54 protein-coding genes and 1 tRNA gene (2 of these 55 cut by a window edge) are annotated in these 57531 nt (G+C 50.5%); 35 read left to right on the forward strand and 20 right to left on the reverse strand.

All coding sequences use genetic code 11. From position 1 onward, the window contains the following. On the forward strand, nucleotides 1-1335 hold the 3' portion of the coding sequence (locus tag BKD14_RS11735) for an ABC transporter substrate-binding protein (RefSeq protein ID WP_083647063.1). 288 nt of this gene lie to the left of the window's left edge; the window shows 1335 of its 1623 coding nt (coding positions 289-1623); its start codon lies off the left edge, out of view; it ends in the stop codon at nucleotides 1333-1335. Nucleotides 1336-1415: 80 nt separating this feature from the next. On the opposite strand, the gene BKD14_RS11740 is transcribed toward BKD14_RS11735, so the two are convergent. Beyond that, a complete protein-coding gene (locus BKD14_RS11740; RefSeq protein WP_075656197.1) occupies nucleotides 1416-1844 on the reverse strand; it encodes a BA14K family protein in 429 nt (142 codons plus the stop codon). A gap of 317 nt (nucleotides 1845-2161) precedes the next feature. Between BKD14_RS11740 and BKD14_RS11745 the strand changes: the two genes are divergently transcribed. The 5 genes from BKD14_RS11745 (at nucleotide 2162) to BKD14_RS11765 (ending at nucleotide 8553) form a co-directional block, all read left to right on the forward strand. Further along, nucleotides 2162-3232: an endonuclease/exonuclease/phosphatase family protein gene (locus BKD14_RS11745; protein ID WP_083647097.1), complete on the forward strand. Its 1071-nt coding sequence runs from the start codon at nucleotides 2162-2164 to the stop codon at nucleotides 3230-3232. A 29-nt stretch (nucleotides 3233-3261) separates the two neighbouring features. Continuing rightward, a complete protein-coding gene (locus BKD14_RS11750; RefSeq protein ID WP_075656199.1) occupies nucleotides 3262-3969 on the forward strand; it encodes an NUDIX hydrolase in 708 nt (235 codons plus the stop codon). 162 nt (nucleotides 3970-4131) lie between these two features. Continuing rightward, a complete protein-coding gene (locus tag BKD14_RS11755) occupies nucleotides 4132-5085 on the forward strand; it encodes a PhzF family phenazine biosynthesis protein (protein WP_022711417.1) in 954 nt (317 codons plus the stop codon). Nucleotides 5086-5226: 141 nt separating this feature from the next. Beyond that, complete coding sequence (locus tag BKD14_RS11760; RefSeq protein ID WP_075656410.1) at nucleotides 5227-5994, forward strand: DeoR/GlpR family DNA-binding transcription regulator; 768 nt, start codon at nucleotides 5227-5229, stop codon at nucleotides 5992-5994. 78 nt (nucleotides 5995-6072) lie between these two features. Further along, the gene (locus BKD14_RS11765) at nucleotides 6073-8553 is read left to right on the forward strand and encodes an FAD-dependent oxidoreductase (protein ID WP_075656201.1); all 2481 of its coding nucleotides are present in this window, start codon (nucleotides 6073-6075) and stop codon (nucleotides 8551-8553) included. A gap of 37 nt (nucleotides 8554-8590) precedes the next feature. On the opposite strand, the gene BKD14_RS11770 is transcribed toward BKD14_RS11765, so the two are convergent. Then, the gene (locus BKD14_RS11770; RefSeq protein ID WP_075656412.1) at nucleotides 8591-9454 is read right to left on the reverse strand and encodes a MurR/RpiR family transcriptional regulator; all 864 of its coding nucleotides are present in this window, start codon (nucleotides 9452-9454) and stop codon (nucleotides 8591-8593) included. Between the two features lie 117 nt (nucleotides 9455-9571). On the opposite strand from BKD14_RS11770, the gene BKD14_RS11775 reads away from it, so the two are divergent. The 7 genes from BKD14_RS11775 (at nucleotide 9572) to BKD14_RS11805 (ending at nucleotide 17534) form a co-directional block, all read left to right on the forward strand. Beyond that, the gene (locus BKD14_RS11775) at nucleotides 9572-11197 is read left to right on the forward strand and encodes an ABC transporter substrate-binding protein (RefSeq protein WP_075656203.1); all 1626 of its coding nucleotides are present in this window, start codon (nucleotides 9572-9574) and stop codon (nucleotides 11195-11197) included. 144 nt (nucleotides 11198-11341) lie between these two features. Further along, nucleotides 11342-12319: an ABC transporter permease gene (locus BKD14_RS11780; protein WP_075656205.1), complete on the forward strand. Its 978-nt coding sequence runs from the start codon at nucleotides 11342-11344 to the stop codon at nucleotides 12317-12319. After that, nucleotides 12316-13215 (forward strand): ABC transporter permease, encoded by a 900-nt coding sequence (locus BKD14_RS11785; protein WP_075656207.1) that lies wholly within the window; start codon nucleotides 12316-12318, stop codon nucleotides 13213-13215. The genes BKD14_RS11780 and BKD14_RS11785 overlap by 4 nt, the downstream gene beginning before the upstream one ends. Beyond that, nucleotides 13215-14216, forward strand: a complete 1002-nt coding sequence (locus BKD14_RS11790) for an ABC transporter ATP-binding protein (protein ID WP_075656209.1) — start codon at nucleotides 13215-13217, stop codon at nucleotides 14214-14216. Before BKD14_RS11785 ends, BKD14_RS11790 begins: the two co-directional genes overlap by 1 nt. Beyond that, nucleotides 14213-15214: an oligopeptide/dipeptide ABC transporter ATP-binding protein gene (locus BKD14_RS11795; protein WP_075656211.1), complete on the forward strand. Its 1002-nt coding sequence runs from the start codon at nucleotides 14213-14215 to the stop codon at nucleotides 15212-15214. The genes BKD14_RS11790 and BKD14_RS11795 overlap by 4 nt, the downstream gene beginning before the upstream one ends. Continuing rightward, nucleotides 15214-16089 (forward strand): alpha/beta hydrolase, encoded by an 876-nt coding sequence (locus tag BKD14_RS11800; protein ID WP_075656213.1) that lies wholly within the window; start codon nucleotides 15214-15216, stop codon nucleotides 16087-16089. Before BKD14_RS11795 ends, BKD14_RS11800 begins: the two co-directional genes overlap by 1 nt. 26 nt (nucleotides 16090-16115) lie before the next feature. Continuing rightward, complete coding sequence (locus BKD14_RS11805; RefSeq protein WP_075656414.1) at nucleotides 16116-17534, forward strand: M20 family metallopeptidase; 1419 nt, start codon at nucleotides 16116-16118, stop codon at nucleotides 17532-17534. A 75-nt stretch (nucleotides 17535-17609) separates the two neighbouring features. Here BKD14_RS11805 and BKD14_RS11810 read toward each other — a convergent pair whose 3' ends face one another. After that, nucleotides 17610-17957: a hypothetical protein gene (locus tag BKD14_RS11810; RefSeq protein ID WP_075656216.1), complete on the reverse strand. Its 348-nt coding sequence runs from the start codon at nucleotides 17955-17957 to the stop codon at nucleotides 17610-17612. 162 nt (nucleotides 17958-18119) lie between these two features. Between BKD14_RS11810 and BKD14_RS11815 the strand changes: the two genes are divergently transcribed. Both BKD14_RS11815 and BKD14_RS11820 read left to right on the forward strand, forming a co-directional pair. After that, complete coding sequence (locus tag BKD14_RS11815) at nucleotides 18120-18443, forward strand: hypothetical protein (protein ID WP_022709126.1); 324 nt, start codon at nucleotides 18120-18122, stop codon at nucleotides 18441-18443. Nucleotides 18444-18575: 132 nt separating this feature from the next. After that, a complete protein-coding gene (locus tag BKD14_RS11820) occupies nucleotides 18576-18911 on the forward strand; it encodes a hypothetical protein (protein WP_022709125.1) in 336 nt (111 codons plus the stop codon). Nucleotides 18912-19200: 289 nt separating this feature from the next. Here the strand turns inward: BKD14_RS11820 and BKD14_RS11825 are convergent, their stop codons facing one another. The 3 genes from BKD14_RS11825 to BKD14_RS11835 all read right to left on the reverse strand — a co-directional run bounded on the left by BKD14_RS11825 (nucleotide 19201) and on the right by BKD14_RS11835 (nucleotide 20667). Then, complete coding sequence (locus BKD14_RS11825; protein WP_210215510.1) at nucleotides 19201-19434, reverse strand: hypothetical protein; 234 nt, start codon at nucleotides 19432-19434, stop codon at nucleotides 19201-19203. A gap of 203 nt (nucleotides 19435-19637) precedes the next feature. Further along, a complete protein-coding gene (locus tag BKD14_RS11830) occupies nucleotides 19638-20147 on the reverse strand; it encodes an MgtC/SapB family protein (RefSeq protein ID WP_022709123.1) in 510 nt (169 codons plus the stop codon). 85 nt (nucleotides 20148-20232) lie between these two features. Continuing rightward, nucleotides 20233-20667, reverse strand: a complete 435-nt coding sequence (locus BKD14_RS11835; RefSeq protein ID WP_139316406.1) for a DUF2834 domain-containing protein — start codon at nucleotides 20665-20667, stop codon at nucleotides 20233-20235. Between the two features lie 348 nt (nucleotides 20668-21015). Here BKD14_RS11835 and BKD14_RS11840 point away from each other — a divergent pair, with 348 nt between their 5' ends. Continuing rightward, entirely contained in the window at nucleotides 21016-21522 is a 507-nt protein-coding gene (locus BKD14_RS11840; protein ID WP_139316407.1) for a hypothetical protein, read from the forward strand. Nucleotides 21523-21584: 62 nt separating this feature from the next. Here the strand turns inward: BKD14_RS11840 and BKD14_RS11845 are convergent, their stop codons facing one another. Together BKD14_RS11845 and BKD14_RS11850 are read right to left on the reverse strand one after the other, a co-directional pair. Beyond that, nucleotides 21585-22004, reverse strand: coding sequence for a group III truncated hemoglobin (locus BKD14_RS11845; RefSeq protein ID WP_075656220.1), 420 nt, complete (start codon nucleotides 22002-22004; stop codon nucleotides 21585-21587). A 99-nt stretch (nucleotides 22005-22103) separates the two neighbouring features. After that, a complete protein-coding gene (locus BKD14_RS11850; protein ID WP_075656222.1) occupies nucleotides 22104-23006 on the reverse strand; it encodes a LysR family transcriptional regulator ArgP in 903 nt (300 codons plus the stop codon). Between the two features lie 99 nt (nucleotides 23007-23105). Between BKD14_RS11850 and BKD14_RS11855 the strand changes: the two genes are divergently transcribed. The 3 genes from BKD14_RS11855 to BKD14_RS11865 are packed head-to-tail and all read left to right on the forward strand — an operon-like array spanning nucleotide 23106 to nucleotide 25351. Then, nucleotides 23106-23717: a LysE/ArgO family amino acid transporter gene (locus BKD14_RS11855; RefSeq protein WP_075656224.1), complete on the forward strand. Its 612-nt coding sequence runs from the start codon at nucleotides 23106-23108 to the stop codon at nucleotides 23715-23717. Nucleotides 23718-23740: 23 nt separating this feature from the next. Further along, nucleotides 23741-24424 carry a B3/4 domain-containing protein gene (locus BKD14_RS11860; protein ID WP_075656226.1) on the forward strand — a complete coding sequence of 228 codons (684 nt, stop codon included), beginning with the start codon at nucleotides 23741-23743 and terminating at the stop codon, nucleotides 24422-24424. 21 nt (nucleotides 24425-24445) lie between these two features. Beyond that, a complete protein-coding gene (locus BKD14_RS11865; RefSeq protein WP_075656228.1) occupies nucleotides 24446-25351 on the forward strand; it encodes a dihydrodipicolinate synthase family protein in 906 nt (301 codons plus the stop codon). Nucleotides 25352-25570: 219 nt separating this feature from the next. Here BKD14_RS11865 and BKD14_RS11870 read toward each other — a convergent pair whose 3' ends face one another. Then, a complete protein-coding gene (locus BKD14_RS11870) occupies nucleotides 25571-26044 on the reverse strand; it encodes a c-type cytochrome (RefSeq protein ID WP_083647067.1) in 474 nt (157 codons plus the stop codon). Nucleotides 26045-26473: 429 nt separating this feature from the next. On the opposite strand from BKD14_RS11870, the gene BKD14_RS11875 reads away from it, so the two are divergent. Together BKD14_RS11875 and BKD14_RS11880 are read left to right on the forward strand one after the other, a co-directional pair. After that, nucleotides 26474-27076 (forward strand): hypothetical protein, encoded by a 603-nt coding sequence (locus BKD14_RS11875; protein WP_075656232.1) that lies wholly within the window; start codon nucleotides 26474-26476, stop codon nucleotides 27074-27076. A gap of 760 nt (nucleotides 27077-27836) precedes the next feature. Beyond that, the gene (locus BKD14_RS11880) at nucleotides 27837-28952 is read left to right on the forward strand and encodes a DUF1963 domain-containing protein (RefSeq protein WP_075656234.1); all 1116 of its coding nucleotides are present in this window, start codon (nucleotides 27837-27839) and stop codon (nucleotides 28950-28952) included. Nucleotides 28953-29315: 363 nt separating this feature from the next. On the opposite strand, the gene BKD14_RS19540 is transcribed toward BKD14_RS11880, so the two are convergent. Then, nucleotides 29316-29648, reverse strand: coding sequence for a tyrosine-type recombinase/integrase (locus BKD14_RS19540; protein WP_245293626.1), 333 nt, complete (start codon nucleotides 29646-29648; stop codon nucleotides 29316-29318). 90 nt (nucleotides 29649-29738) lie between these two features. Continuing rightward, complete coding sequence (locus BKD14_RS19545; RefSeq protein WP_245293627.1) at nucleotides 29739-29993, reverse strand: hypothetical protein; 255 nt, start codon at nucleotides 29991-29993, stop codon at nucleotides 29739-29741. Nucleotides 29994-30521: 528 nt separating this feature from the next. Between BKD14_RS19545 and BKD14_RS11890 the strand changes: the two genes are divergently transcribed. The 3 genes from BKD14_RS11890 to BKD14_RS19135 all read left to right on the forward strand — a co-directional run bounded on the left by BKD14_RS11890 (nucleotide 30522) and on the right by BKD14_RS19135 (nucleotide 32405). After that, nucleotides 30522-31274 (forward strand): SDR family oxidoreductase, encoded by a 753-nt coding sequence (locus tag BKD14_RS11890; RefSeq protein WP_075656236.1) that lies wholly within the window; start codon nucleotides 30522-30524, stop codon nucleotides 31272-31274. Nucleotides 31275-31386: 112 nt separating this feature from the next. Next, nucleotides 31387-31614 carry a hypothetical protein gene (locus tag BKD14_RS19130; protein ID WP_075656238.1) on the forward strand — a complete coding sequence of 76 codons (228 nt, stop codon included), beginning with the start codon at nucleotides 31387-31389 and terminating at the stop codon, nucleotides 31612-31614. 338 nt (nucleotides 31615-31952) lie between these two features. Beyond that, nucleotides 31953-32405, forward strand: a complete 453-nt coding sequence (locus tag BKD14_RS19135; RefSeq protein WP_075656240.1) for a hypothetical protein — start codon at nucleotides 31953-31955, stop codon at nucleotides 32403-32405. 390 nt (nucleotides 32406-32795) lie between these two features. Here the strand turns inward: BKD14_RS19135 and BKD14_RS11910 are convergent. After that, a tRNA-Lys gene (locus BKD14_RS11910) sits at nucleotides 32796-32871 on the reverse strand. Nucleotides 32872-33386: 515 nt separating this feature from the next. Between BKD14_RS11910 and BKD14_RS11915 the strand changes: the two genes are divergently transcribed. The 7 genes from BKD14_RS11915 (at nucleotide 33387) to cysW (ending at nucleotide 40649) form a co-directional block, all read left to right on the forward strand. Further along, the gene (locus BKD14_RS11915) at nucleotides 33387-34064 is read left to right on the forward strand and encodes a DedA family protein (protein WP_075656244.1); all 678 of its coding nucleotides are present in this window, start codon (nucleotides 33387-33389) and stop codon (nucleotides 34062-34064) included. Between the two features lie 773 nt (nucleotides 34065-34837). After that, nucleotides 34838-36397, forward strand: coding sequence for a TerC family protein (locus BKD14_RS11925; protein WP_075656249.1), 1560 nt, complete (start codon nucleotides 34838-34840; stop codon nucleotides 36395-36397). Between the two features lie 192 nt (nucleotides 36398-36589). Beyond that, nucleotides 36590-37156 (forward strand): NAD(P)H-dependent oxidoreductase, encoded by a 567-nt coding sequence (locus BKD14_RS11930; RefSeq protein ID WP_245293628.1) that lies wholly within the window; start codon nucleotides 36590-36592, stop codon nucleotides 37154-37156. A gap of 312 nt (nucleotides 37157-37468) precedes the next feature. Beyond that, nucleotides 37469-37612, forward strand: a complete 144-nt coding sequence (locus BKD14_RS19325) for a hypothetical protein (RefSeq protein ID WP_156831379.1) — start codon at nucleotides 37469-37471, stop codon at nucleotides 37610-37612. 249 nt (nucleotides 37613-37861) lie between these two features. Beyond that, nucleotides 37862-38872 carry a thiosulfate ABC transporter substrate-binding protein CysP gene (gene cysP / locus BKD14_RS11935; RefSeq protein WP_075656250.1) on the forward strand — a complete coding sequence of 337 codons (1011 nt, stop codon included), beginning with the start codon at nucleotides 37862-37864 and terminating at the stop codon, nucleotides 38870-38872. A gap of 78 nt (nucleotides 38873-38950) precedes the next feature. Further along, nucleotides 38951-39793 (forward strand): sulfate ABC transporter permease subunit CysT, encoded by an 843-nt coding sequence (cysT, locus tag BKD14_RS11940; protein ID WP_075656252.1) that lies wholly within the window; start codon nucleotides 38951-38953, stop codon nucleotides 39791-39793. Beyond that, nucleotides 39777-40649, forward strand: coding sequence for a sulfate ABC transporter permease subunit CysW (cysW, locus tag BKD14_RS11945; RefSeq protein WP_225684924.1), 873 nt, complete (start codon nucleotides 39777-39779; stop codon nucleotides 40647-40649). Before cysT ends, cysW begins: the two co-directional genes overlap by 17 nt. 66 nt (nucleotides 40650-40715) lie before the next feature. Here the strand turns inward: cysW and BKD14_RS11950 are convergent, their stop codons facing one another. From BKD14_RS11950 to BKD14_RS11965, 4 genes are all read right to left on the reverse strand, one after another. Then, nucleotides 40716-41507, reverse strand: a complete 792-nt coding sequence (locus tag BKD14_RS11950; RefSeq protein ID WP_075656254.1) for an ABC transporter permease — start codon at nucleotides 41505-41507, stop codon at nucleotides 40716-40718. Next, complete coding sequence (locus tag BKD14_RS11955; RefSeq protein WP_139316408.1) at nucleotides 41504-42697, reverse strand: ABC transporter permease; 1194 nt, start codon at nucleotides 42695-42697, stop codon at nucleotides 41504-41506. The genes BKD14_RS11950 and BKD14_RS11955 overlap by 4 nt, the downstream gene beginning before the upstream one ends. Beyond that, on the reverse strand, nucleotides 42694-43788 hold the full coding sequence (locus BKD14_RS11960; protein WP_022709861.1) for an ABC transporter ATP-binding protein: 1095 nt from the start codon (nucleotides 43786-43788) through the stop codon (nucleotides 42694-42696). Before BKD14_RS11960 ends, BKD14_RS11955 begins: the two co-directional genes overlap by 4 nt. Nucleotides 43789-44065: 277 nt before the next feature. Beyond that, nucleotides 44066-45079 carry an ABC transporter substrate-binding protein gene (locus tag BKD14_RS11965; protein ID WP_028233375.1) on the reverse strand — a complete coding sequence of 338 codons (1014 nt, stop codon included), beginning with the start codon at nucleotides 45077-45079 and terminating at the stop codon, nucleotides 44066-44068. A 645-nt stretch (nucleotides 45080-45724) separates the two neighbouring features. Between BKD14_RS11965 and BKD14_RS11970 the strand changes: the two genes are divergently transcribed. After that, nucleotides 45725-46579: a branched-chain amino acid aminotransferase gene (locus BKD14_RS11970; protein ID WP_075656257.1), complete on the forward strand. Its 855-nt coding sequence runs from the start codon at nucleotides 45725-45727 to the stop codon at nucleotides 46577-46579. Between the two features lie 57 nt (nucleotides 46580-46636). Here BKD14_RS11970 and BKD14_RS11975 read toward each other — a convergent pair whose 3' ends face one another. The 4 genes from BKD14_RS11975 to BKD14_RS11990 all read right to left on the reverse strand — a co-directional run bounded on the left by BKD14_RS11975 (nucleotide 46637) and on the right by BKD14_RS11990 (nucleotide 52865). Continuing rightward, nucleotides 46637-47587, reverse strand: coding sequence for a YbhN family protein (locus BKD14_RS11975; RefSeq protein WP_022709857.1), 951 nt, complete (start codon nucleotides 47585-47587; stop codon nucleotides 46637-46639). A gap of 173 nt (nucleotides 47588-47760) precedes the next feature. Further along, complete coding sequence (gene ybaL / locus BKD14_RS11980) at nucleotides 47761-49542, reverse strand: YbaL family putative K(+) efflux transporter (protein ID WP_075656259.1); 1782 nt, start codon at nucleotides 49540-49542, stop codon at nucleotides 47761-47763. Between the two features lie 255 nt (nucleotides 49543-49797). Continuing rightward, a complete protein-coding gene (gene secD, locus BKD14_RS11985) occupies nucleotides 49798-52332 on the reverse strand; it encodes a protein translocase subunit SecD (RefSeq protein WP_075656261.1) in 2535 nt (844 codons plus the stop codon). A gap of 143 nt (nucleotides 52333-52475) precedes the next feature. Beyond that, nucleotides 52476-52865, reverse strand: coding sequence for a hypothetical protein (locus BKD14_RS11990; RefSeq protein WP_075656263.1), 390 nt, complete (start codon nucleotides 52863-52865; stop codon nucleotides 52476-52478). Nucleotides 52866-53408: 543 nt separating this feature from the next. On the opposite strand from BKD14_RS11990, the gene BKD14_RS11995 reads away from it, so the two are divergent. From BKD14_RS11995 to BKD14_RS12005, 3 genes are all read left to right on the forward strand, one after another. Beyond that, on the forward strand, nucleotides 53409-55751 hold the full coding sequence (locus BKD14_RS11995) for a mechanosensitive ion channel domain-containing protein (RefSeq protein ID WP_170265286.1): 2343 nt from the start codon (nucleotides 53409-53411) through the stop codon (nucleotides 55749-55751). Between the two features lie 228 nt (nucleotides 55752-55979). After that, nucleotides 55980-56225: a hypothetical protein gene (locus BKD14_RS12000; protein WP_225688483.1), complete on the forward strand. Its 246-nt coding sequence runs from the start codon at nucleotides 55980-55982 to the stop codon at nucleotides 56223-56225. 373 nt (nucleotides 56226-56598) lie between these two features. After that, nucleotides 56599-57531: the 5' end (the start) of an FAD-dependent oxidoreductase gene (locus BKD14_RS12005; protein WP_075656267.1), read on the forward strand. It continues 1578 nt past the right edge of the window; only the first 933 of its 2511 coding nucleotides appear in the window; the start codon lies at nucleotides 56599-56601; its stop codon lies off the right edge, out of view.

Genomic DNA, 57531 nt, shown 5'->3' on the forward strand with positions numbered 1-57531 from the left:
AAGGTTAAGCAGGGGCAGAAATTTGCTTCGGGCAATCCGCTGACGGCGCAGGATGTTGTTTATTCCCTGCACCGCGCGATCAAGCTTGATCTCAGCCCTGCATTCATCATCAGCCAGTTTGGTCTGAACAAAGACAATGTGGAAAAGCTGGTGACTGCGCCGGATGATTATACGGTCGTGTTCTCCACGGAAGAAACTTTCGCGCCGAGCTTCGTGCTCAATGGGCTGTCTTCCAGTGTGGCTTCTGTTGTTGACAGCAAGCTGGTTGAAGAACATGCGGTTAAAACCGAAAAAACGGAAGCCAAGCCGTTTGATACAGATTTTGGTTATGACTGGCTCAAGCGTAATTATGCAGGTTCCGGCGTTTACAGCCTGAAAGAGTGGCGCTCGAATGAAGTGATCCTGCTGGAGCGCAATGAGAATTACAGCGGCCCAAAACCGGCTGTAAAACGCGCTATTTATCGTCATGTGAAGGAGAGCGTGTCGCAGCGTCTGCTGTTGCAGGCCGGTGATATTGATGTCGCCCGTAACCTTGAGCCGGGTGATATTGCAGAATTTGCCAAGAACAGCGATTTCAATATTCTCAGTGCTCCGAAGGGGCGCACCTATTATCTGACAGCCAACCAGAATGTGCCGAACCTTGCCAAGCTGGAAGTCCGTCAGGCGATGAAATATCTCGTTGATTATGACGCTATTGAAAATACGCTGATCAAAGGTATCGGCCGCACACATCAGTCCTTCCTGCCGCTTGGCATGTTCGGCGCGATTGATGACAAACCGTTCAAACTGGATGTTGATAAGGCAAAGCAGCTTCTGGCCGATGCCGGTCTGCAAGATGGTTTCAGTGTAACACTCGATGTGCGTAATACACAGCCAGGCGTTGGTATTGCTGAAAGCATTCAGCAGACTTTTGCCAAAGCCGGTATCAAGGTTGAGCTGTTGCAGGGTGACGGCAAGCTGACGACAACAAAAGTACGTGCGCGCAAGCATCAGCTTTCGCTGGGTATCTGGGGCCCTGATTACTGGGATCCGCATACCAATGCATCGACCTTCTCCTATAATCCGGATAATGGCGATGAAGTGTCGATGAAAACGACAGCATGGCGCAGTTCATGGGACATTCCAGAAATGTCCAAGGAAACCATGGATGCGGCAAAAGAAACAGACACTGCAAAACGCGAGCAGATGTATCACAAAATCCAGAAGGATTTTCAGGAGACAAGCCCGTTCGTGATGCTCTATCAGCAGATTGAAACGGCTGTTGCTGCCAAAAATGTCAAGAACTTCAATATGGTGGCTGATGCCAACTATATTACCGAAGTCAGCAAAGACTAAGCTTCAGCGCCTGCTGTAAATCATTTATGCCCCTTCCGCGATCAATGGCTGAAGGGGCATAATTATTTGAGAAGTCAATTTCAGAACGGCGAATTGCAGGTGGTGCGACTGCCGGCAAAAGGCTGATATGTATTATCGGACGCACGATATGAGCGGTACTGATTACTGCACCACTGCATATGATTGATATTGTCGCCCGCATTGGCTGATTTTGCCGAGCCGATGCGTTTTGTAGCACCGCGCTGCACCAGCGGATCGCCGTTTTTATAATGCAGCACGCCGTCTTCCGTATAATAGGCGCCGCTTTCTTTGCAGAGTGTGGAGCCGTAACAGTTCCGGCTGGCAGGGTCTGCACGGTTGCCGCCGGTAATGCCGCCGACAATCAGAAGGCCGGTCGGGTTCAGAGAGGGGATGCCACCGCTGATCTGGTTGCCGCCTGCATAGGCGGATGCGCCGGAAAGCAGGGCAATGCCCATTGTGAATGCGGTTTTCAGAATGAATCTGGACATAGGGATATCCGTTCGTGAATTTATATAGCTTAGGGCTAATATAGTATAAAAATGCTGCCAATTTAAGGGGCAGGCTTTCTGAAGAAAATCAGTTACAGGCAATATCACTGATTGCAATTCAACATATGGTGTTTAGGTTGAGTTATCGCATGCTGCGGAAAAGTGGGTGCCGGTTTATCTGTAAGCCGGATGTGAACGCAATGATGAGTAGCTTAATGTCTGAGACGGTTTCTGCGCAATCAACACCGGTTATGGATAATGTTCAGCCAGAAGGGCCGGTATTATTCACCTTAGCGACATTCAATATTGAAAACCTGATGCGCCGGTTTGATTTTACCGGTTATCGCAATGAGTTGCGTCAGGATCGCTCATTGCAGCTCTTTGCGATTGATAATGAAACACAATACCGGCAGCTCGAACAGGCGCGGATGGTGGCGCATACGGATGATACGCGGCAATTATCTGCTCTGTCGATTGCGCAGACACGGGCGGATATTCTCTGCTTGCAGGAAGTTGATGATCTCGCTGCACTAAATGCTTTTGAATATGGCTACCTGTTCAAGATGGTGGGGCAGGGCTACAAACATAAATATCTGATCGATGGTAATGACAGCCGCGGTATTGATGTCAGCGTGATGATGCGTGACGTAACGCGCAGCGGCCACATGATTGAGCTGGTGAAGCTGGAGAGCAATGCGCATCTGACCTATCAGGATCTTGGTATTTATGATCCTGTACTGTCCTCCGTGGGGATTGAAGCCCATGAGCGGGTGTTTAAACGCGATTGTCTGATGCTGGATCTGCGCATTGGCGGCAAGCCGCTGACGGTCTTTGTTACGCATTTCAAATCCATGGGCGGTGTACGCTATGGTCAGGATCCGAAACTGACGACGCTGCCGGTACGGCTGGCCGAGGCGCAGGCGGTTCGTATGATTATCGAGAAAAAATTTGGCCGTGACGGTGCTGCGGATGCTTCATGGGTGATCTGCGGTGATTTCAATGACTATTACGAGAAGCTCGCGATAAGCGGCGACCAGTGGGACGGCTATGATTTTACGCCGGTTCAGGAGCCGGATAATTGCCTGAATGTGTTTCTGAATGACGGTTTTGCGGTCAATCTGGTAGAGCGGCGGCCGGAGCTCGATCGCTGGACATTGTATCACACACGTGGCCCGCAGGAGCGCCACCTGTGCCAGCTGGATTATATCTGGGCATCACCGGCACTGGCACAGCGTAATGCACAGGCTGTGCCGGAAATTATCCGCAATGGGCAACCTTACCGCACCTTATTTCCTGAAGGGCAGGATGTGGCGCGTTTCCCGCGTATCGGCTGGGACAGACCAAAAGCAAGTGATCATTGTCCTGTTGCCGTCACACTTGAGCTTTAAGGACAGGCTCAGTCTAACGGAGCAGACGAATGCAAAGCAGAGATCAGAACAGGGTTTATCCTGTCCGTGACGTCAGGATACAGGTTGTTGCCGGTGTTCCGGATTATGTTGTCCGGAACCAGCAGGCTATTGATGAAAACTGGCAGCAGGAAGTAGCAAGCAATCCGACACTCTATGACGGAGAAATTTATCTGGCAGCAGAGGCGCGCCTGTCTGAGGATATTCTGAGTGCGCCCTATCAGCGTACCAGTTTTCGCAGTCTGCTTTACTGGCGCAAAGACAAAAGTACGGACAAGCCGTTTCATATTTTCGGCAGTGGCGTCATCGTCTCCTCAGATAATCAGCTATTGCTCGGACAAATGGCCTCGCATAACGCTGTCGGCGGCCGGATTTATTTTCCGGCGGGCTCCAATGACGATCAGGATATTGTTGACGGTGCGGTTGATCTTGACGGAAATGCCAGACGTGAAGTGCTGGAGGAAACCGGAATTGATCTGAATCATGCGGTGCGCACCAGCGGCTACAGTCTGGTTATGTGTGATCGCAGTCTGGCGCTGTTCCGTTGTTATTATTTCGACCGCACGGCGGATGAATTGCAGAGGCAGGCGGAGGAATTTATTGCAGCGCAAAAGCAGCCGGAATTATCGCGGGTGCTGATGATCGGGCAGGGCGGCATATTGGATGAACGCAGTCCCGATTATATTCGCACTTTCACCGACTGGTATTTTGCGCAATAGTAACGGCATATGATGCGGGCGGCTGAGATTTGAATTGCATATTATGCACTTCATGAATCATTTGAATGTTTTAACCGGCAATGCAAATGTGTTGAATCAGATACGGTACTTTTGAAAGTTCCGGAGCGGGGCGGACATGGATCATCTTAAAGGGCAGGGAATATGAACGGCATGGCTGTACAGGGGCGTTTCTACGAGATCTATGATGTTTTCACAGAGAAAGCTCTAAGCGGTAATCCGCTTGCTATTGTTCATGATTCTGAAGGGCTGGATGATGCCACAATGCTGGCCATTGCCCGCGAGTTCAATCTCTCGGAAACTGTGTTTGTTGCTCCTGCAGTTAATCCGCTGCATACAGCTTCGATACGGATTTTTACGCCGGATTATGAGCTGAATTTTGCCGGTCATCCGACCGTGGGTACGGCGGTTGCGCTGGCCTATAAAAATTGCAACGGACAAAAACCTCAGACCGACCTGATTATGACGCTTGAGGAAAAAGTCGGGCCGGTGCGTGTTGCGGTTCACTGCGCAGGCTCCGGTGACACAGAAGGACAGTCGGCAGCTTTCGCCGAATTTGACCTGCCACGCCTGCCTGAGCGCGTGAATATCACCGTAGAGAAGGAGCAGGCCGCCGCTGCCTTGCGCCTCAATACACATGAAATCGGCTTTGAAAATCACGTGCCTTCGGTCTGGAGCGGCGGTAAGCCGTTTGTGCTGGTGCCGGTGAAGAATATGATTGCCGCAGCCAAAGTTGTGGTCGATCCGGTTTTTGTGGAAGATCATATGCAGGCTTTTGAAGGTCGTGCGATACCTTTCTACATTTATACCCGTGAGACACGGCTCTTTGAGAGCAATTATCATGCGCGGATGTTCACATCCGGCAAGCATGTCTATGAAGATCCGGCCACCGGTTCTGCGGTTGCCGCCTTTGCCGGTGCAATCAACGAATTTGACCAGCCTGTAGACGGGCTGACACAGTTGTGGATTGAGCAGGGTATTCAGATGGGTAGACCATCGCGCATCCGGCTGGAGCTGGATGTGGCTGCGAAGAAGCTGACCGGTGCGCGCATCGGCGGCAGTGCGGTTAAGGTTGCTGAAGGCTATCTGAAGATTTAGAATATGTTGCATTGCGTGGCTGGTTCTTGATAAAAGTCACAAGATGCAACATTTCTGTATCTGGAGTTGTCTGTGGCAGAAACCTCATCGCAATCTGATCATCAAAATCCGGCTGATCCTCAAAACTCGTCCGGACAACGCATTCTGGCATCGCAGCGTCATGATGAAATTCTGCGCAGGCTGAATGAAGATGGCGTGGCGGGGATCAGTGAGGTTGCTGCGTTTTTTGACGTCTCACGGGAGACAATCCGTCGTGATCTGAAACTGCTGGCGCAGCGGGGATTACTGGCGCTGGTTCATGGCGGGGCGACAAAAATCCAGCTTCATGAACCAGCCTTCGGACTGCGCAGTCAGGAAAATAGCGGAGGTAAAGCCGCAATAGGTCAGGCCGCCTGTGCCTTGATCCGTTCCGGCATGGTAGTTTTTCTGGACTCCGGCACAACGACTTTGGCTCTTGCTCAGGCTTTAATACAGCAGGATAAAGCACCGGAAAACCTGACAATCTGCACCACAAGTCTGCGAATTGCATTGCAGCTTTGCCATGTGCCGACCATTCGCGTGCATATTTTAGGCGGTGAGATCAGTCCTGAAGAAGAGGCCAGCGGCGGCATTGATGTATTACAGGCGCTGGAGCATTTCCGGTTTGATCTGGCATTTCTTGGCACGGGCGGCATTACTGCCGAGGGCGAGATTACGGACTTTACCCGTAATGGTGCGGAATTGCGCTCACGGCTTGCCGTTGTTGCCGGTGAAGCATGGTTTCTGGCCAGCGCAGAGAAATTCGGACGCATGACGCCGCTTCGTGTTGCACATTATGAGCAAGCCGCAGGCATTATTACAGATCACAGACCGGAGCCGCAGTTTGTGACGGCACTGGCTGAGAAGGGCCTCCGCTTGCATATTTCATAAATGTGATTTTTTGTTGCATTTAATGTTGTTTTTTGTTGCTTTGTTTTTATAGTGATCTTAACCGGAGGGAGTGAGGTCATGACAGAGCATAATGCAGATCATAAAGACAAAGCAGACAGCTTTCCGTCTCAGGCGCGGGTGGTGATTATTGGCGGGGGCATTATCGGCTGTTCCGTTGCCTATCATCTGACCAAAGCGGGATGGACAGATGTTGTGTTGCTGGAGCAGGGCATTCTGAGTTGCGGCACAACATGGCATGCGGCAGGACTGGTGGGGCAGTTGCGCAGCCATGCCAATATGACCGGCCTGATCCGCTATTCCACTCAGCTTTACAGCGAACTTGAGGCAGAGACCGGCTTAGCGACCGGATGGAAAAAATGCGGCTCCCTGTCTGTTGCCCGCAGCAAAGATCGCATGACTGTTTTGCAGCGCACCGCTGCCTCTGCCCGTGCGCAGGGTGTCAATGTCGAGGTTATTTCAGCCCGTGAGGCAGGCGATCTCTGGCCGGTTATGGCCACGGATGACTTGCAGGGGGCGGTCTGGCTGCCGGATGACGGCAAGGCTAATCCCAGTGATCTGACACAATCTTTGGCGCGCGGCGCACGAATGCGCGGTGCCAGAATATTGGAACGGGTTCAGGTGACCGGTATTACCGTGAAAAATGGCCGTGCTTGTGGTGTTGAAACGGATCGCGGGAATATTACTGCAGAAATCGTGGTCAATTGCGCGGGGCAATGGGCGCGTAAAGTCGGGCAGATGTGCGGCGTAACGGTTCCTCTGCATTCGGCAGAGCATATGTATATCGTCACCGGAAAGATTGAGGGCGTGCATCCGGATTTACCGGTTATGCGTGATCCGGACGGTTATATTTATTTTAAGGAAGAGGTTGGTGGTCTGGTTATGGGTGGTTTTGAACCGCAGGCCAAACCATGGGGCATGCAGGGGATTCCCGATAAGTTTGAATTTGCTTTGCTGGAAGATGACTGGGATCAGTTTGAGCCGTTGATGGAAAATGCTCTGATCCGCGTGCCGCAACTGGCGGAAGCAGAAGTGAAGAAGTTTTATAACGGGCCGGAAAGCTTCACCCCTGATAATAATTTTATTCTCGGTGAGGCACCGGAACTGAAGAATTTCTTTGTTGGCGCCGGTTTTAATTCCATGGGTATTGCCAGTGCCGGTGGTGCAGGACGTGCGCTCGCGGAATGGATTATCAATGGTGCTCCGACGATGGATTTATGGCCGGTGGATATTCGTCGGTTTGCCGGATTCAACAATAACCAGCGCTGGTTACATGACCGCGTTAAAGAAACGCTTGGTCTGCATTATGCCATGCCCTGGCCAAACAGGGAGCTGGATACGGCGCGGCCGTTCCGCCGGTCGCCGCTTTATCATCTTCTGGAGGCAAAGGGGGCTTGTTTCGGTTCGAAAATGGGCTGGGAGCGGGCGAACTGGTTTGCGGATAAGGGACAGAAGCCGGAGACGGTCTATAGTTTCGGGCGGCAGAACTGGCATGAGAATGTCGGGCGTGAAATGCAGGCTGTGCGCGAGCGTGTTGCTCTCTTTGACCAGAGCTCCTTCGCCAAGCTGCTGATACAGGGGCGTGATGCCTGTCGGGTTCTCAACCATCTCTGTGTCGCTGATATTGATGTGCCGGTGGGGTCGTCGGTTTATACGGGCATGCTCAATGAGCGCGGCGGTTATGAAACAGATCTGACTGTGCTGCGGCTTGGTGCGGAGAAATTTCTGATTATTACCGGCTCCGCACAGGCAGTTCACGATGCGGATTGGATTAACCGGCATATCAACGACGAAGATTATGTAACGGTCACCGATGTTTCCTCCGCCTATGCAGTGCTGGCACTGATGGGGCCGCAGTCGCGCAGCCTATTGCAAAAACTGAGTGATACGGATTTCAGCAATGCAGCATTTCCGTTTGGTCAGGTGCGTGAAATCGGCGTGGGCTATGCAACCGCTTTTGCCAACCGCATGACCTATGTGGGTGAGCTTGGCTGGGAACTGATTGCGCCTGTGGAATTTGCCGTTGGTGTTTATGAAGCGCTGCAGGAAGCGGGGCAGGAATTCGGCCTGCGTGATGCCGGATATTATGCGTTGGAAGCTCTGCGCCTTGAGAAAGGCTATCGTGCATGGAGTCGCGAACTGACACCGGATATTAATCCCTATGAGGCCGGACTGGGATTTACTGTGGCGATGGACAAGGCCGGTGGTTTTATCGGACGGGATGCGCTGGTGAAGTTCAAGGCTGATAATATTCTGAAGCGGCGCATTGTGCAGCTGACCCTTGATGATGCAGATGCCGTTTTGTGGGGCGGGGAACTGATCCTGCGCAATGGCGTGCCTGCCGGTGAAATCCGTTCTGCCGCCCATGGTCATACATTGGGCTGTGCTGTTGCACTGGGGCTGGTCAGTCATGCGGAGGGCGCTAGTAAAGACTGGCTGGAGCAGGGAGATTTCGAGGTTGATGTCGCTGGTCAGCGCTACCTTGCGCATGTGCATTTGCGCAGCCCTTATGACCCGAAATCCGAGCGGGTAAAGATCTGATTTTGATTCAATAATCTGCCGGATGATGTTGTTTTATTTATAAAAACAGATCTTCCGGCGGGCTTCCGATTGTGGAGGCGACTATGTCGGGGCGGCGTGCCGCGACCGCTGTCACAATGGCATCTGCCAGCGCAAAGATTGCTGCCGGAGAATTCGGCAGCAAACGGTTTCGCGCCGGTGCGAAAAAGATCGTATCAGCAACCTGAACGAGCGGTGATGTCGGGCTGTCGGTGATTGCCAGAATCACTGCCCCTTTTTGCTTGGCAGCTTTGGAAAGCTGCACGGTATTGTTGGAATAACGCGGCATGGAAATAGCGATAACCACATCACCTTCATCCACCGAGCGCACAAAATTGTTGGAATATTGGGATGCGCCGCGTGACAGAATATTGGACACGTTTTTCTCCGTATAGAGAGCCAGTCCTTCTTCCAGCAGTGTCGCCGCATAATGGCTGGCGCCGGTGCCGAGAATGATGATGCGTCTGGCATTGATAATGGCTTCAATAAATGCCTCCGATGAAGGCGTATCAATATTGGCAATCGTGTCTTTGATATTGTCGGAACAATCGGCCAGGACAGTATGCAAATAGGCACTTTGCTGACCGGACTGGGCGTTTTCAGCGCTGTTTAATCTGTTAACTGACGGTGAAAACTGAAAATCCGAGACAATTTTTTCACGGAATTCACCATAGCCGCTATAGCCCGCCGCACGCACAAAACGGGTGATTGTGGCGGTCGAGCTGCCACTGGCATGGGCCAGCCCTTCAATCGACATGGCAACGACATCCAGCGGCTTTGCCAGAACAAAATCGGCAATGCGGCGATAGGATTTGCTGAATGAAGGATATGCCGCAGACATGCGGTTGGCAAAATCGGACTTGGGATTCAAAGTTTGCGACATGATGGTTTCCGGTGTTGACGGCATAAAATTTTCATATACTCTATTTTTGAAAATAACCATGTCAAATATAATGACAATCATATCAAAAATGACATTCGTTGGGGAACGGAGACTTTTATGTATAAAAAAATGCTCGTGGCGAGTCTGCTGGGAACAACTCTGCTGAGCTCTGCTTTGATGAGCGGTGCGGCATCAGCTGAAACACTGCGCATTGCGCTTGGATCAGAACCGACTGCAATTGATCCGCATTATCATGATCTGACACCGAATAATGCTTTGGCAGTCCATATATTTGACGGACTAACCCGTCAGGATGAAAAGCAGAATGTACATCCGTCTCTTGCAAGTTCATGGGAGAATGACGGCAAGAATACCTGGACATTCAAATTGCGGGAAGGCGTGACTTTCTCTGATGGTTCACCTTTTACTGCCGATGATGTGATTTTTACTTTCTGCCGCACGCTGAAAAACGAAACAGCGATTGCCGGTTCCTTTGCGGACATTACCGCGAATTTTGAGTCTGTTGAAGCACCTGATGCGCAGACACTGGTGATTAAGACCAAAGCGCCTGAGCCGCTGCTTCCGTCCTTTATCGGCACTGTTGGTATTCTGAGTTCCTCAATCGTCAAACATGACAAGATCAGCTTCGCACCGGAGCAGAATTGCGGTGTGACCGGTGCATGGCCGGTGGTTGGTGATTTCAATGATGGCAAACTTGCAATCGGCACCGGCCCTTACAAGCTGAAAAGCTATGTGCGCGGTTCTGCTATCGAGCTGGAACGCAATGATAAATATTGGGGCGAAGCCGAGCCATGGGAAGCTGTGCGTTTCCTGCCGGTTCCGAATGCCGGTCCGCGTCTCGCCGGTCTTCTCGCCGGTGACTATGATATTATCGAAAATCCGGCTGCCCGCGATCTGTCCCGTATCAAGGATGACAAGCGTTTCGGCTATACGATCACACCTTCAACACGCGTGATTTATTACCAGCTTGATGTGGCGCGTGATGAAAGCCCTTATGTCAAAGCTGCTGACGGCAAAAACCCGCTGAAAGATGTGCGTGTCCGTCAGGCTATGTCGCTGGCGATTGACCGTAATGCTATTGTTGCCCGTCTGATGGACGGTGCGGCGGAACCTGCCTATCAGTTCCTGCCTACGGGCATGTTCGGTACGCTGCCAAACCCGCCGGAACTGCGTTATGATCCTGCCGAAGCCAAGAAGCTTCTGGCTGAAGCCGGATATCCTGACGGTTTCCAGCTGACACTTTCCACCACCAATGACCGCTATATCAATGACAGCCAGATCACGCAGGCCGTGGCACAATATTTGACGCAGATCGGCATTAAGTCGGATGTGGATGCCATGACCCGCGCTATCTATTTCCCGCGCCGTTCCAAGAAGGAACTGAGTGTGGCAATCGGCGGCTGGGGTTCCACCAGCGGTGAGGCTTCATCCTTCCTGCGCCAGTGGCCGGCAAAGCCGAATGAAGAAGGCACTTTGGGCGGCTCCAATTATGGCGGCTATTCCAACCCTGCTTTCGACAAGCTGATCTATGAAGCTGTTGCAACAATGGACGATAATAAGCGTTCGGAACTGCTCCAGCAGGCGCAGACCGAAGTGATGAAAGACTATGCTTTCATCCCGCTGCATTTCGAAAGCGGTATCTGGGCGCATAAGGCCAATGTCACTTATACCGGTCGTTCAGATCAGTTCACGATGGCTATGTCTGCCAAGCCGGCCAAGTAACTGAGGGTTAAGACCGGAGCGTGTGACGTGGTTTAGTCTCATCGTCACCCGCTCTGGAGTCTTTCGTGGGTGCATCATCACAGTCAGACTTGTTCTTGCCTGACTGTGAAATATTTCAGCCCCAGATAATCTGAGAAGCATGTCATGACAGCTTATATTTTGCAGCGACTTATCCAGAGCGCCTTGGTGCTGCTTGCCGTGTCGGTCGCTGTTTTCTTTGCCGTATATGGCATTGGTGATCCGATTGAACTTCTTGTCCCGCCACAGGTCAGTGCTGCCGAACGGCTGGCTCTGATTAAGCGGCTGGGGCTCGATCTGCCGGTATGGCAGCAATATTTCACATTTTTGGGCAATGCCCTGAAAGGCGACCTCGGCACATCTTTCGTTCACGGTGTGCCGGTGGTCTCGCTTATTCTTGCTCGCCTGCCAGCTACATTTGAACTGGTACTGCTGTCGATGACGGTTGCCGCCGTTGTCGGTATTCCGCTGGGGCTTCTGGCAGGACTTAATCCTGACAGCCGTCCGTCGCGTTTCATTATGGCGGGTACGGTGATCGGTTTTTCGCTGCCGAGTTTCTGGAAAGGCATGATGCTGGTACTGCTGTTTAGCGTGGCGCTTGGCTGGTTGCCGACAGCAGGGCGGGGCGAAACGGTCTCGGTGCTGGGCATTCAGACCAGTCTGTTCACTACCAATGGTCTGCGCCATCTGATCCTGCCTGCGCTTAACCTTGCTATTCCGAATATGGCGCTGATGATCCGCCTTGTAGCCGCGGGTACTACTGAAGCGATGACGCAGGATTATGTGAAATTCGCCCGCGCCAAAGGTGTACGCCGCAAACGCATCGTCAACCGCCATGTGCTGCGCAATATTCTGATACCTGTTGTGACTGTTGTCGGCATTGAATTCGGCAGTCTCGTTGCCTTCTCCACCATTACCGAAACCGTGTTCTCATGGCCCGGCATGGGCAAACTGCTGATTGACAGTATCTACCAGCTCGACCGCCCTGTGGTGGTTGCCTATGTGCTGCTGGCCACGCTGCTGTTCGTCGCTGTGAATTTCATGGTCGATGTGCTCTATGCGGTTCTCGATCCGCGGGTCAAACTGTCCGGAGATATGGTATGAATAAGCCGATTATTCCGGATTATGCCAATACACCGCTGCGCCAGAAAGTGCTGCGCAGCATCCGTAACAAGCCGACAACACGCGGTGCGGGTATTCTGCTTGGGCTGCTGGTTTTGCTGGCGGTGCTGGCACCTTTTATCGCCCCGCAAGACCCTTATGATCTTGCCTCTTTGAGCGTGATGGATAACCGTCTTGCACCGGGCTCAACAAGTATGACGGGTTCGGTCTACTGGCTGGGCACGGACGCACAGGGCCGCGATATGGTCAGCGCCATACTCTATGGTTTGCGTACCAGCCTGCTGGTCGGTCTGCTGTCGACACTTGGCGCCATGACCATCGGTGTGAGTGCCGGATTGCTGGCCGCACAACTTGGTGGTGTTGCCGATGCGATTATCATGCGCGTCGTGGATTTTATGCTCGGCTTTCCGTCAATGCTGGTGGCGCTAGTGCTGCTGGCCTCTGTCGGGCGTGGCGTTGATAAAGTGATCCTCGCGATTATTCTGGTGCAATGGGCGCAATATGCCCGCCTGATGCGCGCTTCTGCTCTGGTTGAACGCCGTAAAGAATATATCGAAGCGGCCGTCAATTTCGGTTTGCCGACCCATTATATTATGCTCCGGCATTTGCTGCCGAACTCTATCGGTTCGGTACTGGTGATCTCTACTATCAGCATCGCCAGCGCGATTACACTTGAAGCTACATTGTCGTTTCTCGGTGTTGGTGTGCCGGTTACGCAGCCGTCGCTTGGCCTTCTGATTGCCAATGGATTTGATTATCTGTTGTCGGGCGAATACTGGATTGCCGTGTTTCCGGGGATTGCACTGGTTCTGCTGATTATCTCGCTCAATTTTGTCGGTGACCGCCTGCGTCGCAGCTTTAATGTGAGGGGCGTGTGATGACGGCTTTGCTTGAAGTAAAGGGTTTAAGGACCGTATTTCATTTGCTGGGCGGTGCATGGTCGGCAGTTGATGGCATTGATCTGAGCATTGCACGTGGCGAAGTGCTGTGCCTTGTCGGCGAGTCCGGTTCCGGTAAATCTGTTACCGGTTTCTCACTGGTGCAACTGATTGATCCGCCGGGGGAAATTGTTGAAGGCGAAATCCTGTTCAATGGCGAAAATCTGCGTGAAGCATCCGATGAACGTCTGCGTAATTTGCGCGGCGACCGCATTGCGATGATTTTTCAGGATCCGCTCTCGACGCTTAATCCGGTGCTGACCATTGGTGAGCAAATGTGTGAGGCGATCCTTGAACATCGTTCCTGTGGTAAAGCACAGGCGATGAAAGAGGCGGCGGATGCGCTGGGGCGGGTCGGTATTTCCTCACCGGAAGTGCGGCTCAAACAATATCCGCATGAATTTTCCGGCGGGATGCGCCAGCGCGTGGCAATTGCCACCGCATTGCTCAACAATCCTGATCTGATTATCGCTGATGAACCGACCACAGCACTGGATGTGACCATTCAAAGCCAGATCCTCTATGAGGTGCAGAAGCTGGCACGGGAAACCGGTACTGCCGTGTTGTGGATCACTCATGATCTTGCCGTGGTGGCCGAACTCGCTGATCGTGTGGCGGTGATGTATGCGGGGCAGATTGTTGAAACCGGTGCGGTGGATGATGTGCTGGACAGACCGCTGCATCCCTATACGCAAGGTCTGCTGAATTCGTCTTCCGGCATGGTGAAACCGGGGGAGCGCCTGCACCAGATTGACGGTAATGCACCGCGCATTGATGACCGGCCAAGCGGCTGTCCGTTCCGCACCCGCTGCGAGCGTGTCAAACCGGTTTGTGCAGAAGTTAATCCCGAACAGCAGGTGATCGACGGGCGGGTTTTCCGTTGTCACAATCCGGTATCGCTGCCTGTCCGTGAGGCATTTTCTCAGGAGGCAAGACCATGAGTGATGCATTTTTTGAAATGCGCGGGGTGAAGAAGCATTTTCACTCTAAATCCACAATGGCTGACCGCATTCTGCGTCTGACAGGGCAGGCCGCACCGGCTCGGGTTTTGCGTGCGGTAGACGGTGTTGACCTGAGCATCAAACGTGGTGAGGTGCTGGGACTTGTCGGCGAGTCCGGCTGCGGAAAGTCTACGCTGTCCCGTATGGCAACAGGGATTTATCAACCGACCGCAGGCAATGTGCTTTATGACGGTCGCGCCGTTGAAAAGCTCAAAGGCCGTGAAAAACTCGACTTTCTTTTGAAAGTACAGATGATTTTTCAGGATCCTTACGCTTCGCTTGATCCGCGCATGAAGGTCAATCAGATTGTCGGTGAGGCACTGAAGGTGCATCGCCTGATGCCGAAAGCCGAGATTGCCGGTGCGGTGAACAAAGCGCTTGAAGAGGTGGGGCTTGATCTCGCCTATCGTGACCGCTACCCGCACCAGTTTTCCGGTGGTCAGCGTCAGCGTATCGGCATTGCCCGCGCTTTGTCAGTGAAACCTGATTTTCTGGTTTGTGATGAGCCGGTATCTGCACTTGATGTGTCTATTCAGGCGCAGGTGATCAATCTGTTTATGGATTTGCGTGCCCGCTACGGGCTGACCTATCTGTTTGTCAGCCATGATCTCGGCGTTGTCCGGCATATCAGCGATCGCATCGCCATCATGTATCTCGGCCGTATCGTTGAGATTGGTTCCGCATCCGCAATTTTCAGCAAGCCTGCGCATCCCTATAGCGCAGCTCTGATTAATGCCAGTCCGTCGATCAGCCGTCGCAAACGCGATTTCCAGCCACTGACCGGTGATCTGCCGTCACCGCTGGCACCGCCTTCCGGCTGCCCGTTTCATCCGCGTTGCGCCCATGCCATGCCGGTATGCCGCGAGCGCCGCCCCGAACTAAAAGATGTGACAGCCGACCAGAGCGCTGCCTGTCATTTGCATAATCCGGAGACATAATGACTACCACCATTCTTCGTCCAGAAACCGGACGCAGCACGCTGCCGTTTGTTGATCAGTATCATCCGGACAGGCCGCTGGAAGTAAATTTCTATCGCCCTGAAAGCTACCGTCCTGAAGATCCGGTGATTATCGTGCAGCATGGTATGCTGCGTAATGGCGATGAATATCGCGACTTCTGGATTCCGGCGGCTGAAAAACACCGCTTGCTGATTGTTGCGCCGACTTTCCCCGATGCACAATTCCCGATGGCGGAAAGCTATAATAACGGGTTGATCCTCGATGAAAGTGCAGGGCTTGTGCGTGAAAAGCAGGACTGGCTCTATGGTGTGCCTGCCCGTGTTCTTGCAGCCCTTCAGGCCGGTGGGGTAACCACGCAGAAACAGGCGCGTTTATATGGCCATTCGGCTGGCGGGCAGTTCTCGCACCGTCTGCTGGCCACGCAGGATCATGGTATTTTCTCGGATGTGGTTGCGGCGAATCCGGGCTGGTACACATTGCCTGATCTGACACGTAAATTTCCGGAAGGTATGGGCGGCATCGGTCTTGATGAGGCACAGCTTGCCCGCTGGTTTGCCTATCCGATGCATATTTTTGCCGGTGATCAGGATATTGATGAGGCTGATCCCAATTTGCCGGATCAGCCGGAAGCATTTGCGCAAGGGCCTTCCCGCTATAAACGGGCATATTTCGTCTATGATTTTGCACAGAAACAGGCGCAGAGCTTAGGCATGCCATTCAACTGGAAGCTGATTGATGTGGCCGGTGTCGGCCATGACGGCGCTGCCATGTCTCGTGCAGCCGCGGCTTACTGGTTTGAGGGACGTATCCCACCCGCATCCGAACTGGTCTTTGAAGAAGCAACCAATCTCTAATTTTATTCAGGAATGATCCAATGAGCATGAATGACCGTCAGGACTTGTGGCAAAAGGTTGAGGATGAAAAGCAGCGCCTCATCGAAATGAGCGACCGCGTCTGGGGAATGCCGGAGGTTTGCTATACCGAAGAGCGCTCTATGGCTGAACATAAAGCCGAGCTGCTGCATCACGGTTTTCGTGTGACCGAGGGCATTGCCGGTATTCCGACTTCTGTGATCGGTGAAGCAGGTGAAGGCGGGCCGGTTATTGCTTTTATGGGCGAATATGATGCGCTGCCGGGTCTCAGTCAGGAAGCCGGAGCGTCCGAGCATCAGCCGATTGAAGCGGGTGGTCATGGCCATGGCTGCGGCCATAATCTGCTGGGTGCAGGCGCATTGCTGGCCGCTGTGGCGTTGAAAAATTATCTGGCTGAACATAAAATTCCGGGGCGTGTGCGCTATTATGGCTGCCCAGCGGAAGAGGGTGGTGCGGCCAAGGCTTTCATGGTGCGTGCCGGTGCTTTTGACGATGCAGATGTTGCAATCTCGTGGCATCCTTACAGCTTCTGGGAAGTGGCTCCGGCTTTGTCGCTGGCTAATACCCGTGCGGACTTCATCTTTACCGGTCGTGCTTCCCATGCCGCTGCTGCGCCGCATCTTGGACGCAGTGCACTCGATGCGGTTGAACTGATGAATGTCGGTGTCAATTATATGCGTGAACATATGCCATCTGATGCGCGTATTCATTATGCCTTGCTGGATACCGGCGGCATTGCGCCGAATGTGGTGCAGGCACATGCACGGGTGCGCTATTCTATCCGTGCGATGGATTTGCAGACCATGCTATCACTGGTCAATCGCGTGAATAAGATTGCGCAAGGTTCTGCGATGATGACCGAAACCCGTATGGAGATGAAGATCGTCAGCGCGGTTTCCAATACGCTGGGCAACAAGCCGCTGGAACAGGCACTGTATCGCACAATGCAAGAGCTTGGCGCACCGGAATTTGACGATCAGGATCGTGATTATGCCCGCAAAATCCGTGCCACTCTTTCATCGGAAGAAATCTCTTCCGTCTATAATGTGATCGGTATGCCGGAAACCGATGCACCATTGGCAGAGTTCTTAGTGCCGCTCGATCAGCCGCATAAGCCGCAGATCGGCTCGACTGATATTGGTGATGTCAGCTGGGTAGTGCCGACTGTGCAGGTTCATGCGCCGACAGTGGCCATCGGCACGCCTTTTCACACATGGCAGGTGGTGGCGCAGGGCAAATCTCCGGCAGCACATAAAGCCATGGTGCATGTGGCAAAAGCAATGGCCGCAACCGGTCTTGCCGTGCTGAGTGATCCGGTGCTGATGGCAGATGCCAAAGCGGCACTGGCGGCACAGACTGCCCGCACACCTTATATCAGCCCACTGAGCGAAGGCGTTGAGCCGCCGCTGGATATGTCCAAAGGCTGATGATTGTTTAAAGCGCTGATAAAATGAAAAAGGCAGCCTTCAGGCTGCCTTTTTTGCTGATGATTTTGAGTGCTCTCAATCATTCGATTTGGTGCGATACCAAATATATCCGATACCAATGATGGCTATAAATGGTGCGAAAGCCCATAGCAGCGCATTGATGAATAGTTTCAGCATCATCAGGATCAGCGCATTCATCAGGAAAATATTCTGTCCCATGACAAGATTTTTCAGCTCATCCCAGACGAGTTTTGAAAACGGGAACATAAGCGTGCAGATTGCAAAATAGAAAAGCGGGGCGACCTGCGCGCCGTTTTTTGCCTGCAAAGCTACCGTGACCATTAAAGCGAAGAAACAAGCACCAATTAACCAGGCACGGATCAGATATGTGCGTTCAACACCGTTCAGAATACGCCCTAACATTTTACCTCAGTCATATTTATGAATATTGATAAAGGGGCGTATAACTTTCATGTGTCGAAAAAGTAAACAAATCAAATAATTTGGTATTACTGAGACTATGTTCATGCCCGGTACAGTTTTGAATGTTATTGTGCAACTGTAATTTACGACAGGAAGTCCGGTATGTTTTCAAAACCTATAATTATCGCTTTGGCACTGGCAGTCTTTCCGGTTTCGGCACATGCAACAACAGGGCCGGGTTGTCTTCGCGTTGTGAATGTTGATGCAGGTGATGCTCTGAATGTTCGTGCGAGACCCTCTGCAAAAAGCAGAATTGTGATTTCAATTCCTGCCAATAATTATGGTGTGCTGGCTCTGAAGGGGGAATGCACACCGAAGACAATTCCGTGGGGACAGCGCTGGTGTCCGGTCAGCTATTCCTATGAAGACGGTACATTGCACGGTTTTGTTAAAGCCCGTTTTGTCCGGGATCAGGAATGCCCGTGATCAAATTCATTCATGGATGAACGGGATATGTATGACTAAAGTATAAGGCAGTCTTTTGACTGCCTTATTTGTTTTACTTGACCTTAATCAATCCCTTGGCCAATTAGACTGTGTGTATATGGCGGGGGAATCATGAAGATAAAATTAATACTAGCTCTGTCTTTGACAGTATTTTCTGTAGCATGTGCTAAAAGACCTGATGCTATAGTGCCGGTTGATATTCCGATGGCAGCTTATTCAAATTTGAACTGTCAGAGTTTGGCTCATGAATATTCCAGAGAGAAAAGTAATCTTGCTGTTCTTTCTAAACAGCAGAATGATGCCGCAACCGGAGATGCCGTTGGTGTGTTTTTAATCGGTGTTCCGGCTTCGAGCACATTTGGCGGAAATAAAGAAGGACAGGTTGCTGTGTCTAAAGGCAAAATAAATGCCATTGAAGCCGTGTGGAGAAACAAAGGCTGCAGATAGTCATTCGCAATTTTACAGAACCCCGCCAAGTGCGGGGTTTTCATTGAAGCAGGAATAGAGTGGCTACAAATGTGCAGATGAAAACAACAATCACAATTGCTGAAAAAGCAGTGCTATTCAGCTGAGTTTTAGGCGGAGGCGGAAGCATTTGCAGATTCTTTTCAGGATCTGCGTGTTTTACACTTCTGAATTTGTGGACATTGTTTCTCATCGGCTAGAGCATAATTTTAAAGTGTTAGAGCGAGTTTTGTGTGCCAAGTCTGGCACACGGCGCTCTATGTCGTTTCATCTAACGATACCGCGAGAATAAATCGAACTGGGCCTGATTGATTGTCTGTTCATTCCAGTCAACTTCCCGCTTTGATTGCGGTATGAAGCTTTTACGGTGATCGTTGTCGTAGAATAATGTCCCGTGAATGCCAACAGCATTACGTTTCAATATCGGACGTTCCCAAAGAGGAGCCAGTACACGATTGGTTTCATCGTCACCGAGCCGTGCAATGAGGTCTTCAATCAGCTCCATATCACATTCATCGGGAAAGATGATGTTATATTCACTCTCGGTTGCCTGAAATATGCTATAAGTGCGTTTATTGCACCGTCGATAATCTGGATATTTTTCATCATTATTATCTGCTGTTTTTATCGGACACACTATTACTGCAAGCTTATGTCATATGGATACTGGTAATAAGCAAGCGGTTTTCTGGTAATATATTCTACAGCTTATTGGCTGCCTTTTTTGTTGATCGCTGTTTCAGGCGCGGAGGTGTCGGGATCATCTGTCAGAGACTTTCCGTTGGAGAACATCCACAGGGTTAATAGTGCGAAAACCACAATGATGATTGCGACATCAAATGTGCCCATCGCACATGCGATGCCGACTGCGCCGGTGGCCCAAAGACTTGCGGCTGTTGCAGTCCCTTTGACTGAAGTGCTGAGGCGTAAAATTGCACCGCCGCCGATAAACCCCATGCCGGTGATGACACCTTCTATAATACGGGCAAGCGCTTCCGGATTGTCTGCAGTTATGCTTTCAGCTGCCTGAACAAAGCCGCAGCTGGCTACGGCAACTAAGGGGAAAGTTCGAAGGCCTGCGCTTCTTTCTTCCCTTTCTCTGTGCCAGCCTATAGGCAAAGCCAATATATAGGCCGCAGCAAGGGCGATAACATGCGGCCAGACATTGAAATTATCGGCGCTGAACGTGGTTGTGATTGCTGCCTGAAACGCTTCCATTCGCTTCCTCGCATCTTTGTGGTGATGAAGAGGAAAACGTGGTGATCTGCAGAATGTTCCAAAGAAGCGGTTGTGGCAGAAGCTCTTACAGTTCCGCGCGGATGCTCATTTTCTCAATGTGACCTTCCCGCAAATATAAGAATAATGGCAGCGCGAAGGATACGCCCGCAGCTAAGCCGATCAGAGCATAATATCCGGAAGGCATTTTAAGTTTCCGGCTCTGATGGATGATAAAGATAATCAGTACCAGTGCGGATATAGCAACATCTGCTGCGAAGAAGCGTGAGATATTGTTCGCAAATAAATGCTCAAAAAATAAAGCTGGGTTGAACCCGTTCTCGATCAGGAACAGGCAGAAAAAATATAAAGGGAATGCTGCGCCTATAATCATCAATAGATAATAAATCTGCCGCATTCTGCCCTCTGATTTAAATATTAAAACCCGAGGAGAATAAAACGCGACTTCCGGAGTAAAGCAAGAGGCGATAGCATGAAGAGCTGTAACGGTCAGGCTGGTCAATTAGTTGTCGTGTCTGCCACCAGCATAATAAAGTGCGATTGCCCCGTTTATGGCGAGTATCACAAAAATACATATCCAGAACCCTGCCATATCAATCTCCTGTCCGTGGAGAATGGCAAGTCAGAGGGCGTGTTGCCCAGCTATAATTTTCTGTAGTTTTGTTCGCTCTGAAAGTTTTGTTCTACAAGCAGGTTATCAGTTAAGATCGGTAAGCGAAGGTATGCCGTGCTTGAGCGTTTCACAGTCAAGTTGGATCAACTTGATGCCCGTGATAATGCGACCAAATAAAGAATTGAGACACGAGCGCTATGATCCAATCTGGTCGTAAACCGCTCTAGGCGTCGGGATATGCATGAAGAGGATAGTTGGAGCAAAATGATTTTCAGTCGGTTCTTCGCAGAAGATGTCGCTCATTTTTTATCCAAGAGAGGGAGCATAACAGGGGGTGTCTGTCTGCTTTGCGTTGTTGCTGTTTTTACTCCGGCTTCTGCCCATGCAAAAGATGTTGCAGACTGGGAAAATATAGCTTCAGGCACTGCATTTATGTCCAATCCTGCTGCTGTTGAATATAAAGTTGGCTATAGCAATATTGGTTATGACCATTTCCGTTCAGAAATTATGCTGAACTGGACTGATGGTGAGGTGCAGTCGCAGACTATTTATGAGGGGATTTATGACCGGCCTCCCGCTAAAGTCTGGGGTGCCGGTGACCGTCTCTGTGTATCGATGCAAACCTGCGCACGGTATGAGGATAGCTGCACAACACATATCATAGCCTATCACTATGATGCTGATATTAAAATGTTTTCTGAGTTTTCGGCTGGTGGCAATCTATGTCTTCAAGCAAAGAAATAATTGTGCGGCTTCAATATCCGAAGTCAGTCAGAATTGTGTAGAGTGTCTGCTTTGGCAAATAGTTAAACAATCCGGCGGGAATGACGCGGTGCAATTATTTTTCCGGCATGGGCGGCAATCGCCATTTCAAAACTGTCGGCAATGCGGCGCGCCCGATCAATAAAGATAATGGCTGCTTCCTCAGGAAAAATTTCCCGTGCAGTTTGCTCAAACAAGCCGAGCCAGCGGTCAAAATGCTCGCTTTTTAAATTGAGCTTCAGGTGAGGCGGCATCGGGCGACCTTCATAACCACCGGTTTTGAGAATGACCGCTGACCAGAATTCCGAAATCTGCGCGATGTGATGATCCCAGTCATGCACTGCATCGGCGAAAATCGGGCCAATTAATGCATCTTCACGGGCGCGACCGTAAAATCTGGCAACCAAAATCTGGATTGATGCCTTGTCGATGGATGGATGCGGTTGATTAATAAGAACAGTCATAACCGGTACAGGAAGCACTGCCCGATGGGAGGGCGCGCTTTTTTGTTGGAAGGATATAGCCGGAGTTGTACTCAAAACGGGCATGTTTTGAAAGCAAATTCACGGCTGGATTAAAAATTGCTTTGCAACCTGTGTAACCTGTCGGGTGAGACTGGTCAGTTCATTCGCTGCCAGATGATTTACCTGCCAGAACAAAGGAATTTCCAAAGCACTGTCGGGAACCAGTTCAACCAGACGACCAGATTTGATGTGTTCATGCACGATATGAACCGGATTCATGCCCCAGCCCATTCCGGCTAAACAGGCATCGATAAAACCTTGTGTTGAAGGAATCCGATGCGTGGGCATAGTAATAGTACGCCCCATTGTCCGGTTAATCCATTCCTGTTGCAGCCGGTCTTTCTGATTGAATGAGAGTGCCGGTGCTTTAGCAATTCCTTCTGCAATACCATTGGTAAAATGCTTCTCAATAAAGGCGGGAGTGGCCGTTGCCTGATAGCGCAATGCTCCCAGTTGCGAAACACGACAGCCCTTTATTGGCTTCGAAAGTGATGTAACTGCCGCAAGCACCCGGCCGCGCTCAAGCCATTCAGCCGTATAGTCCTCATCATCAATCGCAATGCTCAGTAAATAGCCTGTATCCTGCACAAAAGGAGCCATAGCCTTTAAAAACCATGTGCCTATACTGTCGGCGTTTACAGCTATGTTGATGGTAATTCGTTGCATCGCTGAGCTGCGCATCTCAGCCAGATTTGGCAAATGCTTGGCCAGCTCGCTTTCAAGCATGCTGACATGTTCCAGATGCCGGCAAAGCCATTCACCTTTCTCTGTTGCCACACACGGGCTTCCTCTTTCGATCAAAGAAACACCGAGGCGTTCTTCTATAATTTTCACACGCTGAGAGATTGCAGAGGGCGTAACATGCAGAGCTTTGGCAGCCTGTTCAAAACTGCCGGTTTGTACAACCATCTTGACAGCAAGAGCGGCAGGATAGTCAATCATGCATTAGTTTCCCTTACTTTGAATTAGATTGTTTAATTTTACTAAACTCACGCTTCTGATAACACGGTTTGCAATTCCAGCCGAGTTTAAAATTCAGATATGAGCTTATCAGTATTCATTACAGGCATGACGATGGGGCTGAGCCTGATCGTTGCTATTGGTTCGCAAAATGCTTTCCTGCTGCGGCAAGGCTTGCGCAACGAACATGTTTTTGCCGTTTCCTTAACCTGCGCTTTGTCCGATGCAATTCTGATCGCATTGGGGGTAGCGGGCTTTGGTACGATTATCGGCATGGCGCCCTGGCTTGATCCGGTCATGCGCTATGGCGGAGCCGCATTTCTTATATTCTATGGAGCGGCTAATATGCGCTCGGCATTGCGATCATCTGAAACCCTTGCATCCGGTAATTCTGTTGAAAAGCAAAGTTTAAAAGCAGCTGTGCTAACCTGTTTCGCGCTCACATGGCTCAATCCGCATGTTTATCTTGATACGGTGATGCTGCTCGGCTCTATCTCGACCCAGTTTTCAGGTTTTGAGTTTATGTTTGCTGCCGGTGCAATCTTAGCTTCATTTTTATTTTTCTTTTCGCTTGGTTACGGGGCAAAGTGGTTGAGACCGCTATTTGAAAAACCTTCAGCGTGGAGAGTTCTTGAGGCAATTATTGCATTTGTAATGTGGGGAATTGCTGCCCGCCTTCTTATTGGTTTGTGAGTAAATTACCGGAGTTTAACTGAATGCCTGTAGCCCCGTTTATTTCTGAGAAAGTAATGGCAATAGCGCCGGATTTTCGTGCGCTGAGCATCTATGTCGATACCAAGGCGGGTGTCATGAATGAGGCTGATCCAGTTATTCTGGACGATGCGTGTGCTTATGTGCTGGCAGGCGGACCATCATGGGCAGAGGATCACCTGGCTGGTTGGGCAGACATTTATCTGAAATTTGGTGCGAAGCCTAATCGCACTCCATGTTCTGCTCAGGCGCTTCGAAAGCGCGTTTTGAAAGAGGGGCGCATTCCTGCAATCAATCCTGTTGTTGATCTCTATAATGCAATTAGCCTGCGCTATGCGCTGCCGGTAGGCGGGGAAAATTACGATGCCTATGTAGGGCGTCCTCAATTGATGCTTGCTGAAGGAACCGAGATTTTTGACACTAAGAATAACGGCGAGGACGTTATTGAGAACCCGATACCGGGGGAGGTGATTTGGCGTGATGATCTGGGTGTTACATGCAGGCGCTGGAACTGGCGTCAAGGAGGCAGGACGCGGCTTGATCATGCTGGAGGCCGTATGTGGTTTATATTGGAAAGTTTAAAAGCAATGCCTGCATCTGCTCTTGATGAAGCAGGGGATATGCTTGTGAATGGTATCAGGAAAATGGCACCGAACAGTGAAATACTCATACAAAAAACTGCGGTTTAGCCGGTAGGTACAAAAAATTTTATGTCAGTATTAACCGGTCTCTCTGCGTTTCCGATCACGCCTGCCAATGAATATGGCGAAGTCTGCATAGAAAACCTATGTTCGCTAATCGAAAGAATAATTGTCGCCGGGGTCGATTCAATCGGGCTTCTCGGCAGTACAGGTACATATATGTATCTGAATTATGCAGAGCGAAAAAAGGCGATAGAAGCAGCGCATCAGCAAATTAAAGGCAGGGTTCCGCTAATTGTCGGCGTAAGTGCTCTGCGGACTGATGATGCCGTTAAACTTGCACAGGATGCGAAGTCTTTAGGGGCTACAGTAGGGCTATTAACGCCTGTTTCATACACAAGTTTAACGCAGGACGAGGTTTTTGAGCACTACGCTAGTGTTGCTAGAGATAGTCAGTTGCCGATCTGTATCTACGATAATCCGGGAACGACGCACTTTAACTTCTCTGATGCGTTAATAACCCGCCTTTCCAGAGTGACGGGGATTGTCGGCATCAAAAATGCATTGCCTGCAGATAGTAATGTGGAGCAGCATATACTGAAGCAACGCGCTTCAGTTCCGCCGGAGTTCTCATGCGGCTATAGCGGTGACTGGAAATGCTCCGAAGCTTTGCTCAAAGGCGCGGATGTTTGGTATAGCGTTTTGGGAGGTGTTTTTCCTGAGCTCTGTGTAAGTCTAACACGGGCGTCTGAAAGAAAAGATACAGAGCTGGCACACAAACTTAATGGGATTTTGCAGCCGGGTTGGTCTTTGTTTCAACAACATGGCAGCCTGCGTGTTGTTTATGAAATGCTTAATCAGCTGTCTTTGTCTGATGCTGTACTTCCACGTCCGCTTTTGCCGCTTAATACAAGCATTGCTGCTGAAATTGCAGTTGCAATAAGGGCAATTTCTGGAGCCACAGGGCAGGAATAAATAACAATTGCAGAGCTTTGTAACATGCGAGCCTGCCGCTAAAATTACATATAAATGTGCACGGTTTTTATATGTAACTACGCTGTTATGTTCTTGCGAGAAATCACTAAGTATTGAAAAATTGGTGAATACGATATTGCGCACCCTTGCCCCTCTGATTAGTGGGGGCAAAGGAAATAGACGAACTGTGCTATTGGTTATGATGCGGGAATTTACTGATTATTGAGCGGGCATATTGGGCGGGGCGAAGACGATAAACGGCGTTTTGGGTGTCTGGTTTGGTTCCACATATTCTGGGGCAGGACGCCCAATTTCCCCAAATGACTTCACATATTGATATAATGACCGCAACTCATGGTCAGTCATGGCATTTACTCCGTACCACGGCATAGGTGGACGGGCTTTCATTGTATGTCCGTATTTTACGAACTCATTTTCGCTCATTTTGGAGAGGGTAATGCGCAAATTAGCGGGATAAGTCGTCCCCCAAGGCCCTTGAAACCCGATTTGATTTCCTAGCAGTGCTTTCTTGGGATCCATTTTACCGCCACTTTCAGCGAAGCCTTCTGTGTGGCAGTCATGGCATCCGCCGACCACAGCGATACGCGCACCTTCTTCCACACTGGCCTTGTCGGCCGCTATTGCTGTACTTGCAAAAACAATAATGAAAGTCGCTGTAACAAACCTTATCATTTTTCTCTCCATTTAGCTTGATACCTATGACAGTTAACAAGGTAGAGGCGCTTAAGTAAGCTAGCTAAACGGAGTACAATATTAGCCTTTTGATGGAGGGTGTGGGCTAAATACAGAGCAGGATAAGTATTAATGAGGCAATCAATGATATTATCTGTTGTTGTGTAATCAACGTCTGCTCCGATTATCCAGCCTCTTTATCAGAGTAAATCCTGTTAAGACAGGAATGTCATGACTGTTCTCTGCCTGAACAAAAATAAGATCACCCGCGATGTATCGCAGTAAGTGGTCCGCTGCATAACCTGAACGGTACTATATTTACGGAATGAAATTGCCATAGGACAGTTTCCATAAGCAGGCTGTGTTGCTTGTGTTGTTGCATCTTTAGCCGCTTTGAGTTTGAAATTGGCCGGTGAGGGCACAGCAGTAATGAATAGCTTTAAAAAATCTTTGTGCGGAATTGCGATTGTTCTGAGCGTAGTATCTTTGGCGTCTTCTCAGGCTTTGGCTACGTCTGCAAACTCCGCTGATTTGACCGCCGGAGAGCAAGCTGAATTTCAGGCTTCCGCAGGTATCACCTGCGATGCCAATAAAAGGGATAATTGTTTGGCCGGTAATGTCGAAAGCGGCGACTATTACAATGTGCGCGTTTACGGAAGTTGTATTAATGCGCCTTATTTCGGCCGGATAAACGATAAGCCGGTTTCTTTGAGAAAAAGCGTTGCGACTACCGGTACTGAAGGCAAGACAGAGGGAATGCTGGCGCCTGAGCAATTGGTATGTATTCAAGCGGCTGCACAAGTGAATTCGACAGACATGGAATATTTCGTCATAGCGCTGCCTATGGATCATGGGCCGGAATGCAAAGGCGAGGAATTGTGCAAGAAGCCCGAGCCGCTTCCAGATAGCTATCAAAAGACGATGGCCAGCTGTCAGACTGACAATAAAAAGGATTATGTCGGCTGCCCGCAGGACTGGATTTTTGCGAATGAAATGGAGGCCTATTCTAACGGGCTGCCTGTTGCGCAATAACTGACATGAGCTGACCACATATATGAGGGACATGTCTCGCGTATTGGAGCGAACCGCATATAATCCTAGATGCACGAGCCTCTTCATTCCCTCGACGAAGAGGGATGAAAAATGTGATCCGGATTTATTGCTGTAATTCAGGTATGAGCGCTGTAACAATAAAACATGTGGCTCGGATTTAAGCTGCACTATTCCCTTCTTTGGGAGAAACCACTAAGCTATTGAAAAGCTTGGTGGGTGCGACAGGGATCGAACCTGGGATCCGCTGATTAAGAGGCGGATGTTGCAATTTGTATTTTCTAAGTAGTTATCCCCAATTGGCTGTTTTTGCATCCAAACATTTCAACAAGTTAGAACCTAATTGCAAACCATATGTGTCGCAAGATTTTATGTCGATGATGATATGACATTGCGCCTCAGAGGGCGATCCTAGGTTAGTGCTAGTGCATGCTTGTTGTGACCGTTACGGCTGGCTTTGTATCCGGGACTTCTATGTTGAAGCGAGTTTCTTTCTATAAGTTATCAAAAAATTTATGACAGAATATATTCATATAGTATTTATCATTATAATTTAAGTTTAAAAATACGATGAACAGTCGCGTGATTGAATAAGTTGATGGGCTTTGGAGAAGACGCTTTGAAATTGTTTGGTAAATTAGTTCATCCTAAGCATGTCATGCATAAACCGCAAAGTAATGATGGGCAGTAATCCCGATCCAATGCTATTCTAACGCCGATCATTCCGATACGTTCCAATCCGATGGATAGCTGGTTCGGTGGCAAACCTAAACTTCCGCAAAGTGCCTCTTGGCCAGAGATCAACGGGACACCATTACGCTTCGCTTGCCAGATCAATCTTTCGAGCTTGCCGAAAAATGTATGGGCGGGCAAAGGGCCTCGAGATGGCTGGTTGGTAGTATTTCTGCACCCTGAAACGGCAGCACCCAAAATTCTTCATTTTCATGGGGAAGGTGAAGAGCGTGATGGACCAGGCCAAATGTCGGCACATTGGGCTGGGATCTATGGAGCCTATGCCACTAAATTTAAAGTCTCTTTACTTCCTCGTTGGCCAATAAGGATTGAAGAGGGGCAGCTCCGGCCGCTAAATGCTTCAAGTCGCAATATCGATGCGGTGTGGAGGGGGGAGAAGCCTGACCTTGCTAATCCCGAAAATTATCCATTTGATCCTCTCACACTATCAGCGTTGCTCGACAGTTTGGAAGAGTTTTTTATTAGTCAAGTGAAGCATATTTGTCGTTTCCCGACCATGAAAAAACTCCGCGAACACGATGCAGTCTGGATGCAGCAAACCAAGGTGATGGCGTTCCAGAGCCTTGAGGAATTCTATAAGGTTGAAAGTCTTCTTGTTAATTGTAAATACAGGTTTGACCATGATGCGGTTGCTTCTCTTCTCCCCAAGATTGCTAACCTTCCGACATATGAAGATCAGTATCTGAAGGACGATGATGAGGGGTATTGCGTTTTGGAATATCAACGTTCGTCGCTGAGTGAAATGCCTACATTGTCTCCTAGTTTACCTAGGTGGTGGGCTAATTACACATCTATGCTGTATTGGCACTCCATCAATGCTTACACAAAAGACCCATCTAATCTGCACTCGGCAGGTCGAAGGAAGATGGAGCGAATTTGGAGGGAAGAGACCAACGGTTTTCACGGGGCAATGGGGCACGCCCCAGAAGGGCATATTTATACGCTTTACGGGCCCAATACGGATACTGAAGTGCTGTTGGAACTACCGACAAGCCAAATGCAGGGTTGGGTATGGGGGGATACTTATTCTCTTGTTCTTACTATCAAGCGAGAAGCGCTTTCCCGAGGAGACTTCTCAAATGTGACTTATGATATAACCAATTAAATGGCATTAAGTTTACAAACATATGTCGCAAAATTTACCACAAAGTGGTTCTGGACGTACAACCAGGAAAGATCCCTTATGGGTATTGGTGGATTACCTTGTCAAGATGTATCAACTGTGAGTTTTTTCTAACTTCCTCATTGCCATTTCCATAAATTCCTGTTGTTCACCGATATAATGAGTATCCAAGATACTCTTCACATCTCTCAGGCTGTGTCCGGTTATTGCGCCTATCTGGCTGGTGTTGCAGCCAGCCAGTGCAAGGCGGGTTACTGCAGTTCTACGAATGTCGTGAAACGTAAGGTCGGCTATGCCGGCTTTTTCGCATGCTTTGCCCTATGATGTGCGGAAGCCGTCTTCAGTTCATGGATTGCCACGGCTGTTTACCAATATTGTTGCGTCATGCTTTTGTGATTGTTTGAGCCACTCTTGTAGTGGCTGGCGGACAGGTATGCTCACCCGTGCACCGGTTTTACTTTGCTTAATGCGAAGTGTTTTCCCATCATAGGTCGACCATTTGAACGCCAGCAAATCGCCTTGGCGCTGACCTGTCCACAAAGCCATCATGAGTGCCATCTGCATGGGCTTTGAAGCTACCTTCATAAAGCGAGCGATATCGTCTGGTGTCCAGATGCTTTCGGCTCGATCAGCTTTGTATAGCCGTCCACCGCGTTCGCAGACATTCACGCTGATCATTCCGTGATCTTTTGAAAATGATAGTACACGTGCCAGTGTTGTTCATGCATAATCTGCTGTGCGTGGGCGGTGAGCCATGGTATCGCACCATTACTTGAACTTGCCTCGTGCGCGTGGCGACTGAATATATTTCAGCGTGAGATCCCCGAATATGTCCTCGATCTCAGTAAGAAAGCGAATATAGGCATGTTTGATTTTATCGGACTTTGATGTGAAGTCGGCTGAACGGGAATATTCTTTAATCAGGTAGGAGAGGGGGCACCGGCGCTCTTGCTTGTGCTTTACAAGCTTCTGCATAGGCAGCGTGAAACTCAGGCTCATGCGGTTGAAGTGGTCGACCTTCAATATCTTTCAGTAATGGACCACCACGCCAAGCATAAAAATAAACGCGTACGGATCCTTCAGCGAGGCGCTTTTTTACCTTGTGAACGACTTTGAGCAATACGCGCGTCAATTTTGGCCTCCATTTTATCAAATTCTAGTTCGGGTGTTTGGGTTGTGAGTGGGATGCCGGCAAGCTTATCCAGGCGATAATCGATTGCTTTAATATCCTATCGGTTTGTACCATGGACTGGTTTAGGGAGTGCCTCTTGTTTAACCCAATGCGCAAATGCCGATGGGCATACGCCGCAATAATTAGCGGTTTGTGCTTTGCTGATCAGGCGAGGGGCTGGCGAGGTTATGGCTTGGCTCAAGTTTCACCTTCTTGCGCCCTGGCTAAGTGGTTTGCGGTTAACCGCACATTCCCCAATACTTGTTGGTGTTGTGCATTCCATTGAGGTGGGGCAAAAAAACTAAAATTTAAAAATAAGAAATGCATAGTCTGGTTATGCTTATCATTCCTATGAATGGCTCCCACAAAGGAGACAATCAATGGGGTTATTAAATAATAAAGTTGCTATAATTACCGGTGCCTCATCGGGGATTGGCCGTGCTGCTGCATTGCTTTTTAGTGCAGAACGCGCTTCAGTCGTATTAAATGCTCGCGGAGAGACGGGGCTGCGAGAGGTAGCGGAAACTATTCGCGCTCAAGGCGGGCAAGCTCAGATTGTCGTAGGTGATGTTAGTTCGCAATATACACATGAGGAGCTTATCGAAGTAGCGTTGCGCTCATTTGGCGGCCTTGATATTGCCTTTAATAATGCTGCAATAATTGGGCCTGTTAAGCCGCTTTCAGAAGTTACACTTGCTGAGTGGAATGAAACAATTTCAGTAACCTTTACATCCGCCTTTCTTGGTGCTCGCGCTCAGATACCCGCTATGCTCGACCGCAAAGGCGGCTCTATTATTTTTACGTCCAGTTTTGTTGGAGCCTCTGTTGGGCTTCCCGGTATGAGTGCCTACGCTGCGGCAAAAGCAGGGCTCATGGGACTGGTGAAGGGAATAACGGCAGACTACGCAGATCAAGGTATCAGGGCAAATGCATTAATGGTCGGGGGAACGGATACAGCTATGGCGGGTGATGAAGCTCAGAAAGAGTGGGCTGCCAAGTTACATGCTATGAAACGTATTGCTCAACCGGAAGAAATTGCTAAAGCGGCACTTTTTCTTGCGTCCCCAATGTCTAGTTTTGTTGCTGGCTCTGGATTGTTCGTGGATGGTGGGAATTCCGCTGTGAAACTGTAGAACGCGGATTTTGTGTTATTAGCTTTCCGAGGAACTCTATAATGCTAGAAACGTAATCTTAGCCCTGCTGTCGAGCAGGGCTTTTTTGTAACTATCTATCAGGAAAAATCAGATGAACCCTGATCTTGGTGATACTCGCCGGATTGTTTCCGCTTGTCTGAGACATGGTCTGCTGCGCAATCAGTCCGCCTATGTGCTGGCGACTGTGTATCATGAGACCGCGCATACTATGAAGCCGATCAATGAAAAAGGCAGTGACAAATACCTCCGTACTAAAAAAAATATTGGCCATTTATTGGTCGCGGATATGTTCAGATCATATGGCGTGAGAATTATGTGAAAGACCAGTGACAAGCTATCTGTCGATTTTGTGAGTAATCCTAAGCTGTTACTCGATTCCGTTCACGCAACGGAAGTCCTTATTCTTGGTATGGTTGAGGGCTGGTTCGTCGGCAAGAAGCTTTCTGATTACATTACACTACAAAAATCTGATTTCCGTAATGCTCGGCGCATCGTCAATTTTATGGATAAGGCAGACCTCATTGCATATTATGCCCGTGACTATGACAAGCAGCTATTTGCTGAGGGTTATGGCGTTGAGCAGGTTATTGAAGCGCCAGTGAATGAGGTTCTTCCAGTACCGGAGATCTCCGAGCCACTCCGTAAATCAAAGCGCTTTTGGACGTGGTTGACCGCTGCGGCGCTTCCGGCACTTGGTTTGCTGGATTGGCGTATTCAATTGGCTTCTGTGGTTATCGGTGGCGGCCTTACCGGATACCTGAGGAAGAACTGCGCGAGATCGTCGCCAAGGCGATCGACGATTTCAAAGCCCCGCGCCAGACCGGAGATCGCTTCAATCGCGATATTAAACCGTCGCCGCTTGAGGAATACGTCGGCAAGGCGATCACCGGCCTGCTCGAAAAGGCAGTCGCCAAGCATATCGACGCGGCGCTCGATGTTACGCTTGATGAACACGGCCAGCGCGTCGCGAGCGAGATTATTCAAAAGGCGGTAAATGATGCCGCGCCGATGATGATCGAGCATTTCGTCAAGAACGCCGGAACGATGACCGCACATATGAGGATTAACCATCTGCGCAACGATCTCCGCAATAGTGGCGTGCGGTTTTAAGGGGGATTGAATATGGACAATAGTAGCCAGCTTTTAACCACGAATGAGGCCGCCGACTATTTGAGACTGAAAACGAACACTCTTGCCAGCTATCGCATGTCAGGACATGGGCCGAAATACATAAGGCAGTCGGCACGGCGCATTTTATATCGAAGGTCTGATCTTGAGGATTGGCTAAATAAGCGGTCTTTTCAATCCACTGCCGCCGCAACAGTAAGCGGAATTTGATTATCCCCAATAGAATATGATCTTCAAAGCCCTTGAGCGTCCTCCGCTTGAGGGCTTTTATTTTGGCTTACTAGTGGCTTACTAGCACAACAAAATCAGTTTCGGCGGTGTCCCGCCTTACTGAAAATATTCTGTATGTATTTGGATTGCTTTAAGAATATTTGGTGGGTGCGACAGGGATCGAACCTGTGACCCGCTGATTAAGAGTCAGCTGCTCTACCGACTGAGCTACGCACCCACTTTTCTGAATAATCATTCAGTAAGTGAGCGGTTCTATAAAGTGGAGCCGACGGCCTGTCTAGTCATGAAATTATTTTTTTGAAAAAAATGTGCAGTTTTCATGTCTTGTGATGTGAGGCAGGCAAGTGACTGATCCGGATTGTGCTTTTACGCCTGACTAAGATGTTTCGGTTCATAAACCGCAAAACAGGCGGCTAAATAGCCTTGATACGTGATAAATCATTGCACATATAGTTTGCATTGCAGACATATAGGTATATCACGCTGAATTAAGTTTCAGCCTGCATATCGGATTTTTAATAATCTAACAGCTATACAGACTGCTGAATATTGTTGCTGCTGACTGGTTTTGTCATCAGAGTTTTGTCTTTGTGCCATAATTAGGCGCAAAAAAACTGGCATAGCGTTTGCTATGGTTCTGGTTAATCCGCCTTCCGGGCAGTATTAATCATTTACAGGAATGATGGCGAAGCAGCGCGGAAATTTTCATGCTTTGCATGATCTGAGGGTTCAATGGACGGTTTTATCGGCGATCTCGGGCAGTTTATTTCGGCCAATCAGGCTTGGGCCGGACCGATTGTCGGGTTGATAGCATTTGGTGAGTCTCTGGCTGTGATCGGTATGCTGATTCCGGCAACACCAATCATGTTGGCGATCGGCGGTCTGGTCGGGGCCGGTATTATCGATCCTATTCCCGTCATGATCGGCGCTGTTATCGGTGCTGTTATCGGTGATGTTATTTCCTATTTGCTCGGCTGGTGGCTCGGACGCCGTGTTATTCACCAGTGGCCGCTGAACAAATATCGTTCCCATATTGCGCAGGCACGCCTGCTGTTCCGCAAATATGGTTTTGCTGCCGTGTTTTTTGGCCGTTTCTTCGGCCCTGTGCGTTGTACCGTGCCGCTGGTTGCGGGCATGATGTCCATGGATCAGAAGCGTTTTCAGACCGCTAATATTACTTCCGCGCTGGTTTGGGCGCCGGTTATGATCCTGCCAGGTTGGTTGGCCGGTAAAGGTGCGGGCATTTTTGCACGTCTCGATGGCACTGACTGGGTGTGGATGGCTGTTGCTCTTACAGTACTGGCGACAGTTGTCAGTATTGTTGGTGTTCGCTTTATGCGTGCACGCCCGAAACATGAGCGCAGACGCGGTGCCGCGAAGAGTAAAATCTCTGCAACACCGGCTGAATAATAGTTCCTGTCATAAGTTTCGGGGCAGTGTCTGATATACACAGCCACGTAAAATTGTTGCCGCATTGCCAGAGGTTTGGCAAAATAATCACCGGACGAACTTGATTAGATTTGCATTTGTATTCATTATAAATGCAAATTATCAGTCCGACAGACAGCCGTTTAACGTGCAATGGTCTGATTTTTAAAAGCTTTACGCTGAATATGAAATGTTTAACCGCGCAAATTGCGCCTAAAATGGGTCTTTAAAAACTCCGATGCCGGAAGATACTTCTGACGATTCGTCTATTCCGGATTGTTGCCGCTCCGAACCGGTAACAATCCGAAACACAATTTTCCTGCACGCCGCTGGCAGACATAACAGGTCTTTGACATATCAGACCTCTGTTCCACCGGTTGTGCATGTTTCCCGTCCTGTACAATTTCTGCGTGATAAGACTGCCGGTGCTGCAGCTGTCATCGCCCGCCTGTTTTCTGCAAAGGAGACCGGCCCGCGGGATAAAATCCTTCTGTTTTTCTCGGTGATGTATCAAACCTTGTTTCAGGTGCCTGAAGCGGCTCTGAAAAAAGGGATCTCTGATCCTGCACGATCAGCAGGAAATCACGCTGCCAATAAGCATGTCCGGTTATCTGATTTCAAAACCGGTAGCGGAACGGAACTGACACGGTTTTTTGTAACCGGATTCAGTGCCGAACCAGTGCTTGCGCGTTTGGCTGGCCAAAAACAGGCTTGCAACCGCATCCCGCAACAGAAATTCTAGGAAACGACAACCCATGGAATGGATTGCCGATCCCAATGCCTGGATAGGCTTGGTTACTCTGATTGTTCTTGAGATTGTTCTTGGTATCGACAATCTCGTATTTATTTCTATTCTTGCCGGTAAATTGCCACCGAGCCAGCGTAATAAAGCGCGACTGCTCGGCCTTGCGCTTGCGCTTTTGATGCGCCTTGGTTTGCTGGCCTCGATCTCGTGGATCGTAACGCTTACACAGCCGCTCTTTACCATTTTCTCCTTTGGTTTCTCCGGCCGCGATATCATCATGATCGTCGGTGGTGTGTTCCTGCTTGCCAAAGGTACGATGGAACTCCATGAGCGTCTTGAAGGTGAAAATGCCGTCAAGGAAGGTAATCCGGTTCATGCGGTGTTCTGGCAGGTTATTGCGCAGATCGTTGTTCTTGATGCCGTGTTCTCGCTCGATAGCGTAATTACCGCTGTTGGTATGGTGCAGCATCTGCCGGTGATGATGATTGCTGTTGTCGTTGCTATGGCGGTGATGATGGTTGCTTCCAAGCCGCTGATGACATTCGTCAACAAACATCCGACCGTGGTTATCCTGTGTCTTGGCTTCCTGATGATGATCGGTTTCAGTCTGGTGATTGAAGGCTTCGGTTATCACGTGCCTAAGGGCTATCTCTATGCGGCAATCGGCTTCTCGATCCTGATCGAAGCAGCCAATCAGGTCGGCCGTCACAACCGTGAAAAACGCGTGACGACCAATGACCTGCGTGAACGCACTGCCGGTGCCGTGCTGCGCCTTCTTGGCGGTGGTCGCGGCAGCGACAATGCTCTGTCGGAAACTGTTGACGTGATTGCGGAACATACTGCTGCGGCAGATGTGTTCCGTCCGGAAGAGAAGGAAATGATCCGCGGCGTGCTGGATCTGGCTGATCGTCCGGTGCGCTCCATCATGACGCCGCGTAATGAGGTGGAGTGGCTGGATCTGGATGCGAGTGAAGAAGAGCTTCGCAATGAATTGCGCCAGTTTGCTCATTCGCGTGTCATTCTTGCCCGTGGTCAGGTCGATGAATTTGTCGGTGTGGCGCTGACAAAAGACTTGCTGCTTTATCTGGCGGATTCCGCACCGATTGACTGGCAGAGTGCTATGAAACAGCCGCTGGTTGTTCATGAACACAGCAATGTGCTGCGGGTTATGGAGCAGTTGCGCGGTTCTCCGGTGCAGATGGCGGTTATCGTCGATGAACATGGTTCTTTCGAAGGTGTTGCAACGCCGACGGATATTCTTGAGGCCATTGCCGGTGAGTTTCCGGATGAAGATGGCGATGCTCCGAGTGTCGAGACCGTTGAAGACGGTGTCTGGATTGTCGATGGCTTTACAGATATCCGCCGTCTGAGCGGTATTCTGGATCGTGACCTTGTGGATGAGGATGACCGCTATACGACACTGGCCGGTTTTGTTCTCTGGCATCTCGGACATATTCCGACAGGTGGTGAAAAATTCACTGCCGAAGGTTTTGAGTTCGAGGTTCTGACCATGGAACGCCGTAACATCGCCAAAGTCAAAATCACAGCTTTGCCTGCTTATGATCTTTAAGCTGGCTGACTGATAAGAGAGAAACGCCGCATCATTTTTGGTGCGGCGTTTTTATATAAAATGCATTGTCCTATTCTGTGAACACTGTGTCGCAGGAGATAACTTGCAGTTTTTCTGAAACACTTTTAACAGGTGGCTGAAAAGAGGGGGCAGTTATGCCTGTCTGTTTTTCAGCTGAAAAAGGAAATATCCGTGCCAAAGCTTTATACAATCATTTGTGCAACACGTTCTGCGCGTCATGGCGATAAATTTGCCAAATGGTTTAATGATTTTGCAGCTGCAAATTCTGATTTTGATGCAGAGCTGGTTGATCTGGCTGAAGTTAAACTGCCGTTTTTTGATGAAGCCACACATCCGCGCGCGCAGAAATATGAGCATGAGCATACCAAAAAATGGAGCAAGCTCATTGATGCCGGTGATGCATTTGTCTTTGTGATTCCGGAGTATAACTATTCCCCGCCGGCTGAATTTTTCAATGCGGTGAACTTCCTCAATACCGAATGGAACTATAAGCCTGCGGCTATTATGAGCTATGGCGGTGTGTCCGGCGGTTTGCGTTCCGCACAGGTTGCCCGTTCGCATCTGAGCACATTGCGTATGATGCCGCTGCCGGAAGGTATTCCGCTGCCGAATTATCCGCAGTTCCTGAATGAGAACGGTGAATTTGTTGCGACTGAAATGGTTGAAGCCAGTGCAAAGACTGTTCTGGCAGAACTGAAAGTCTGGAATGACGGTTTGCAGACAATCCGCAATAAGTAAGCCTCCATCTTATTGATGTTGAATGAAAAACCGCTGCAGCAATGTAGCGGTTTTTTGTTGTTTAGCGCCAAATTAGCAATCTTAAATCACATAAAATTAATGGGATTATTGACAATAGCACTGCATTGGCAGACATTAACGGAATGTTAATTCTGGAGCATTTCCAGTTTATCTTGATCACAGGAAATGCTCTGTCTCTTTGTTTCTGCGCGTATCTTACCCGAAAACCGTTTCACACTTTTTGGGAAACGCTGGCAATCTGACAATACAGGAGTGTTATTCATGGCTCTATTTCAGTCTCTGAAGGGAATAATGAAGCAGCGCGGTCAGGCGTTTCAAAAATTCTGGCAGGAAATCTCTCAGGACGAGAAGACCATTGAGCGCCGACGCCAAAGCCGCCTTGCACCTAACCAATCCGAAAAGTTCGGCTGCTGGCGTCACCGCGGTATTTGGTAAAACCTTCCGCAAAGTGCGATTTTTCAAGCATGTTCCGGAAATCAAATTGCGTCATATGAATGTTCGCTAGCAAAATCTTGCTCATTCTTTTTCTGACGTATCATAGATTTCTGATTTTGTTTCTAAAAGTAAATTATCTATTTAAATCAATAATTTAGTATTGATTTCATGTGGCTGCTGCTTAATCTTTGGAGCTATAGATAACTCCAATCATTTGCCTCAGGCAAAGACACAGGCGGCGGGTATTTCATGAAAAAACTTCTGTTAGCGGCCGGGCTTGTGCTCGGTTTGGGAACTTCTTTGACTGCGGCACAGGCTGAGGATCCGAAAGAAATCCTCAATGTCTCTTATGACATTGCCCGCGAGCTGTATGAGCAGGTCAACACAGCCTTTATTCCGGTGTGGAAAGAGCAGACCGGTGAAACACTCACCGTCAATCAGTCTCATGCCGGTTCCTCCAAACAGGCCCGTTCTATTCTCGAAGGGCTGGAAGCCGATATCGTGACCTTTAATCAGGTGACAGATGTGCAGGTGCTGCATGACAAAGGCAATCTGATCCCTGCGGACTGGCAGAGCCGTCTGCCGAACAATTCCTCGCCTTATTATTCACTCCCAGCGTTTCTTGTGCGTGCAGGCAATCCGAAGCAGATCAAAAACTGGGACGATCTGGTGCGCGAAGACGTACAGGTGATTTTCCCGAACCCGAAAACCTCCGGCAATGCGCGCTATACCTATCTGGCGGCAACCGCCTATGCGCGTGAAGCATTTAACAAGGATGATGCCAAGGTTCGTGAATTCATTACCAAGCTGTTCAAAAATGTTCCGGTGTTTGATACCGGCGGACGCGGTGCGACTACCACTTTCACCGAGCGCGGTATTGGCGATGTTCTGGTGACATTTGAAGCCGAAGTGCTGGGTACTCAGAAGCTGCTGGGCAAAGATAAATATGAAGTCGTCGTACCGCCAATCAGCCTGCTGTCCGAGTTTCCGGTGACAATCGTTGATAAGGTTGTCGATAAACGCGGCTCGCGTAAAATCGCTCAGGCCTATCTCGATTTCCTCTATGCACCACAGGGGCAGGAAATTCTCGCAAGCAATTTCAACCGTGTGCATGACGCTGCAACCATTGAAAAGCACAAAGCCAATTTCCCTGAGGTGAAACTGGTGCGTGTGGAAGATGAATTTGGCGGCTGGGCAAATGTGACCAAAGAGCATTTTGCTGAAGGCGGTATTCTGGATCAGCTGTTCACGGGCAAATAACGTGACCTGAAAATGACAGCCGGTGCGTCCTCAAAGGCGCGCCGGCTTTTCCCGTATCTCATACAGAGCAGACCGGTTATGAAAAGACCAATCTTTAAAGTCAGAAAAACAGTGATGCCGGGCTTTGGCATTACAATGGGCTGTACGCTGCTTTATCTGACGGTGATTGTGGCTCTGCCGCTTTTTGCTCTGATTATGAAAACGGCCAGTCTTGGCTTTGTTGATTTCTGGGCGATTATCAGTTCGCCACGCGCTGTGGCGACATTCAAGCTGACCATACTCACCTCTGCCGCCGCGACGGTGTTTAATGCTCTGTTTGGTCTGCTGATGGCATGGGTTCTGGTGCGTTATGAGTTTCCGGGCAAGCGCCTGCTGGATGCTGCTGTTGATTTGCCTTTTGCGCTGCCGACCGCCGTTGCCGGTCTGGCTCTGGTAACTGTTTTATCGAAGAATGGCTGGATCGGGCAATATACTGAACCGCTTGGCCTGTACCTGGCCTATACCCCTGCGGGCATTATAATCGCGATGGCCTTTACCAGTATTCCTTTTGTTATCCGCACGGTACAGCCGGTACTTGAGGATCTGAATCATGATGTGGAGGAGGCGGCGGAGACGCTTGGTGCCAATCCGTTGCAGGTTTTTGCTCATGTGATCTGGCCGATGATCCTGCCTGCTTTTCTGGCGGGCAGTGCTTTGTCCTTTGCACGTGGTTTGGGCGAGTTTGGAGCGATTGTTTTCATCTCTGCCAATCTGCCGTTTAAAACCGAAGTGACTTCGCTGCTCGTTTTTGTACGGCTGGACGAATATGAATATCCGGCAGCGGCGGCTCTGGCGATGGTGATGTTGCTGATGGCTTTTGCCATGCTGCTGATAACCAATCTGATGCAGGCACGGCAGCTGCGCTATGCGGAGCGAAACTGATATGGCGATTTTGGCTTTTCCTGCTTTAGCTTCTGAAAAAACTTCACCGCAGTTTCGACGCAGACTTTGGGGGCGACGTTTCCTGATCGGGCTGGCCGTTGTGCTGTCGCTGATCGTGCTCGGCATTCCGATGGCTGTGATTTTTTCTGCAGCCTTTGGCAGCGGGATGGGGCGCTTCTGGGCAGAAATTACCAAGCCGGATACGATGCATGCGGTATGGCTGACTATGTTGACGGCGATTGTGGTTGTGCCAATCAATATGGCTTTCGGTGTCTGCGTGGCATGGCTGGTCACACGTTTCCGCTTTCCGGGGCGGCGTTTGCTGATCAGCTTTATCGAAATACCGTTTTCGGTATCGCCGATCATTGCCGGTACAGCCTATCTGTTTCTCTATGGTGCGCAGGGGATGCTGGGGCCATTGCTGGAGAGTTATGATCTCAAGATCATGTTCACCGTTCCGGCGATTTTTCTGGTCAGCCTGTTTGTAACGAGCCCTTTTGTTGCCCGCGAGCTGATCCCGCTTATGGAAATGCAGGGCGGTGAGGATGAAGAGGCGGCATTGTCACTTGGTGCCAGTGGCTTGCAAACCTTCTTCTATGTGACGCTGCCGAATATCAAATGGGCACTGCTCTATGGTGCCGTGCTGTGTAATGCACGGGTTATGGGCGAGTATGGTGCGACATCTATCGTGTCTGGTGCCATTCGCGGTAAAACCAACACGCTGCCTTTGCAGGTTGATCTGCTGTTTCAGGATCAGAACACAGTTGGCGCATTTGCCGCGGCTTCAACTTTGGCGGTACTGGCTTTGCTGACACTGGTGCTGAAAGTCTGGCTGGAACGCAAACAAGTTGATTAAAAAAATAGAGAAGCCGCCTCTGAAATTGATTCAAAGGCGGCTTTTATCTTTTTGTAATTGTTTATTTTATTGCGGCTGCGCAGCTGCTTTACGCTGTGTCAGGATCATCACCAGTGCAATCAAGATTGTACCGACAATGAAAACGAATGCAGCGGCGGCAATAGCCGGACTGATATTCTCACGGATGGTCGAGAACATCTGTCGTGCCAATGTGCGCTGGTTCGGACCTGCGACGAACAAAGTCAGCACCACTTCATCCAGCGAGGTTGCGAAAGCAAAGACCGCACCGGAAATAATGCCGGGCTTTGCCAGCGGCAGTGTTACTTTTTGCAGGACTATATGGGGCGGTGCTCCAAGACTCGCAGCCGCCTGTTCCACGCGCCGGTCAACACTTTGCAGCACAGCCAGCACATTGATGACCACGAATGGTACTGCCACAACCGTATGGGCGATAATTACGCCGATATAGGAGTTGAGCAGGTCATATTGCGCAAACATCAGCTGCATGCCCACGCCGAGCACCACAGCAGGTACGACCATCGGCAGCAGAAACACTGTTTTGATCGAATTGAACACGAAGGAATACTGATTGCCGCGCAGCCCCAGCGCTCCGACGGTGCCCAGTACTGTTGCCAGTGCCGTGGTGCCGACAGAGATAATCAGGCTGTTGATGATCGACCTGCGCCATGCGTCCGCCTGCACCAGTTCCTGAAACCAGCGTGTGGAATAGCCTTCCATCGGATAGCCGAGCAACGCCCCGCTGGTGAAGGCCAGTGGCAGGATTGCCACCAGCGGTGCCAGCAGGAAGAATACGACCGCTGCGCCAAACAGAAGTTTGAGGAGTTTGAAGCCGTTCATGAACGTACCTCCTTCTCGGTCGAGAGACGCATATAGATCGTATAGAGCAGAATGGTTGCAATCAGCAGAACCATGCCGAGCGCACCGGCCATGCCCCAGTTTGCAGCGCCCATTGCGTAGAACGCGATGACCGAGCTGATGAGCTGGTCTTTAGCGCCGCCGATGAGAGCAGGGGTGATGTAATAGCCAAGCGCTGTCATGAAGACGAGCAGCGAGCCGGAGACCACGCCGCGCATAATCAATGGTAACAGCACATGAAAGAAAGAACGCAGCGGATGTGCGCCGAGTGAAGCGGCGGCTGGCATCAGATTTTTCGGAATGCCAATCAGCACACTGAACACCGGCAGCACCATGAAGGGCAGCAGCACATGGGTCATGGCGATAATTACGCCGGTACGGTTGAAGATCAGTGCCAGCGGTTCGCTGGTAATGCCGATTGCGATCAGCGCATTATTAATCAGCCCCTGATCCTGCAACAGGATGAACCATGCGGCCGTACGTACCAGTAGCGAAGTCCAGAGTGGCAGCAGTACTGCACCGAGCAGTAGCTGGCGTTTCCAGCCTTCAACAGAGGCTGCAACCATAGCGAACGGAATGCCGATGAGAATGCAGGCAATGGTAACGCTGAGTGCAGTGATGAAGGTACGCACCATAATGGTGACATTGGCAGAGGCATCGGATGGCAGAGAGCGGATTTCACCGGAGATGTCGCGCTCCATATCCACAGCAGCCAGCAGATTACGGTCTGTCAGCGTGGTTGAAGCCGCTGAAGCAATGGCCTGCCAGTATTGCTGTTCGCCCCATTTCTTGTCGATGGTGACGAGATCAATCTGGGCATAATCAACCGGCTCTTCAAGCTTGGTCAGCTGATTGCGGGTTTTGCTCATCAATGTGCGGAAGCCGGGTTGCGCACTGTTGAGGCGGCGCACAAGATCACCGAAGAGCTGGGCATCATCATTGTTGCGGATATCTTCCGCCAGTGCGGCTTTCATTTCCGGTGTCGGCGGTGCTTCCGGATTCCAGTCGCTGACAGCCTGTGCCGTGAGCGGCAGCGCTTTAGCGGCAACCGGATCGGATATGGCCTCTTTCATCATCGTCACCAACGGAATGATGAAAAAGACCAGCAGGAACAAAGCCAGCGGTGCCACCAGTGCGAAAGATTTCAGCCGTTGTCGTTGCAGTTCATTCATGCCGCCACCTGAGAATTACGGGCAGGAACTGCAATCGGCCAGCAATCCGCAGGCAGGAAAGATAAGGTGACCGGATCACCGGCTTTCAAATTATGGAAACTGCGGTCGGCCTTGGTGACAAGGCTCTGGCCTGCAAAATCCAGCGCTACACGCAGATGGTCGCCATGATAGACAATATCGCTGACGGTTGCTGTCAGATGATTGGCGGCACTTTCCTCTGTATTCAGCCGCACGCGCTCAGGCCGCAGCGACAGGCGGATATCCTGACCGGCATGGAACGGTGCTTCGGCGTCTACACGGATATCCTGACCATTGTTCAGGCGGATCTGGGTTTCGCCATTGTGGATGCCGGAGACTTTACCGTCGATCAGATTGGTTTCACCGATAAACTCCGCAACAAATTGTGTGGCCGGATGGTCGTAAATCTGTGACGGCGTGCCAATCTGCTCAATCTTACCGCGATTGAACACGGCAATGCGGTCGCTCATAGTCAGCGCTTCGGACTGGTCATGGGTCACGAAAACAATGGTCAGGCCGAGACGATGATGCAATTCGCGGATATCGAGCTGCATCCGTTCGCGCAATTGCTTGTCGAGCGCGCCGAGCGGCTCGTCCATCAACACCACTTCCGGTTCAAAAACCAGAGCACGTGCCAGTGCCACACGCTGTTGCTGGCCGCCGGAAAGCTGCGAAGGTTTGCGCTCCAGCATGGTGCCAAGCTGCACCATATCCAATGCACGCTTCACACGATCCTGCATTTCAGACTTGGATAGCCCGCGCATTTTCAGCGGGAAAGCCACGTTTTCGGCAATGGTCATATGGGGAAACAATGCGTAGTTCTGAAACACCACGCCCATATTGCGCTTATGCGGCGGGAGCTGATCGATACGCTTGCCGTCCACGCTGACCGTGCCGCCGGTAGGGCGCTCAAAACCGGCCAGCAGCATCAGCAAGGTGGTTTTGCCGGAACCGGAAGGCCCGAGCATACTGACAAACTCACCTTTGCCGATGGTTAAATCCAGATTATCTACAACTGTCAGGGAGCCGAATGCTTTGCTCACCTTGTCAAAATGAATGAAGGGATTATTCACGCGTAAAACCTCGAATGGAGCGAAGCACCGTCAGACCGTTTTCGGGAGTCAAACAGGACAGTGTTTGCTGTTGTCTGCTGCGGGGCGGCAACAGGAAATGCGCTTTTGAATCGAATGACTGCCGTGCAGTCGGGGAAACGATGACTGCTTAACAGTCAGGAAAATTAAGCTGCGAAGTGCAGCCGTTCCGGAGAATTTGCATCCTTACGGGGGAAGGTATGCAAATTCCGGAACAACTGCATAACCGGTCACATGATTGCCGGTCTTTGACTTCAGCTTACTGGGCAAGCCATGCGTTGAAACGCTGGTTCAGGCTTTCAGAATTATCTGTCCAGAATTCCACGCCAATGGCTGCTGCATCGGTCATATTGGCCGGTGTGGTCGGCAGATCTTTGCGGTATTTTTCGTCAACGAATTTATCGGCTTCGATATTCGGCAGACCATAGGTGATATATTCAGGCAGTTTGGCCTGATTGTCGGCCTTGCTGGCGAAAGCGATGAAATCCATCGACTCTTTCGGGAAAGGCGTGCCTTTCATGATTGCCCAGCTGTCGACGGCATAGATGCTGCCCGGCCAGACAAAGCCGAAATTCTTATTCTCGGTGCGGTTGAGTGCATTGATACGGCCATTATAGACCGAGGCCATTACCACTTCACCGGAAGAGAGCAGCTGTACCGGCTGCGCACCGGCTTCCCACCACACGATATGCGGCTTGATTTCATCGAGTTTTTTGAAGGCACGATCCACACCTTCCGGCGATGCCAGCACATCATAAACATCTTTCGGAGCAACGCCGTCAGCAATCAGCGCAAATTCAAGAGAATATTTGGCGCTTTTGCGCAAAGAGCGTTTGCCCGGGAATTTTTTCACGTCCCAGAAATCAGCCCATGATTGCGGGGCATCTTTCATCGTGTCGCCATTATAGGCGATGCCGGTAGACCAGACGATCGCGCCGACGCCGCAATCATGAACCGCTGCCGGAATGAATTTATCTTTGCCGCCGAGCTGTTCCCAATTGATATTTTCATAAATACCGTCGGCACAGCCAAGCTCAAGCTCCTCAGCTTCAACCTGCACCACGTCCCAGTTGGTTTCACCGGCTTTGACTTTGGCTTGCAGAACGCCGTAGCCGCCATCCCAGCTCTCATCGAGAACCGGTTTGCCCAGCTCTTTGGCAAAAGGTTTGAAATAAATTTCGCGCTGTCCGTCCTGATAGCTGCCGCCCCAGGAGACAACTGTAAGGTCGCGTGCCTGAGCAGAACCGGCTGCGAGAGCCAGACCGCCGAGCATGGTGCAGGCCGTGAATGCAATATGCGTAAGCTTCATTGATTATTCCCCACAGTTTATTGTTATGAAATTTGTTGCAACAAGTTTTCCATAGGAAATGCAGGGGGGCAATAGCTGATTGTGCAGTTGCCATACAATTAATGTCGCATAGTGCAGGTACTAATTTAGCATTGTGACAATGTTGAATGAGAGCCTTTGCGGCAGCTCCTGCGCAAAGAGCATGAAGCATTTCTGCAGCCTCATTGCAGGGAAATGGTCTTGAAATCATAAAACCACAGTAAGAATGATGTGTGTTTTCCTTGGCTTGAAAAGGCTGACTTCCGTTTACGTCACACAGATATATTACAGTCCGGAAATGGCGGAGTTGATGCGTTTTAGGAATGATTTTGTGTTTAAAATGTATGGACTGCTGATTTTACTGAGGCTTCCGCGCACCGGAATAAATTAAAAAAATAGTTTTTATCTTTGGGGAGTTGCACTTCCCTGAGAGGATTTTAATGTGGTTCTGCGTTGCTGACGCTGCCACCTTGCCGGAGATTGCTGATAAACTCAGCCGGTTACGGACAAATGCAGCTGGTCGCCACGGGCCGGATTTTGCTTGCAGCAGACTGCCGGATTTCAAATTTGATTCGCATATGGAGAAGTGACATGGGCCAGATTGGTCGTAGCTGGACATTTTATAAAGGCAAATGGCATGAAGGCGATGTGCGCATTCTCGGCGCGTCATCACAGGCAACATGGCTTGGTTCGCTGGTTTTTGACGGTGCACGCGGTTTTGAAGGTGTGATCCCTGATCTGGATCGTCATTGCGCACGCGTTAACCGCTCCGCAGAGGCACTCGGCCTGAAACCGACGAATACGCCTGAAGAAATCATGGAACTGAGCCGTCAGGGCATGACAAAATTCGGCGAGAATGCTGCGGTCTATATCCGTCCGATGTATTGGGCGGAAGAGGGCGAAGCCAATGTGGTTCTGCCTGCTGCCGAAAGCACGGATTTTGCGCTGTGTCTGGAAGAAATTCCGATGGGCGAGCCAACCGGTTTCACCATTACCACCACACGTTTCCGTCGTCCGACAATTGAGACCATGCCGCTGGATGCCAAGGCTGCCTGCCTCTATCCGAATAATGCCCGCATGATCCGTGAAGCCCGTGCCAAAGGCTTCGGCAATGCGCTGGTTTGCGATATGCTGGGTAATGTGGCCGAGCTGGCATCTTCCAATGTGTTCATGGTGCGCGATGGTGAAGTGTTTACACCTGCGCCAAACGGCACATTCCTCAACGGTATTACCCGTCAGCGCGTAATCGGTCTGCTGCGTGATAATGGTGTGTCTGTAACGGAAACCACGCTGAAGGTTGAAGATTTCCGTGAAGCCGATGAGATTTTCTCAACCGGCAATCATTCCAAGGTTGTGCCGGTGATCGGCTTTGACGACAAGCAACTGAGCTATGGTCCGGTTGCGCAGAAAGCCCGCAAACTCTATTGGGACTGGGCGCATTCGTAAGAGTGTCATCCCTTAACGAAAAAGCCGCGAAACTTAAGTTTCGCGGCTTTTTTGTTTTCAAGACTTGATATCAAGTTTGCGTTTTTTGGAGAATTCACTCTTCTCAAAAATCAGCACGACAATCAGAGAGATACCGAACGGTATCAGCAGATAGAGCAGGCGGAAGACAATCAGCGCCGCCAGCACATCGGCCGGATTGAGATTTGGCAGGCCGGTGATGAACAGAAACTCCAGAACGCCGAGACCGCCCGGTGCATTGGAAATCAGAGCTGCCGAGAATGAGATCAGGAAAATACCCAGCACAATCAGAAAGCCCGGATGGTTCACTTCAGGCAGAGCGAAATAGATGATGCCAGCGGCGCCGATCAGTTCCAGAGGGCCGATCAGCAACTGCCATGACACAACGGACAGGCGCGGATAGGATAGCTGGAATTTTGAGCCGATGCGCAAAGGCCGCAATTGCATGAAGCTGCCAAATACATAAAGCGCAACCAATACGAGAATGACGACACCGGCAGCTATTGCGAGGCTTTCAGGAATATCATTGTTAAAGCGCTGAAGCAGCTCCGGCTCAACGAGCAGAACAATAGCACTGAGGATCAGCGTGCCGAGCGCAAAGGTGAAAGAGCAGAAACCGACCAGAACGGCAACTTCCGCACCGGAAAGACCTTTGGAAGAATAGGCACGGTAGCGGACAACCGCACCGGAAATAACCGAAGCACCGATATTATGGGACAGGGCATAAGCAGTGAAAGAGCACAGGCTGATAAACAGCCATGAGATTTTTTTGTGCAGATGCTTGAGCGCGATGCGGTCGTAACCGGCCAGCGCCATATAGGAAAGCAATGCACAGGAAGCACTCAGCAGCCATTGTTTCAGGGTAATCGCCGCGAGACTGTCAATTACATCCTCAAGAGAAATGCTGCGCAGTTCATTATACAGAAGCCATACGGATACAATAACCGCGCCGATGCCGATTGTCGGCCAGATGTAATCTTTCCATTTCATCTATCAGATGACACCCTTTTGTTGTTGGTGTGGTCACACAAGTCATCACCGGAATTCCGTCTTTTAAGGGCGGATGTCTGCTGATTGATTCCACATCACTCATTTGTAACAGGTATTCACATGTTGTCAGTTTTTATACTTCGTCACTTTTAACGATTTTTATGTCTTAATCATTAATTTATGGAACTTAAGGGTTCTTCAGGTGAAGTTTCTGTCAAGTTTTTTACATAATCTGTCTTTGTCCCGGAAATTTTTCCGAGAATGCCGCGGGCAATTTCTTCTTCTGCCAGAATAATCGTACCAATCCCGAGATCACGCAGATAATCAGCTTCGACCACCGATTCAGCACGGGCAATAATATGCAGGGACGGATTGATCTGGCCGGCCTGCGCAATAACACGCGCTGTCTCAAATGCATAAGGCAGAGCGAGGATCAGGCATTGTGCATCTGCAAGACCGGCTCTGGCCAGTGCATCTGCATCGGCGGCATTGCCGAGAATAACTTCGACACCTGTTTCACGTAATTCTGTGGCTGGTTTCTCGGCATTCTCAATCACGACGAGCGGGCGCTTTTCTTCAATCAGTCTGGCTGCAACACGCGAGCCCACCTCACCATAACCGGCAATGATCGTGTGGCCGGTCTGTGTGGTTGTATAGGTGCTGAATGCATCTGCCGCGCTGTTTTCGTCATCAGCGTCGAGATCTGTGACATCTGCTGATTGTTTCGCTCCAAGCTTTCTTTCAATAAACGGGCGCAGTTTTTCAAAGCCGATAAAGACCAGCGGATTACAGAGAATGGAAAGAATAGCACCGGCCAGCACCAGATCGCGTGCTTCCGGCGGCATGATTTTCAGCGATACGCCAAGACCGGCCAGAATGAATGAGAATTCACCGATTTGCGCAAGGCTGGCGGAGATGGTCAGTGCGGTACCCGTCGGATGTTTGAACGCGCGCACAATAAAAAAAGCGGCAGCGGATTTTCCGATCATAATAATCAGCAATGTCGCCAGCAGGGACAGAGGATTATTAATCAGCACCATCGGATCGAACAACATGCCGACCGAGACAAAAAACAGCACCGCAAATGCATCACGCAGCGGCAGGGATTCCTCGGCAGCCTGATGGCTGAGTTCTGATTCACTCATCACCATACCGGCAAAAAATGCACCCAGTGCCAGTGAAACGCCAAACAGGTTGGCAGCGCCAAAGGCCACGCCAAGCGCAATGGCCAGCACACCGAGGCGGAAGAGTTCACGCGAGCCGCTGGCGGAAATCACCTCAAGCACCCATGGCACAACTCTTTTGCCGACAATCAGCATCAGTGCAATGAAGACCGCGATTTTGATCAGTGTCAGCAGGATAATACCGGTAATGCCAAGCCCCAGATACGAAGCAATCGGGTCTGACGGAACCGTGCCGGAATTGCCATGTAAAAGACCGGCAATGGCTGGCATCAATACGAGTGTCAGCACCATGACCAGATCTTCAACAATCAGCCAGCCGACGGCAATGCGGCCGCGATCGGTTTCCATCAGGCGGCGTTCCTGCATAGCGCGCAGCAGCACAACGGTCGATGCAGTGGAGAGTGCCAGACCAAAAACCACAGAGCCGGTAAGATCCCAGCCGATAATCAGGCCGAGGCCGGTGCCAAGAGCGGTTGCGGCAAAAATCTGCGCCAGCGCTCCCGGAACCGCGATGGCTTTGACCGACAACAGTTCCTTGACGGAGAAATGTAGGCCGACACCAAACATCAGCAGGATGACGCCGATTTCAGCAAGCTGCAGTGTCAGTTCCTGATCGGCAACAAAACCCGGAGTGTAAGGGCCGCAGAGAACACCGGCGAGGAGATAACCCACCAGCGGAGAAATGCGCAGGCGATTGGCGATAGCCCCGAACAGAAAGGCCAGACACAGACCAACAACAATCGTAGCGATCAGGGGAGTGTCGTGAGGCATAGCGGCTTGTCCTTATAAAACCAAAGTCCGTTGAGTGAAACTCAGTGGACTTTGGTTAAGCCCGAGTGGCGATTGAACTTTCCAAGGCGTGATGCGCAGCATCTCATCGCCTTGCGATAAGCGTCTTTTGCCGTTTGTCTCAACTGCAATATCGGCGGAATTATGCAGGTTCAGAAAAAGGGCAATAGGAAAAATGGAGAGAAGAAGCGTGGAGTATCGCGCGGCAAAAATGCCGCGCGATTGTTTGAAGCCGGATTATTTGGCTGCGACTGCGTCGTCTGTCTCGCCGAGGCCGCGCTTATGGGTACGCTCCCACCAGGTGCCGAGCAGCATCAGGATCGGTGCTGCAATGAAGATCGACGATGTGGTTGCAATGAACACACCAAACAGCATCGGGATTGCGAAGTTCTCAACCGCGCTGCCGCCCCAGATTGCCATCGGAAGAACAGCAAGGAAGGTACAAAGCGAGGTATAGATACAACGGGCGAAAACCTGATTGATACTCAGATCAATGATTTCACGCAGCGGCTTGGCCTTATACATACGCATATTTTCACGCATACGGTCATAGACCACCACCTTATCATTGACCGAGTAACCGACCAGTGTCAGCACGGCCGCAATCGCTGTAAGGTTGAAGTCGAGCTGGGTGATGACGAAGAAACCGACCAGCTTGGTGGTATCAAGAACCAGCGTGGCAATCGCACCCACGGCGAAATACCATTCAAACCGCCACCAGAGATAGATCAGCATCGCACCGGCAGCCAGTACCAGAGCGATAAAGCCGGAACGTGCAAGCTCGCCGCTGACCTTTGGACCCACGACTTCTGTACGCTCGATCTTCACATCCTTGTCGATCGACTGAACAGCTTCACGAACCTTGTTAACCGCAACGGTCTGCGCTTCTTCACCACCATCCTGACGCTGAACGCGGATCAGAACATTTTCTGGGCTGCCGGCATTCTGCAATGCGACTTCACCCAGACCAAGTCCGCCGAGCGAGGAACGCAATTGTCCCAGATCAGCCGGTTGGGATGTGGTGATTTCAACCTGAATACCGCCGGTAAAGTCGAGACCGTAATTCAGACCTGGTTTGAAGAACAGGAACAGCGAGGCGACCGACAGAACCACAGATACCAGAATCCCGAAATAACGGGCTTTCATGAACTGGTAATTGGTGTTTTCCGGTGCAACACGAACCCAAGGTTCAATCTGCAGAACCTTCAGCTTACGGCGGCGGACAGACCATGCCATGATGATGCGAACGACCGAAACAGCCGTGAACATGGAAATAGCGATACCGAGCATCATGGTGATAGCGAAGCCGCGAACAGGGCCGGTACCGAACATGAACAGCAGAACGGTTGCAATCACCGAGGTGACGTTGGCGTCAACAATGGTTGAATAAGCGGAGTTGAAGCCTTTATCGAGCGCAGCCATAGCGCCCATGCCTTTTTTGGTTTCTTCCCGAATACGCTCGTTAATAAGAATATTCGCATCCACAGCAATACCAATACTGAGGATAACACCGGCAATACCGGGCAGGGTCAGCGTTGCCCCAATCAGGGTCAGTGCCGCAAAGGTCAGAACAATATTCAGAAGCAGCGCGAAATTCGCGATCATACCCCAGAAACCGTAGAGCATGACGATGAATGCGGCGACCAGAATAAAGCCGAGAATACCGGTATAGACACCCATTTTAATGGCATCGCCGCCGAGATCCGGACCAACGGTACGTTCTTCAATAACTGTCAGCGGCGCAGGCAATGCACCGGCACGCAGCAGGGCGGACAGAACCACGGTATCTTCAACAGTGAACTGACCGCTGATCTGGCCGGAGCCACCGGTGATCGGCTCACGGATTGTCGGTGCAGACAGAACCTTGTCATCAAGAACGATAGCGAAAGGACGGTTCACGTTCTTTGTGGTGATTTCAGCGAACTGACGGGCACCCTGACTGTCAAAGCGGAACGAAACAATCGGCTCGTTTGAGCGCTGGTCAAAACCGGCGCGCGCATCGGTCAGGCGTTCGCCGCTGAGTGCGACCTGATCTTCGATCGGATATTTAATGTCCGGATTTTTGGAATCTTCCATAATCGTGACGCCCGGAGGCGGCGGGCTGTTCGGATCTGCATCCGCAACCATATGGAAGGCCATTTTAGCCGTTGAACCCAGCAGCTGACGCAGCTGTGTCGGATCCTGCAGACCCGGCAACTGAACCACGATACGGTCACTGCCAACGCGCTGGATGGACGGTTCGGAAACACCGACCTGATCCACACGCTGACGGATGATTTCAAGGCTCTGGGTGAGGGCGCTGTCGAGACGGTAGTTGAAACCGGCTTCTGTCAGCGACAGACGGATCTGTTCGCCTGGCGTTGTCACATCAATATCATTGATCGGTGTGCCGAAACCGCTGGACGATACAGGATTAATCAGGGTTTTCAGTGCTGTTACCGCACGGTCACGCTGCGCAGTATCGGCAATATTGACCAGAACCGCATCGCCGGCCACACGAATGGACTGTGGCTGAATGCGTTCTGAGCGCAGCTTGCTGCGTGCATCATCCAGCAATGTACGCAGACGGTCTTTTTTCAGACCGGCAGCATCCACTTCAAGGACGAGATAGGAACCGCCGCGAAGATCAAGCCCGAGTGTAACCTGATTTTTCGGGAACCAGCCGGGCATATTTTCCAGCTGTTGCTTGGTAAAAACGTTCGGCAGGGCAATGAATATGCCCGCCAGAATGATGAGACTGTAAAGATATACAGCCCATTTGGGTGTACGCATGAGAGTAATCCGGTCCGATTGTTTGCGGCAGGAATGGCTATATTCAGACAGACCGTGCCGTAATGCAGATGGAAATCATAAGACCTGTCAGACAAATAAAGTCCAATAGGGCTTATTTTAAAAGAACTGCCGGAAAGCAGAATTTAAATTTGGAAGAAAGCAGGCGGTGCGCGGGCGCGGATAGCGCTCCGGCGGGCATCTGTCTGCGGGTTATGCTGAATGCGCAGAACGGATGCGGAAATGAAAGCTGCCAGAAGGGCAAATAATGCAGGCACAATGAAAGTGCCGTCAGCACTGAAAGGCAGAGCCTTGCTGCTGAAATATAGCGCAGGGGTAAGGATTGCCCGAACCGGCGCTGTCAGCGTGCTGTTCGGTGCGCGCCCTGAAGGATCAGTGGTCTGAACGCTTTGGCGATCCTGCACCAGTGCTGCAGTCTGATAGCTGATTGTGTTTTGATCACCGGCAGTAATTAATGCCGATTGCAGAGCCAGCAGTCCGGACAGAAACCACAGCAGGCCGAAAGAATAAAGCACAGTGCGAAGAGACAGCCTGTGCTGTTCCTGTCGTGCTTTCCCCGTTATCGCGCTGCAAAGTCTGGATCTGAAAATTGTTCCGGCTCGCTTTTGTCCTGATTTGCGAAAATCATGTCTGACTTGCGTAAATTTGCAGAAGGTCTCCGGCTTATGCAAAAATACTGTTTCATCTCATTAACCATTCAGCATCTTAATCACAAGGAAAATAGCTGACATGACACGGCTTTGTTGCATTTTACCGACAAAAAACAGCTATGTCTGCTGACGACCTGCACGAGAAGATAAACAATTTCTCTGTGACATGAAGCTGTGGCCTTAATCTTATTTGCGCCTATATTGTGCATAAGAAAGCAGCGTTTGCGCCCATTTATTTCTATGCTGTTATTTGTGGATTGACGGCTCTGAAAAAGCCCCGGAAAAGTCAATAATATGAATCGGAAGCAGCAGTTTATTGAGAGACAGATTTTGAAACTCCTATCAGCAATCTCCTTAAGGTTTTTATTGTGCTTTGTATTGCTGATATCGGGCATTGCTGCAGGGAGCGTGACCGGAAACGGCTGGGATATGGCTCAGGCGCAATCCGTGTCGCAAAATCTGGCAGCGCAGCAAAAGACGATTGTCGAGGACTTGCGCGTCCAGATTGATGAAATCGGCAAAACTCTCGATAAATCCAAAAGCAATGATGAAACGCTGGCCAATATTAAGGTCAAGCTTGAGGGAATTTCCAAAAAGCTTCTCGATGCCGGTCTCGCATTTCGCCCGCGTCTGAGCGAAATCAATTCCCGCCTTGACCAGATGGGGCCTCCGCCTGCGGAAGGTAAGCCTGCTGAATCCGAAATTGTTGCGACTGAGCGGGAGCGGCTGACAGCAGAAAAGGCCGAGATCAATACGGTTCTCGGCTTTACCGAAGATGCATCGGTACAGGCCAATCAGCTGATTGAGAAAATCGGCTCCATGCGCCGTGACCTGTTTACGCAGACCCTGTCTCAGCGCGTTGATATTAACACGGCGCTGGTGACCGAGGTTATCAATGCGGCCGGTTATGAAACCAAGACATTCTATTATCTGCTGAAATCATGGTGGGATTTCACGCTCTATCCGCGCCTGTGGACATTGCTTGGTGTTTTGGCGATTTCTGTTATTCCGGCATTGCTTATTCACTTAAGTGCAAGGCGCTGGCTCGCCGATCTTTATGAGCGCGATCCGCTGGAGGACAGGCCGAGCTATCTCAGCCGCTTGTCCGTTGCCTTCTGGTCAACAGTCATTCCGTCCGTGGCGATTGTCGTGTTTCTGGGGCTGGTCTATGTGTTGTTCCAGCGTTTCGATCTGCTGCGGCCTGATGTGGCGCAGTTGCTGGCTGCCTTATTTTCTCTTTTCTGTGTGGTGCTGTTTATTTACCGGCTGGCACGGGGCGTGCTTAGTCCCGATATGCCGAACTGGCGTCTGTTGCCGATTGCACCGAAGCCCGCGCAAATCCTGATCTGGTTGCTGACAGCCGCTGCAATTACGCAGAGTATTGAATATTTTCTGGAAATTCTGAATGGCGTGATGTCCTCGCCCTTGTCTCTGACCGTGGCGAAAAGTGTGATCGGCACAGCAATGGTTGGTGCTCTGCTGCTGGCGATTGCCTTCCTGAAACCAATTCAAAATCCGAGAACCGGTGAATTGCGCGAATGGCCGAAACTCACCAAGATCATTCTGATCGTGCTGGGACTGGTACCAATTTGCGCTGCGATTTTTGGTTATATCGGTCTTGCCCGTTTTGTGGCGCAGCAGATTGTGGTGACAGGTGCATTTATCGTCACCATGTATCTCGGTTTTCTGACAGCCCGCGCCATTACCCATGAGAAAGCCTTTGCCAATACCAGTCTCGGACGGAAGTTGCGGGACAAGTTTAATGCCAATGAGGCCACGCTGGATCAGCTGGGGCTGCTGGCGGGTATCGTCATTAATCTTATCGTCCTGCTGATTGGTGTGCCGCTGGTTCTGATGCAGTTCGGCTTCCAGTGGTCGGAAATGAGCACGAGTTTCGTGCGGATTATGACCGGTTTCCAGATCGGCAATTTCTCGATTTCGCTGCTGAGCATTCTGACCGGTATTGTGCTGTTCATTATGGGCTATTTCCTGACACGGTTGTTCCAGAACTGGCTGGACGGCAGTGTCATGGCACGCGGGCGTATTGATCCGGGTGTGCGCAATTCCATCAAAACCGTGGTCGGCTATGTCGGTCTGGCTTTATCGGGGCTGCTTGGTATTTCTGCTGCCGGTATCAATCTCTCCAGTCTTGCGCTGGTCGCCGGTGGTCTTTCGCTTGGTATCGGTTTCGGTTTGCAGAATATTGTCTCGAACTTTGTTTCGGGTCTGATCCTGCTGGCTGAACGGCCGCTGAAGGTCGGCGACTGGGTGCAGACAGGCACTGTCAGCGGTTTTGTGAAAAAGATCAGCGTGCGTGCAACGGAAGTGGAAACCTTCCAGCGCGAGACGATTATTGTGCCGAACTCGACGCTGATTAATGACAATGTCGGCAACTGGACACATCGTAACAAACTTGGTCGTTCCGATATGCAGCTTCTGATCGGGTATCGTACCGATGTGCGCCGAATTCAGGCAATGCTGTTTGAAATTGCCAAAGAAACGCCGCTGGTTCTGAAAAATCCGGAGCCGATGGTGTTCTTGATTAATATGACCGAGCTGGTCAGCAGCAATATGATGATGCGCTTCGAGATCCGTATTTTTCTGGCTGATATTACCAGCGCTCTCGGTGTACGCAATGAATTGCAATTCACGATTGTTGAGCGGTTTGCAGCAGAAGGGATCAGTGTGATGCCTTTGCCGTCTCCGATTCCTTTGCCTGAGCCGCATGTAAATTCAGAAGAGGTCGCTTAGAGCTGGTCATGAAGGAAATGCCAGAAAGTTGTTCGATTCTTGTCTGGATTAAGCTTTAATTAACTTCTCATTCAGTTGCGGTTCATCGGCAATGATTATAAATAAGGCCATGAAATGATGCGGTGCAGACTAAAATGTGACTGACACAGAGATTGAAACCGCAGTGAAGTTCAGAGTTTGAGGAGTGCTATGGTGAATATGAAAAAAACCGGATTTGGCAGCCTTGTTATGATTGCAGGCATTCTGGCCGGATCAGCATCTGCTTTGGCAGCATCCGTCCTGAACAGCGACAGCACAGCACAGACGCTTGTGGTGACGGAAGGTTCTTCCAAGCAGCAGGTGACAGTGCAGCCCGGTGAAACAGTATCAATCTGCCCGAGCGGCTGTTTTGTGACCTTTCCGAACGGCGACCGCGAGGCGCTGACGGGCAATGAGGCCATCACAATTCTCAATGGCGGCGGTACGCATAAATAACCGCTTCAAAGCGACTGATTTTTTTAAAGCCGCAATGGTCACAACCGTTGCGGCTTTTTCTTATGCTTAAAGCAGCAATCCTTGTTTTGACATTGCCTGCGCGGGTGAATTTACACTGCGGAGAGGTCGCGTCGCGGCGCTTTTCGGCTGTGTCGCAAACAGACCTTACAAGTCACTGAACTGACAGCATAGTAAGCGCAATCTGCTTTGAAACACCGGAAGAATGGTGCGCCTCAAGGTGGGAGATTTGCGCCCTGCCACGTTATGACCGCACCGGATAAAGGGGCTGAAATAACAGGCTGTATCAGAATGTTGCAGTGCCGGACCGCTTCAGAACAAGACGCGGCATTGCCGGTTCAGAGGATGAAGTTTCATGAAGACCCATGCCCGTGCGGTGGTTATTGGTGGCGGTGTGGTAGGCGTGTCAACGCTCTATCATCTGGCGAAGAAAGGCTGGGCAGATTCTGTGCTGATCGAGCGCAAAGAACTGACCTCCGGCTCGACATGGCATGCGGCGGGGCTTTTGCCTCTGTTTAATCTGAGCTATTCGGTCGGGCAGATTCACAAATATTCCGTCAAATTCTATCAGGAACTGGAAAAAGAGACCGGTCTGAATGTCGGTTTCAGTAAGTGCACCAATATTCGCTTAGCGCGCACCAAAGACCGCTGGGACGAATATATGTATTATGCCGGTGTGGCAAAGACCATTGGCGTGCCGGTGAATATTCTGACGCCGGAACAGGTCAAAGAAGTCTGGCCGCTGGCGGAAACGGACGGTATTCTCGGTGCGATCCAGCATCCGGATGACGGTTATATCCAGCCTGCCGATCTCACACAGGCGCTGGCGAAAGGTGCCCGCGATATGGGTGCTACGATTTATCGTTACACCACCGTGACCGGTATTGAACAATTGCCGGACGGTAAATGGTTGGTGAAGACCGACAAGGGCGATATTACCGCTGATCACGTTGTGTCCGCTTCCGGCAGTTTCGCTGCGAAAACCGGCAAGATGGTCGGCCTGACTGTACCGGTTGTGCCGGTCGAGCATCAATATATTGTCACCGAGCCGCATCCGGCAATCATGGAACGCAAATCGAAAGGCCTGCCGGAAATGGGCGTGCTGCGCGAGAGTGACAGCTCATGGTATATGCGTGAGGAAAATGGCGGGTTGTTGCTCGGGCCTTATGAAATCGGCGCGCCGGTCTGCTATCGGGACGGCCCGTCCGACGAGAGCGAATATGAGCTGTTTCAGGAAGATCTCGAACGCCTGATGCCATATATTGAAACCGCAATTGCGCGTGTTCCT

Origin of the sequence: Pseudochrobactrum sp. B5 (genome assembly GCF_001939785.1) — a bacterium.
In the GTDB taxonomy this organism is placed as follows: Bacteria; Pseudomonadota; Alphaproteobacteria; order Rhizobiales; family Rhizobiaceae; genus Pseudochrobactrum; species Pseudochrobactrum saccharolyticum.

What these genes read in the sequence shown, in the direction of transcription:
- BKD14_RS11740 (WP_075656197.1), bottom strand. Translation starts at nt 1,844, where the DNA reads ATGTCCAGATTCATTCTGAAAACCGCATTCACAATGGGCATTGCCCTG.
- BKD14_RS11745 (WP_083647097.1), top strand. Translation starts at nt 2,162, where the DNA reads ATGCGCCGGTTTGATTTTACCGGTTATCGCAATGAGTTGCGTCAGGAT.
- BKD14_RS11750 (WP_075656199.1), top strand. Translation starts at nt 3,262, where the DNA reads ATGCAAAGCAGAGATCAGAACAGGGTTTATCCTGTCCGTGACGTCAGG.
- BKD14_RS11755 (WP_022711417.1), top strand. Translation starts at nt 4,132, where the DNA reads ATGAACGGCATGGCTGTACAGGGGCGTTTCTACGAGATCTATGATGTT.
- BKD14_RS11765 (WP_075656201.1), top strand. Translation starts at nt 6,073, where the DNA reads ATGACAGAGCATAATGCAGATCATAAAGACAAAGCAGACAGCTTTCCG.
- BKD14_RS11770 (WP_075656412.1), bottom strand. Translation starts at nt 9,454, where the DNA reads ATGTCGCAAACTTTGAATCCCAAGTCCGATTTTGCCAACCGCATGTCT.
- BKD14_RS11775 (WP_075656203.1), top strand. Translation starts at nt 9,572, where the DNA reads ATGTATAAAAAAATGCTCGTGGCGAGTCTGCTGGGAACAACTCTGCTG.
- BKD14_RS11780 (WP_075656205.1), top strand. Translation starts at nt 11,342, where the DNA reads ATGACAGCTTATATTTTGCAGCGACTTATCCAGAGCGCCTTGGTGCTG.
- BKD14_RS11785 (WP_075656207.1), top strand. Translation starts at nt 12,316, where the DNA reads ATGAATAAGCCGATTATTCCGGATTATGCCAATACACCGCTGCGCCAG.
- BKD14_RS11790 (WP_075656209.1), top strand. Translation starts at nt 13,215, where the DNA reads ATGACGGCTTTGCTTGAAGTAAAGGGTTTAAGGACCGTATTTCATTTG.
- BKD14_RS11795 (WP_075656211.1), top strand. Translation starts at nt 14,213, where the DNA reads ATGAGTGATGCATTTTTTGAAATGCGCGGGGTGAAGAAGCATTTTCAC.
- BKD14_RS11800 (WP_075656213.1), top strand. Translation starts at nt 15,214, where the DNA reads ATGACTACCACCATTCTTCGTCCAGAAACCGGACGCAGCACGCTGCCG.
- BKD14_RS11805 (WP_075656414.1), top strand. Translation starts at nt 16,116, where the DNA reads ATGAATGACCGTCAGGACTTGTGGCAAAAGGTTGAGGATGAAAAGCAG.
- BKD14_RS11810 (WP_075656216.1), bottom strand. Translation starts at nt 17,957, where the DNA reads ATGTTAGGGCGTATTCTGAACGGTGTTGAACGCACATATCTGATCCGT.
- BKD14_RS11815 (WP_022709126.1), top strand. Translation starts at nt 18,120, where the DNA reads ATGTTTTCAAAACCTATAATTATCGCTTTGGCACTGGCAGTCTTTCCG.
- BKD14_RS11820 (WP_022709125.1), top strand. Translation starts at nt 18,576, where the DNA reads ATGAAGATAAAATTAATACTAGCTCTGTCTTTGACAGTATTTTCTGTA.
- BKD14_RS11825 (WP_210215510.1), bottom strand. Translation starts at nt 19,434, where the DNA reads ATGGAGCTGATTGAAGACCTCATTGCACGGCTCGGTGACGATGAAACC.
- BKD14_RS11830 (WP_022709123.1), bottom strand. Translation starts at nt 20,147, where the DNA reads ATGGAAGCGTTTCAGGCAGCAATCACAACCACGTTCAGCGCCGATAAT.
- BKD14_RS11840 (WP_139316407.1), top strand. Translation starts at nt 21,016, where the DNA reads ATGCATGAAGAGGATAGTTGGAGCAAAATGATTTTCAGTCGGTTCTTC.
- BKD14_RS11845 (WP_075656220.1), bottom strand. Translation starts at nt 22,004, where the DNA reads ATGACTGTTCTTATTAATCAACCGCATCCATCCATCGACAAGGCATCA.
- BKD14_RS11850 (WP_075656222.1), bottom strand. Translation starts at nt 23,006, where the DNA reads ATGATTGACTATCCTGCCGCTCTTGCTGTCAAGATGGTTGTACAAACC.
- BKD14_RS11855 (WP_075656224.1), top strand. Translation starts at nt 23,106, where the DNA reads ATGAGCTTATCAGTATTCATTACAGGCATGACGATGGGGCTGAGCCTG.
- BKD14_RS11860 (WP_075656226.1), top strand. Translation starts at nt 23,741, where the DNA reads ATGCCTGTAGCCCCGTTTATTTCTGAGAAAGTAATGGCAATAGCGCCG.
- BKD14_RS11865 (WP_075656228.1), top strand. Translation starts at nt 24,446, where the DNA reads ATGTCAGTATTAACCGGTCTCTCTGCGTTTCCGATCACGCCTGCCAAT.
- BKD14_RS11870 (WP_083647067.1), bottom strand. Translation starts at nt 26,044, where the DNA reads ATGATAAGGTTTGTTACAGCGACTTTCATTATTGTTTTTGCAAGTACA.
- BKD14_RS11875 (WP_075656232.1), top strand. Translation starts at nt 26,474, where the DNA reads ATGAATAGCTTTAAAAAATCTTTGTGCGGAATTGCGATTGTTCTGAGC.
- BKD14_RS11880 (WP_075656234.1), top strand. Translation starts at nt 27,837, where the DNA reads ATGGATAGCTGGTTCGGTGGCAAACCTAAACTTCCGCAAAGTGCCTCT.
- BKD14_RS19540 (WP_245293626.1), bottom strand. Translation starts at nt 29,648, where the DNA reads ATGATCAGCGTGAATGTCTGCGAACGCGGTGGACGGCTATACAAAGCT.
- BKD14_RS11890 (WP_075656236.1), top strand. Translation starts at nt 30,522, where the DNA reads ATGGGGTTATTAAATAATAAAGTTGCTATAATTACCGGTGCCTCATCG.
- BKD14_RS19130 (WP_075656238.1), top strand. Translation starts at nt 31,387, where the DNA reads ATGAACCCTGATCTTGGTGATACTCGCCGGATTGTTTCCGCTTGTCTG.
- BKD14_RS11915 (WP_075656244.1), top strand. Translation starts at nt 33,387, where the DNA reads ATGGACGGTTTTATCGGCGATCTCGGGCAGTTTATTTCGGCCAATCAG.
- BKD14_RS11925 (WP_075656249.1), top strand. Translation starts at nt 34,838, where the DNA reads ATGGAATGGATTGCCGATCCCAATGCCTGGATAGGCTTGGTTACTCTG.
- BKD14_RS19325 (WP_156831379.1), top strand. Translation starts at nt 37,469, where the DNA reads ATGAAGCAGCGCGGTCAGGCGTTTCAAAAATTCTGGCAGGAAATCTCT.
- cysP (WP_075656250.1), top strand. Translation starts at nt 37,862, where the DNA reads ATGAAAAAACTTCTGTTAGCGGCCGGGCTTGTGCTCGGTTTGGGAACT.
- cysT (WP_075656252.1), top strand. Translation starts at nt 38,951, where the DNA reads ATGAAAAGACCAATCTTTAAAGTCAGAAAAACAGTGATGCCGGGCTTT.
- cysW (WP_225684924.1), top strand. Translation starts at nt 39,777, where the DNA reads ATGCGGAGCGAAACTGATATGGCGATTTTGGCTTTTCCTGCTTTAGCT.
- BKD14_RS11950 (WP_075656254.1), bottom strand. Translation starts at nt 41,507, where the DNA reads ATGAACGGCTTCAAACTCCTCAAACTTCTGTTTGGCGCAGCGGTCGTA.
- BKD14_RS11955 (WP_139316408.1), bottom strand. Translation starts at nt 42,697, where the DNA reads ATGAATGAACTGCAACGACAACGGCTGAAATCTTTCGCACTGGTGGCA.
- BKD14_RS11965 (WP_028233375.1), bottom strand. Translation starts at nt 45,079, where the DNA reads ATGCTCGGCGGTCTGGCTCTCGCAGCCGGTTCTGCTCAGGCACGCGAC.
- BKD14_RS11970 (WP_075656257.1), top strand. Translation starts at nt 45,725, where the DNA reads ATGGGCCAGATTGGTCGTAGCTGGACATTTTATAAAGGCAAATGGCAT.
- BKD14_RS11975 (WP_022709857.1), bottom strand. Translation starts at nt 47,587, where the DNA reads ATGAAATGGAAAGATTACATCTGGCCGACAATCGGCATCGGCGCGGTT.
- ybaL (WP_075656259.1), bottom strand. Translation starts at nt 49,542, where the DNA reads ATGCCTCACGACACTCCCCTGATCGCTACGATTGTTGTTGGTCTGTGT.
- secD (WP_075656261.1), bottom strand. Translation starts at nt 52,332, where the DNA reads ATGCGTACACCCAAATGGGCTGTATATCTTTACAGTCTCATCATTCTG.
- BKD14_RS12000 (WP_225688483.1), top strand. Translation starts at nt 55,980, where the DNA reads ATGATTGCAGGCATTCTGGCCGGATCAGCATCTGCTTTGGCAGCATCC.